Origin of the sequence: Pseudomonas sp. NPDC096950, from assembly GCF_044762525.1 — a bacterium.
In the GTDB taxonomy this organism is placed as follows: Bacteria; Pseudomonadota; Gammaproteobacteria; order Pseudomonadales; family Pseudomonadaceae; genus Aquipseudomonas.
The window spans coordinates 99,856-152,702 of the sequence record NZ_JBIWEL010000002.1 but is presented as its reverse complement, the minus strand read 5'-3'; the positions used below and the strand labels follow the sequence as shown (position 1 = coordinate 152,702).

General features: G+C 58.3%; 60 protein-coding genes and 1 pseudogene (1 of these 61 running past the window's edge). 38 read left to right on the top strand and 23 right to left on the bottom strand.

Annotation, left to right across the window (positions count from 1 at the left end; genetic code table 11):
• The 11 genes from ACIQY3_RS05095 to ACIQY3_RS05045 all read left to right on the top strand — a co-directional run.
• Positions 1–814 carry the 3' portion of a baseplate J/gp47 family protein gene (locus ACIQY3_RS05095; protein ID WP_403017826.1) on the top strand. It extends 101 nt beyond the left edge of the window, so only the last 814 of its 915 coding nucleotides appear in the window; the start codon falls outside the window, past its left edge; it ends in the stop codon at positions 812–814.
• A complete protein-coding gene (locus tag ACIQY3_RS05090) occupies positions 811–1,425 on the top strand; it encodes a phage tail protein I (protein WP_403017825.1) in 615 nt (204 codons plus the stop codon). Before ACIQY3_RS05095 ends, ACIQY3_RS05090 begins: the two co-directional genes overlap by 4 nt.
• Positions 1,418–2,842 carry a phage tail protein gene (locus tag ACIQY3_RS05085; RefSeq protein WP_403017824.1) on the top strand — a complete coding sequence of 475 codons (1,425 nt, stop codon included), beginning with the start codon at positions 1,418–1,420 and terminating at the stop codon, positions 2,840–2,842. The genes ACIQY3_RS05090 and ACIQY3_RS05085 overlap by 8 nt, the downstream gene beginning before the upstream one ends.
• Positions 2,843–2,844: 2 nt before the next feature.
• Positions 2,845–3,303, top strand: a complete 459-nt coding sequence (locus ACIQY3_RS05080) for a phage tail assembly chaperone (protein WP_403017823.1) — start codon at positions 2,845–2,847, stop codon at positions 3,301–3,303.
• A gap of 125 nt (positions 3,304–3,428) precedes the next feature.
• On the top strand, positions 3,429–4,601 hold the full coding sequence (locus ACIQY3_RS05075; protein WP_403017822.1) for a phage tail sheath protein: 1,173 nt from the start codon (positions 3,429–3,431) through the stop codon (positions 4,599–4,601).
• Positions 4,602–4,650: 49 nt separating this feature from the next.
• Positions 4,651–5,166, top strand: coding sequence for a phage major tail tube protein (locus ACIQY3_RS05070; protein ID WP_403017821.1), 516 nt, complete (start codon positions 4,651–4,653; stop codon positions 5,164–5,166).
• A 53-nt stretch (positions 5,167–5,219) separates the two neighbouring features.
• Positions 5,220–5,564, top strand: coding sequence for a phage tail assembly protein (locus ACIQY3_RS05065; protein WP_403017820.1), 345 nt, complete (start codon positions 5,220–5,222; stop codon positions 5,562–5,564).
• Between the two features lie 8 nt (positions 5,565–5,572).
• The gene (locus ACIQY3_RS05060) at positions 5,573–5,692 is read left to right on the top strand and encodes a GpE family phage tail protein (protein WP_403017818.1); all 120 of its coding nucleotides are present in this window, start codon (positions 5,573–5,575) and stop codon (positions 5,690–5,692) included.
• Complete coding sequence (locus ACIQY3_RS05055) at positions 5,685–8,465, top strand: phage tail tape measure protein (RefSeq protein ID WP_403017817.1); 2,781 nt, start codon at positions 5,685–5,687, stop codon at positions 8,463–8,465. The genes ACIQY3_RS05060 and ACIQY3_RS05055 overlap by 8 nt, the downstream gene beginning before the upstream one ends.
• Before the next feature lie 6 nt (positions 8,466–8,471).
• Positions 8,472–8,912, top strand: coding sequence for a phage tail protein (locus tag ACIQY3_RS05050; protein WP_403017816.1), 441 nt, complete (start codon positions 8,472–8,474; stop codon positions 8,910–8,912).
• Positions 8,909–10,198, top strand: a complete 1,290-nt coding sequence (locus tag ACIQY3_RS05045) for a phage late control D family protein (RefSeq protein WP_403017815.1) — start codon at positions 8,909–8,911, stop codon at positions 10,196–10,198. The genes ACIQY3_RS05050 and ACIQY3_RS05045 overlap by 4 nt, the downstream gene beginning before the upstream one ends.
• A gap of 308 nt (positions 10,199–10,506) precedes the next feature.
• Here ACIQY3_RS05045 and ACIQY3_RS05040 read toward each other — a convergent pair whose 3' ends face one another.
• A complete protein-coding gene (locus ACIQY3_RS05040; protein WP_403017814.1) occupies positions 10,507–10,863 on the bottom strand; it encodes a helix-turn-helix domain-containing protein in 357 nt (118 codons plus the stop codon).
• 103 nt (positions 10,864–10,966) lie between these two features.
• Here ACIQY3_RS05040 and ACIQY3_RS05035 point away from each other — a divergent pair, with 103 nt between their 5' ends.
• The 12 genes from ACIQY3_RS05035 to ACIQY3_RS04980 all read left to right on the top strand — a co-directional run bounded on the left by ACIQY3_RS05035 (position 10,967) and on the right by ACIQY3_RS04980 (position 17,919).
• Positions 10,967–11,167 (top strand): DNA-binding protein, encoded by a 201-nt coding sequence (locus ACIQY3_RS05035; protein ID WP_282481203.1) that lies wholly within the window; start codon positions 10,967–10,969, stop codon positions 11,165–11,167.
• Between the two features lie 29 nt (positions 11,168–11,196).
• Complete coding sequence (locus ACIQY3_RS05030) at positions 11,197–11,676, top strand: YmfL family putative regulatory protein (RefSeq protein ID WP_403017813.1); 480 nt, start codon at positions 11,197–11,199, stop codon at positions 11,674–11,676.
• Positions 11,677–11,746: 70 nt separating this feature from the next.
• Positions 11,747–12,028 carry an ogr/Delta-like zinc finger family protein gene (locus ACIQY3_RS05025; RefSeq protein WP_403017812.1) on the top strand — a complete coding sequence of 94 codons (282 nt, stop codon included), beginning with the start codon at positions 11,747–11,749 and terminating at the stop codon, positions 12,026–12,028.
• Positions 12,028–12,393 carry a hypothetical protein gene (locus ACIQY3_RS05020; RefSeq protein WP_403017811.1) on the top strand — a complete coding sequence of 122 codons (366 nt, stop codon included), beginning with the start codon at positions 12,028–12,030 and terminating at the stop codon, positions 12,391–12,393. The genes ACIQY3_RS05025 and ACIQY3_RS05020 overlap by 1 nt, the downstream gene beginning before the upstream one ends.
• A 64-nt stretch (positions 12,394–12,457) precedes the next feature.
• Complete coding sequence (locus ACIQY3_RS05015) at positions 12,458–12,691, top strand: hypothetical protein (protein ID WP_403017810.1); 234 nt, start codon at positions 12,458–12,460, stop codon at positions 12,689–12,691.
• 8 nt (positions 12,692–12,699) lie between these two features.
• A complete protein-coding gene (locus ACIQY3_RS05010; RefSeq protein WP_403018132.1) occupies positions 12,700–15,504 on the top strand; it encodes a toprim domain-containing protein in 2,805 nt (934 codons plus the stop codon).
• Positions 15,505–15,543: 39 nt separating this feature from the next.
• A complete protein-coding gene (locus tag ACIQY3_RS05005) occupies positions 15,544–15,840 on the top strand; it encodes a hypothetical protein (protein WP_403017809.1) in 297 nt (98 codons plus the stop codon).
• A gap of 37 nt (positions 15,841–15,877) precedes the next feature.
• Positions 15,878–16,015, top strand: a complete 138-nt coding sequence (locus tag ACIQY3_RS05000; RefSeq protein WP_403017808.1) for a hypothetical protein — start codon at positions 15,878–15,880, stop codon at positions 16,013–16,015.
• Positions 16,016–16,085: 70 nt separating this feature from the next.
• Entirely contained in the window at positions 16,086–16,565 is a 480-nt protein-coding gene (locus ACIQY3_RS04995) for a DUF2528 family protein (protein ID WP_403017807.1), read from the top strand.
• A 223-nt stretch (positions 16,566–16,788) separates the two neighbouring features.
• Positions 16,789–17,484: an HNH endonuclease signature motif containing protein gene (locus ACIQY3_RS04990; RefSeq protein ID WP_403017806.1), complete on the top strand. Its 696-nt coding sequence runs from the start codon at positions 16,789–16,791 to the stop codon at positions 17,482–17,484.
• The gene (locus tag ACIQY3_RS04985; RefSeq protein WP_403017805.1) at positions 17,477–17,719 is read left to right on the top strand and encodes a hypothetical protein; all 243 of its coding nucleotides are present in this window, start codon (positions 17,477–17,479) and stop codon (positions 17,717–17,719) included. Before ACIQY3_RS04990 ends, ACIQY3_RS04985 begins: the two co-directional genes overlap by 8 nt.
• 17 nt (positions 17,720–17,736) lie before the next feature.
• Positions 17,737–17,919, top strand: coding sequence for a helix-turn-helix transcriptional regulator (locus ACIQY3_RS04980; RefSeq protein WP_403018131.1), 183 nt, complete (start codon positions 17,737–17,739; stop codon positions 17,917–17,919).
• Positions 17,920–17,941: 22 nt separating this feature from the next.
• Here ACIQY3_RS04980 and ACIQY3_RS04975 read toward each other — a convergent pair whose 3' ends face one another.
• Complete coding sequence (locus ACIQY3_RS04975) at positions 17,942–18,634, bottom strand: hypothetical protein (protein WP_403017804.1); 693 nt, start codon at positions 18,632–18,634, stop codon at positions 17,942–17,944.
• A gap of 232 nt (positions 18,635–18,866) precedes the next feature.
• The gene (locus ACIQY3_RS04970) at positions 18,867–20,093 is read right to left on the bottom strand and encodes a tyrosine-type recombinase/integrase (RefSeq protein WP_403017802.1); all 1,227 of its coding nucleotides are present in this window, start codon (positions 20,091–20,093) and stop codon (positions 18,867–18,869) included.
• Positions 20,094–20,572: 479 nt separating this feature from the next.
• Between ACIQY3_RS04970 and ACIQY3_RS04965 the strand changes: the two genes are divergently transcribed.
• From ACIQY3_RS04965 to ACIQY3_RS04955, 3 genes are all read left to right on the top strand, one after another.
• On the top strand, positions 20,573–20,752 hold the full coding sequence (locus ACIQY3_RS04965; protein WP_169371212.1) for a type II toxin-antitoxin system HicA family toxin: 180 nt from the start codon (positions 20,573–20,575) through the stop codon (positions 20,750–20,752).
• A gap of 37 nt (positions 20,753–20,789) precedes the next feature.
• Positions 20,790–21,197 carry a type II toxin-antitoxin system HicB family antitoxin gene (locus ACIQY3_RS04960; protein ID WP_403017801.1) on the top strand — a complete coding sequence of 136 codons (408 nt, stop codon included), beginning with the start codon at positions 20,790–20,792 and terminating at the stop codon, positions 21,195–21,197.
• A gap of 143 nt (positions 21,198–21,340) precedes the next feature.
• Positions 21,341–22,069, top strand: a complete 729-nt coding sequence (locus ACIQY3_RS04955; RefSeq protein ID WP_403017800.1) for a class I SAM-dependent methyltransferase — start codon at positions 21,341–21,343, stop codon at positions 22,067–22,069.
• A gap of 156 nt (positions 22,070–22,225) precedes the next feature.
• Here the strand turns inward: ACIQY3_RS04955 and tam are convergent, their stop codons facing one another.
• Entirely contained in the window at positions 22,226–22,996 is a 771-nt protein-coding gene (gene tam, locus ACIQY3_RS04950; RefSeq protein WP_403017799.1) for a trans-aconitate 2-methyltransferase, read from the bottom strand.
• A gap of 392 nt (positions 22,997–23,388) precedes the next feature.
• Between tam and ACIQY3_RS04945 the strand changes: the two genes are divergently transcribed.
• Together ACIQY3_RS04945 and ACIQY3_RS04940 are read left to right on the top strand one after the other, a co-directional pair.
• Positions 23,389–23,892, top strand: coding sequence for an inclusion body family protein (locus ACIQY3_RS04945; protein WP_163908912.1), 504 nt, complete (start codon positions 23,389–23,391; stop codon positions 23,890–23,892).
• 123 nt (positions 23,893–24,015) lie between these two features.
• Positions 24,016–24,546, top strand: a complete 531-nt coding sequence (locus ACIQY3_RS04940) for an AidA/PixA family protein (RefSeq protein WP_403018130.1) — start codon at positions 24,016–24,018, stop codon at positions 24,544–24,546.
• Between the two features lie 49 nt (positions 24,547–24,595).
• Here the strand turns inward: ACIQY3_RS04940 and ACIQY3_RS04935 are convergent, their stop codons facing one another.
• Positions 24,596–25,681, bottom strand: coding sequence for a type I restriction endonuclease (locus tag ACIQY3_RS04935; RefSeq protein ID WP_403017798.1), 1,086 nt, complete (start codon positions 25,679–25,681; stop codon positions 24,596–24,598).
• Between the two features lie 303 nt (positions 25,682–25,984).
• Here ACIQY3_RS04935 and ACIQY3_RS04930 point away from each other — a divergent pair, with 303 nt between their 5' ends.
• Complete coding sequence (locus tag ACIQY3_RS04930; protein ID WP_403017797.1) at positions 25,985–26,395, top strand: low affinity iron permease family protein; 411 nt, start codon at positions 25,985–25,987, stop codon at positions 26,393–26,395.
• A 44-nt stretch (positions 26,396–26,439) separates the two neighbouring features.
• Here ACIQY3_RS04930 and ACIQY3_RS04925 read toward each other — a convergent pair whose 3' ends face one another.
• The 8 genes from ACIQY3_RS04925 to ACIQY3_RS04890 form a co-directional block, all read right to left on the bottom strand.
• Positions 26,440–26,943, bottom strand: a complete 504-nt coding sequence (locus ACIQY3_RS04925; protein ID WP_403017796.1) for a DUF4142 domain-containing protein — start codon at positions 26,941–26,943, stop codon at positions 26,440–26,442.
• Positions 26,944–27,017: 74 nt separating this feature from the next.
• Entirely contained in the window at positions 27,018–27,176 is a 159-nt protein-coding gene (locus ACIQY3_RS04920) for a KGG domain-containing protein (RefSeq protein WP_082356627.1), read from the bottom strand.
• 116 nt (positions 27,177–27,292) lie between these two features.
• On the bottom strand, positions 27,293–28,642 hold the full coding sequence (locus ACIQY3_RS04915; protein ID WP_403017795.1) for a diguanylate cyclase domain-containing protein: 1,350 nt from the start codon (positions 28,640–28,642) through the stop codon (positions 27,293–27,295).
• Between the two features lie 102 nt (positions 28,643–28,744).
• Positions 28,745–29,383 (bottom strand): LysE family translocator, encoded by a 639-nt coding sequence (locus ACIQY3_RS04910; protein ID WP_403017794.1) that lies wholly within the window; start codon positions 29,381–29,383, stop codon positions 28,745–28,747.
• Positions 29,384–29,441: 58 nt separating this feature from the next.
• The gene (gene fos / locus ACIQY3_RS04905) at positions 29,442–29,858 is read right to left on the bottom strand and encodes a fosfomycin resistance glutathione transferase (RefSeq protein WP_403017793.1); all 417 of its coding nucleotides are present in this window, start codon (positions 29,856–29,858) and stop codon (positions 29,442–29,444) included.
• Between the two features lie 6 nt (positions 29,859–29,864).
• Positions 29,865–30,593, bottom strand: a complete 729-nt coding sequence (locus ACIQY3_RS04900; protein WP_403017792.1) for a hypothetical protein — start codon at positions 30,591–30,593, stop codon at positions 29,865–29,867.
• Between the two features lie 26 nt (positions 30,594–30,619).
• Complete coding sequence (locus ACIQY3_RS04895; RefSeq protein ID WP_403017791.1) at positions 30,620–31,354, bottom strand: hypothetical protein; 735 nt, start codon at positions 31,352–31,354, stop codon at positions 30,620–30,622.
• A 263-nt stretch (positions 31,355–31,617) separates the two neighbouring features.
• Positions 31,618–32,535 (bottom strand): LysR substrate-binding domain-containing protein, encoded by a 918-nt coding sequence (locus ACIQY3_RS04890; RefSeq protein WP_403017790.1) that lies wholly within the window; start codon positions 32,533–32,535, stop codon positions 31,618–31,620.
• A 78-nt stretch (positions 32,536–32,613) separates the two neighbouring features.
• Between ACIQY3_RS04890 and ACIQY3_RS04885 the strand changes: the two genes are divergently transcribed.
• Positions 32,614–33,102: a DMT family transporter gene (locus ACIQY3_RS04885; RefSeq protein WP_403017789.1), complete on the top strand. Its 489-nt coding sequence runs from the start codon at positions 32,614–32,616 to the stop codon at positions 33,100–33,102.
• A 78-nt stretch (positions 33,103–33,180) separates the two neighbouring features.
• Here the strand turns inward: ACIQY3_RS04885 and ACIQY3_RS04880 are convergent, their stop codons facing one another.
• The 4 genes from ACIQY3_RS04880 to ACIQY3_RS04865 form a co-directional block, all read right to left on the bottom strand.
• Complete coding sequence (locus tag ACIQY3_RS04880; protein WP_403017788.1) at positions 33,181–34,512, bottom strand: MFS transporter; 1,332 nt, start codon at positions 34,510–34,512, stop codon at positions 33,181–33,183.
• 187 nt (positions 34,513–34,699) lie between these two features.
• The gene (locus ACIQY3_RS04875) at positions 34,700–35,626 is read right to left on the bottom strand and encodes a hydroxymethylglutaryl-CoA lyase (RefSeq protein ID WP_403017787.1); all 927 of its coding nucleotides are present in this window, start codon (positions 35,624–35,626) and stop codon (positions 34,700–34,702) included.
• A complete protein-coding gene (locus tag ACIQY3_RS04870) occupies positions 35,623–36,816 on the bottom strand; it encodes a CaiB/BaiF CoA transferase family protein (protein ID WP_403017786.1) in 1,194 nt (397 codons plus the stop codon). Before ACIQY3_RS04870 ends, ACIQY3_RS04875 begins: the two co-directional genes overlap by 4 nt.
• Before the next feature lie 254 nt (positions 36,817–37,070).
• The gene (locus tag ACIQY3_RS04865) at positions 37,071–37,979 is read right to left on the bottom strand and encodes a LysR family transcriptional regulator (protein ID WP_403017785.1); all 909 of its coding nucleotides are present in this window, start codon (positions 37,977–37,979) and stop codon (positions 37,071–37,073) included.
• Between the two features lie 206 nt (positions 37,980–38,185).
• Between ACIQY3_RS04865 and ACIQY3_RS04860 the strand changes: the two genes are divergently transcribed.
• Positions 38,186–39,352 carry a multidrug effflux MFS transporter gene (locus ACIQY3_RS04860; protein WP_403017784.1) on the top strand — a complete coding sequence of 389 codons (1,167 nt, stop codon included), beginning with the start codon at positions 38,186–38,188 and terminating at the stop codon, positions 39,350–39,352.
• Here the strand turns inward: ACIQY3_RS04860 and yiaY are convergent.
• On the bottom strand, positions 39,349–40,497 hold the full coding sequence (yiaY, locus tag ACIQY3_RS04855; protein ID WP_403017783.1) for an L-threonine dehydrogenase: 1,149 nt from the start codon (positions 40,495–40,497) through the stop codon (positions 39,349–39,351). The two genes, ACIQY3_RS04860 and yiaY, sit on opposite strands and share 4 nt — an antisense overlap.
• Before the next feature lie 158 nt (positions 40,498–40,655).
• On the opposite strand from yiaY, the gene ACIQY3_RS04850 reads away from it, so the two are divergent.
• Positions 40,656–41,675 (top strand): DUF4917 family protein, encoded by a 1,020-nt coding sequence (locus tag ACIQY3_RS04850; protein WP_403017781.1) that lies wholly within the window; start codon positions 40,656–40,658, stop codon positions 41,673–41,675.
• A gap of 92 nt (positions 41,676–41,767) precedes the next feature.
• Here ACIQY3_RS04850 and ACIQY3_RS04845 read toward each other — a convergent pair whose 3' ends face one another.
• On the bottom strand, positions 41,768–42,310 hold the full coding sequence (locus ACIQY3_RS04845) for a helix-turn-helix domain-containing protein (protein ID WP_403017780.1): 543 nt from the start codon (positions 42,308–42,310) through the stop codon (positions 41,768–41,770).
• Between the two features lie 159 nt (positions 42,311–42,469).
• Between ACIQY3_RS04845 and ACIQY3_RS04840 the strand changes: the two genes are divergently transcribed.
• Both ACIQY3_RS04840 and ACIQY3_RS04835 read left to right on the top strand, forming a co-directional pair.
• A complete protein-coding gene (locus ACIQY3_RS04840) occupies positions 42,470–43,252 on the top strand; it encodes an aldolase (RefSeq protein ID WP_403017779.1) in 783 nt (260 codons plus the stop codon).
• Between the two features lie 29 nt (positions 43,253–43,281).
• Complete coding sequence (locus ACIQY3_RS04835; protein ID WP_403017777.1) at positions 43,282–44,169, top strand: dihydrodipicolinate synthase family protein; 888 nt, start codon at positions 43,282–43,284, stop codon at positions 44,167–44,169.
• A 131-nt stretch (positions 44,170–44,300) separates the two neighbouring features.
• Here ACIQY3_RS04835 and ACIQY3_RS04830 read toward each other — a convergent pair whose 3' ends face one another.
• Entirely contained in the window at positions 44,301–44,645 is a 345-nt protein-coding gene (locus ACIQY3_RS04830) for a YegP family protein (protein ID WP_403017776.1), read from the bottom strand.
• Positions 44,646–44,812: 167 nt separating this feature from the next.
• On the opposite strand from ACIQY3_RS04830, the gene ACIQY3_RS04825 reads away from it, so the two are divergent.
• The 3 genes and pseudogenes from ACIQY3_RS04825 to ACIQY3_RS04815 all read left to right on the top strand — a co-directional run bounded on the left by ACIQY3_RS04825 (position 44,813) and on the right by ACIQY3_RS04815 (position 48,975).
• The gene (locus tag ACIQY3_RS04825; RefSeq protein ID WP_403017775.1) at positions 44,813–45,349 is read left to right on the top strand and encodes an RNA polymerase sigma factor; all 537 of its coding nucleotides are present in this window, start codon (positions 44,813–44,815) and stop codon (positions 45,347–45,349) included.
• Positions 45,346–46,293 carry a FecR family protein gene (locus ACIQY3_RS04820; protein ID WP_403017774.1) on the top strand — a complete coding sequence of 316 codons (948 nt, stop codon included), beginning with the start codon at positions 45,346–45,348 and terminating at the stop codon, positions 46,291–46,293. Before ACIQY3_RS04825 ends, ACIQY3_RS04820 begins: the two co-directional genes overlap by 4 nt.
• A gap of 123 nt (positions 46,294–46,416) precedes the next feature.
• Positions 46,417–48,975, top strand: a pseudogene (locus tag ACIQY3_RS04815) (TonB-dependent hemoglobin/transferrin/lactoferrin family receptor).
• 114 nt (positions 48,976–49,089) lie between these two features.
• Here ACIQY3_RS04815 and ACIQY3_RS04810 read toward each other — a convergent pair.
• Together ACIQY3_RS04810 and ACIQY3_RS04805 are read right to left on the bottom strand one after the other, a co-directional pair.
• The gene (locus ACIQY3_RS04810; protein WP_054046824.1) at positions 49,090–49,395 is read right to left on the bottom strand and encodes a ribbon-helix-helix domain-containing protein; all 306 of its coding nucleotides are present in this window, start codon (positions 49,393–49,395) and stop codon (positions 49,090–49,092) included.
• A 14-nt stretch (positions 49,396–49,409) separates the two neighbouring features.
• Positions 49,410–49,991 (bottom strand): DJ-1/PfpI family protein, encoded by a 582-nt coding sequence (locus ACIQY3_RS04805; RefSeq protein WP_054046826.1) that lies wholly within the window; start codon positions 49,989–49,991, stop codon positions 49,410–49,412.
• A gap of 291 nt (positions 49,992–50,282) precedes the next feature.
• Between ACIQY3_RS04805 and ACIQY3_RS04800 the strand changes: the two genes are divergently transcribed.
• On the top strand, positions 50,283–51,188 hold the full coding sequence (locus tag ACIQY3_RS04800; protein WP_054046828.1) for a DMT family transporter: 906 nt from the start codon (positions 50,283–50,285) through the stop codon (positions 51,186–51,188).
• Positions 51,189–51,262: 74 nt separating this feature from the next.
• Here the strand turns inward: ACIQY3_RS04800 and ACIQY3_RS04795 are convergent, their stop codons facing one another.
• Complete coding sequence (locus ACIQY3_RS04795; protein WP_403017772.1) at positions 51,263–52,477, bottom strand: class I SAM-dependent methyltransferase; 1,215 nt, start codon at positions 52,475–52,477, stop codon at positions 51,263–51,265.
• Positions 52,478–52,847: the final 370 nt, after the last annotated feature.

Here is a 52,847-nt window from a genome sequence, read left to right as displayed (position 1 = left end):
AGTCAGCCTCTGGCCGGCAGAACAACAAGCTGAAGTTGCCGCAACCCTAGCGGTGGAGTCAGAACCCCTCACCAAGCTCCTGCAGGAGAACGCGTATCGCGAGATGCTACTGCGTCAGCGCGTGAACGAAGCATCACTGGCCAACATGCTGGCCAAGGCGAAGGGCAAGGATCTAGAACAGCTCGCCGGCAACGTCAATGTCGCGCGCTTGGTCGTCACCCCGGGTAACAACAAAGCAGTGCCACCGATCATCGCGGTGATGGAGTCAGACGACGCCTTGCGGGAACGCGCACAAATGGCATGGGAAGGGCTTTCAACTGCAGGACCACGAAACAGCTACATCCTGCACGCGCGCAGCGCCGACGGCCGGGTGGCGGACGCTACCGCTGAAAGCCCGTCGCCGGCGGTCGTAGTCGTCACTATTCAAGGTTTGATCGGAGACGGAAGCGTTGACCAGGTGCTGCTGAACGTCGTCAAAAACTACCTCAGCGATGAGGACCGGCGACCTGTTGCTGACCGGCTGACGGTGCAATCGGCAAACGTACTGCCTTACAGCATTGATGCCGTCCTCTATCTCGCCACCACAGGCCCCGAAGCCGAGCCAATCCGCGAAGCAGCACAAGCACGACTCTCTGCATTCGTAAGCCAACGCCGGCGCCTGGGCGTAGAAATATCAGAGTCGGCGATTCATGCGGCCCTGCATGTCGAAGGCGTACGCAAAGTTGTGCTTCACAACTGGACCGATATCTCTCCAAGCGAGGCAGAAGCAGCGTATTGCACCGGGTTTAGCATTGCCGTTGGAGCACAGGCATGACGAGCCTGTTGCCACCGAACGCAACACAACTTGAACGGCTGGCGGCCGAGTCACTTAAGCAGATTGAGCGCGTACCGGTTCCGATCAGGGATTTGTTAAATCCGGATCGGTGCCCGTTACAGCTACTTCCTTATCTCGCCTGGGCATTCTCCGTAGATCGATGGGACAGCGCCTGGTCGGAAGTTACCAAGCGCCAAGTCATCAAAGGCTCCTACTTTATTCATTCCCGTAAAGGAACGATCGGTGCGCTGAGGCGCGTAGTGGAGCCTCTCGGTTATTTGATCGATGTCCTGGAATGGTGGCAAACCGTGCCAGCGGGCACACCTGGAACTTTCGAGTTGAAAGTCGGCGTACTGGACACGGGCATCACCGAAGAGATGTATCAGGAGCTTGAACGCCTGATCGACGATGCCAAGCCCGTAAGCCGGCATCTGACAGGGCTGGCAATAAGCCTGGAATCCAAAGGCAACCTGAATATCGGTGTCGTCCTTTATGAGGGCGACGAAATCGACGTGTACCCGCCTGTGATGCGTGACATTGAAGTCACGGGTCATTTCGGTGTGGTGGGGCGCGAACACTCCATAGACACCCTGGACGTTTACCATGATTGATGCGAACTCTCAGTTTTTCGCAATCCTCACTAATGTGGGGATCGCAAAGCAGGCTAACGCTGACGCACTTGGCGCTCCCTGGAGAATCACCGAGATGGGCGTGGGCGATGCCAATGGCACCGACCCAATTCCCAATGCGGCACAAACCAGCTTGATCAACGAGTGGCGCCGACGCCCTCTTAATCAGCTCAAGGTCGACCCGGCCAACGCAGCGGTGATTATCGCCGAGCAGGTTATTCCTGCTGATGAAGGCGGCAAGTGGATTCGCGAAATTGGTCTGTACGACTCGGACGGTGATTTGGTGGCAGTGGCCAATTGCGCGCCGAGCTTCAAACCGATCCTGTCGCAAGGCTCCGGCCGCACTCAGATCGTGCGCATGAATTTGATCGTGTCCAGCACCGGCAGCATCACCCTCAAGATTGACCCGGCGGTGGTGCTGGCCACCCGCGAATACGTGGATCAAAAAATCGTCGACGAACTGAACAAGCAGGACTTCAAGCATTCGGTAGTGGTGGCCACCACAGGCCCGATTGTACTCAGTGGTCCACAAGTCATTGATGGCGTCGACGTCAGCGCGGGTTCTCGCGTGCTGGTGAAAAATCAGGCGCAACCCAAAACCAACGGCATCTACGTGGTCGCCAATGGCGCGTGGCCGCGCTCGCTGGATGCCGACACCAGCATTGAAGTCACCCCGGGCTTGTTCGTCCACGTTGAGAAGGGCACGGCCAACCACGACAGCGTTTGGCAACTGGTGACCGATGCGCCAATTACGCTGGGCACCACCGACCTGCAATTTGAAATGATCGCCGGCCACCCAGGTATCGCCCCGGGCACGTTCCGCAGTGTCTCGGTCGATGAGTTTGGCCGGGTCATTGCCGGTACCAATCCGACCAGCCTGGCAGGCTATGGCATTGCTTCGGCCACGCAGCCTGAGGCGGAAGCTGGGGCGGATAACGCCAAACCGGTGACGTCCCTGGGCGTGAAACAGGCGGTGGCCGCCCAGGTGAAGCCAGCGACCACTAGTCTGGCTGGTCTGATTCAGCTGGCCACGGCCTCGCAGATGGCGGCTGGCTTGAGTGATTCGCTGGTGCCCACGGTCGCGGCGATCATGAGCATTTTTGCCAAGCGTTCGTTCGGGAAAAACGATTACATCCGCATCCCCGACGTGCCGGGGGGGTTGATCATCAACTTTGGCACCGCAGCGGTGAATGCCAGCGGTGACATTAACGTGAACTATCCGCTGGGGTACTCAGCCCTGGAGATCATCACTATCGCCCTGTCAGGACAAAACACAGATGCCGCGTATCTGTCCACGGGCACAGTGTTGGGCGGGTTCACCATGCCGTTCTACAAATCAACTACCGGGGTTAAATCGTCAGGTGGTTTTAATGCTCAATGGATTTCTTTGGGGCGCTAGACATGTCAGAGCAGAAAGTGTTTTTTGCGTTGTCCACCGGTGGGTTTTATCTGGCGGACGATCAAGCGTTTTACGAGCAGGAAGGTGGATGGCCGCTAGACGCACGCGAGTTAACGGATCAGGAAAAAGCGCAGTACTGGAAGCAGTCCGCGCCGTTCAACAAGGTCCTCGGTTTGGAAGATGGCAACCTGGCCTGGGTCGATTTGCCTGAGCCCTCCACGGAAGAGCTGGCAGCCCGGGCCAGGCAGTGGCGTGACACCGAGATTGAAAGCGTGAAATGGTTGCGCGAGCGGCACCGCGACGAAGTGGATTCAGCACGGCCGACAACGCTGACCACCGCACAATCCGGCGAGTTGCTGGACTATGTCCAGGCGTTGCGGGATTGGCCTACCGATTCAGGTTTTCCGGAGATCGCCAGTCGGCCCGCCAAACCGGATTGGATTGCGCAACAAATCAGCTAACGCCCTACGGGGCGTTTTTTGTTCCTGCGGCCTGTAGATCCCTTTTGTACAAACCTACACGCTCGTCCGATCAACGCGCGCGCGTCACCCTGCGTTTCATTGCCACCCACGCGCAGGTTCTCCCCATGCCAACCGATTATCACCACGGCGTCCGAGTTGTCGAAATCAACGAAGGCACCCGCCCGATCCGCACCGTCGCAACCGCCGTCGTCGGCATGGTCTGCACCGCCGAAGATGCCGACCCGGTCGCGTTTCCACTCAACCGCCCTGTTCTGCTTACCGACGTGCTTACCGCAAGTGGTAAGGCCGGTGAACTGGGCACGCTCGCTAAAAGTTTGGATGCCATCGCCGACCAGGCAAGCCCAGTCACCGTGGTTGTACGTGTCGCCCAAGGTGCGGACGCTGCCGCGACCACCACCAATGTGATTGGTGGAGTCACTGCTGGCGGTCAGTACACCGGGCTCAAGGCACTGCTGGCTGCGGAGGCGCAGTTGGGCGTGCGGCCGCGCATCCTCGGCGTACCTGGTCTCGACTCGCTGGCGGTGGCCACTGAGCTCGTCCTGACCGCACAGAAGCTGCGTGGTTTCGCTTACGCCAGTGCCTGGGACTGCGAGACAGTCTCTGACGCCATCGCCTACCGGGAAAACTTCGGTGCCCGTGAGCTGATGACCATCTGGCCGGACTTCGTGAACTGGGACACCACGCTGAACACTGATGCGCCGGCATCGGCGATCGCCCGAGCGTTGGGCCTGCGCGCCAAACTCGATGAGCAGGTCGGCTGGCACAAAACCCTTTCCAACGTAGCGGTGAACGGCGTATCAGGACTGAGCCGGGACATTTACTGGGATCTGCAGAACCCTGCCACCGACGCGGGCCTGTTGAACGCGGCGGATGTCACCACGCTGATTCGTCGCGAAGGCTTCCGTTTCTGGGGTTCCCGCACTTGCAGTGACGACCCCCTGTTCGCCTTCGAAAACTACACCCGCACCGCCCAGGTACTGGCCGACACCATGGCCGAAGGCCAATTCTGGGCGATCGACAAGCCGATGCATCCAAGTCTGGTGCGCGACATCGTCGAGGGTATCAACGCCAAGTTCCGCGAATGGGTACGCCTTGGCTACCTGATCGGCGGCGAGTGCTGGTACGACGAAGCCGCCAACGATAAGGACACCCTCAAGGCCGGCAAGCTGTACCTGGATTACGACTACACGCCGGTGCCACCACTGGAAAACCTGAACCTTCGCCAGCGCATCACCGATCGCTACCTGATCGACTTCGCCAGCCGCGTCAACGCCTGATATTCATTCATTCGCGCGGCTTCGACCGCGCCTTTAGGAGAGCGCCCAAATGGCTCTGCCCAAAAAACTCAAGAACATGAACTTGTACAACGACGGCGTCAGCTACGTCGGTGCGTGCAAGAGCGTCACCCTGCCCAAACTCGCCCGCAAGCTCGAAGCCTTCAGGGGCGGTGGTATGGATGGCGCGGTGAAGGTCGACCTGGGCCATGGCGACGACGGCATCCAGTTGGAGTGGACTCTCGGTGGCTGGGACCTGACAGCGCTGCGCCAGTACGGTGCTGTATCCGCGAGTGGCGTCATGCTGCGTTGGGCTGGCTCTATCCAGCGCGACGACACCGGCGCTGTTTCGGCCGTTGAGGTCATCGTGCGCGGTCGCCACGAAGAAATCGACATGGGCGACTCGGAAAGCGGTGAAGACACCGAGCACAAGTTCACCACCACCTGCAGCTATTACAAGCTGACGATCGACGGCAATGAAGAGGTCGAAATCGACTTGCTCAACTTCATTTTTAAAGTCGATGGCACCGACATGCTGGCAGAACACCGTAAGGCGATCGGCCTGTAAGTTCGACTTTCCCTGCCGGCTCGTCCGGCGCCTCTATCGCAAAGGCTACAGACATGAAAACTCCTGAAAAAAACGAAGCTGCAGACGTCTCCGTTGAGAAAAACCCAAACCGTCCAGTCATCACCCTGGACACGCCGATCATCCGAGGCTCGACCGAAATCACCGAGGTGACGCTGCGTAAACCCGTCTCCGGCGAGTTGCGCGGCGTCTCGTTGACCGACCTGCTGCAGATGGACGTACTCGCACTGCGCAAGGTGCTGCCGCGTATCACCACGCCGACCCTGACCGATCACGACATTGGCCTGATGGATCCGGCTGACCTAGTGCAGATGGCCACCGAGGTCGCCGGTTTTTTGCTACCGAAGTCGGCGAAGGTGGATGCATCCCTCGTTGCGTAGATGACGCAATGGCGGATATCGCCGTGATTTTTCACTGGGGGCCAGCGGAGATGGATCCGCTCACCCTGACCGAACTGATGGAATGGCGCGAACGCGCTCGTAAACGAAGTGGGGCGAAGGATGACTGACAAGCTGCGGCTGGAATTTCTGCTGTCGGCGATCGACAAGGTCACCGCGCCCCTCAAACAGATCAGCGCAGGGAGCAATGCTACGTCACGCGCCTTGAAAGCGGCGCGGGACCAGCTGAAGGAGCTCAACGCCCAGCAGTCCAACATTTCCAGCTATACCCGTCAGAAGGAAGCCGTCCGCCAATCCTCCGAAGAATTGGCCAAGGCGCAGGACAAACTACGCGGCCTGCGTGAGCAACTGCAGAAGATGGACGCCCCTACTGCTGCTTTCCAAAAGGCGTTTGTCAACGCCTCCACCTCGGTGGAAAAGCTAACCAACAAACACGCAGCGCAGCGATCGGAGCTGCAGCGTCTGATCCCCCTCATGAAATCCACCGGTGCTGACACCCGTAACCTGGGCACCACCGAGCGCCGCCTTAAAACCGAGATTGAGGCGGCGAATAGAGCCATCCAGGCTCAAAAAGATCGCCTCTCTGCGCTCGCCAAACAGCAGGAACGGGTTTCTAAGGCACAGAGAAACTATTCCAAGGGCAAAGAGCTCGCCGGCAACGCCGCTGTAGCCGGCGCGAGCGCAGGGGCGGTGGGTGCAGCGGTCGGCCTGCCGATCGTTGGGATGGTCAAAGATTATTCCCGTTTCGAAGATGCCATGGCGGGTGTAGCCAAACAGGTCAACGGCGCCCGGGACGACAACGGCCAGCTCACCCAAACCTATTACGACATGGGAGCGGCCATCAAGAAGATGTCCGAAACTATCCCCATGGCGACTACCGATATCGCGGCGCTGGTGGAAGGCGGCGCACGAATGGGTATCCAGGGCAAAGACGACCTGCTGGAGTTCGCACGCGTCGCGGCGACCGCCGCAACGGCTTTTGAGTTACCTGCGGACCAGGTCGGCGAAAGCCTGGCGCGAATCGCCAGTCTCTACAAATTGCCCATCAAGAACGTCAGCCAACTCGGCGATGCAATCAACTACCTCGACGACAACGCGATGTCGAAGGGTGGGGACATCATTGACGTCATGCAGCGCACAGCGGGTATTACTGCGTCGGTCGGCATGTCGTTCAAGGACGCGGCCGCTTTGGGCTCAACGTTCCTGACACTCGGGGCATCGTCGGAAATTGCCGCGACTGCCACCAACGCGATGATTCGAGAACTGGCTATCGCCACCCAACAACCCAAGCGATTTGTCACTGGCCTCAAATCGATCGGGCTGGAAGCGAAAGCGGTCCAGGATGGCATGAGCAAGGACGCAACGGGCACCATTCAGAAGGTACTGGAAGCGGTAAACAAACTGCCAAAAAACAAGCAGCTCGGCGTGATGACCCAGCTGTTCGGCAAGGAATACGGCGACGATGCCGCGAAACTGGCGTCCAACATTGGCGAGTATCGGCGACAGCTTGACCTGGTGAACGGGGCGGACAACGCGCCAAAACGCGATGGTTCAATGCAGCGCGAGGGCGATATCCGCGCAGACCAGTTGTCGGCCCGATGGGAAATGTCGCAGAACCGAATGTTCAACCTGAGCAGCGCCCTGGGCGCCACCCTCCGGCCAGCACTGATTCAACTGGTCACCGGATTTAACAGTGTCCTGGAGCGCGTCAATGCGTGGGCGACCGCGAACCCGGGACTGGTGCTGGGCATCCTTAAAGTAGCCGCCGGTATTGCGACAATGTCGATCGGCTTCAGCACCGTTGCCCTCGCACTGGCCACAACCCTTGGCCCCTTCCTCGCCGTGCGTTACGGGCTGTCATTGATCGGGATCCGCCTGCCCTCTGTGATCGGCCTGCTTTTCAACCTGGGCTCGAAGGTTCTGCCCTTTGTCGGTCAGGCATTCATGGGGGTTGGCCGACTGTTCATGGCCAACCCAATTGGCTTGGCCATCACTGCAATCGCGGCCGCTGCGTATTTGATCTATGCGAACTGGGACAAGGTGAAGGCTTACTTCGTTAGTGCGTGGGCCGAAATCAAGCTGGGCTTTAGCGGCGGGATCAGCGGGATCCTGCAGACACTCGCCAATTTCAGCCCCATTGGGCTGATCTATCAGGCCTTCTCGGCGGTGATGAACTATATGGGCGTCGAGATGCCAGGCAAATTTACAGAGTTCGGGGGAATGATCATCGCGGGGCTCGTCAACGGCATCACGAACGCCATGGGTTCGGTGAAGACGGCGATTTCTGATGCCGGCAGCAACACTGTCGATTGGTTCAAGGAGAAGCTGGGTATTCACAGCCCCTCCCGGGTTTTTGCAGAACTTGGCGGCTTCACCATGGCCGGGTTGGCGCAGGGCGTTGCTGAAGGCCAAAGCGGGCCTATGGAAGCAGTGAAGGCCGTGGGCGAACTTATGACTCAAGCAGGGACTGTCACCATCGGTGCCATTACCAACGCGGGCGCAGCTCTCAACCCTGCGGCTGCAATGCCCGAGGCAACCACCGCCGCTCTGAACTCAGCTGCATCCGTGCCCGGGGCAAAAGCTGAAAGTGGCGGCATGCTCGATTCGATCATGGGCATAGGCAAACGACTGGCCCAAGTGGGTGCGATCGCCGTCGGTATGGGCGGCGCTCAAGGTGCGATCGCGGTCGACAACCGCCCGCCAATTAGTCCGGCAGCAGCTCCAGCGGCGATGCAGATGGCGCCCGATCAAATCGTTATCAACATTCACGCTGCCCCAGGAATGGATACCGCTGCGATCGCGCGAGCCGTGTCGGCAGAACTGGACAAGCGGCAGCACGCAAAACAAGCCAAGGGCCGCAGCGCCCTTTATGACCAGGAGTAAACGGACATGATGATGTCACTGGGCATGTTCATTTTCAGCCTCGAAACCCTGGCGTATCAGGAGCTGCAGCGGCAGACAGAATGGCGTCATGGCTCCACCTCCCGTATTGGCACCAATCCTTCACGCCAGTTCCTGGGCCGTGGCGAGGATTCGATCAGCATGCCTGGAGTTCTTCTGCCGGCGCTCGCTGGAAGCCCGCTCAGCCTGGACACCCTTCGCGCCATGGCGGATACCGGCAAGGCCTGGCCGCTGATCGAAGGCACCGGGAGGATCATGGGCATCTGGGTGATTGAGAACATCAGCGAGACAAAAACCCTGTTCTTCCAGGACGGCGCAGCACGGCGAATTGAATTCACCATTGCGCTCAAGCGGATCGATGACGGGCGCGTCGACCTACTCGGTGCCGGTATCAGCACGGCCGGCAACGTCCTGAGGAAAATTCTGTGATCGAGCAGGTACTGGGCAAGATTGATGGCTATCTGAATGACGCGCAGGCTTCGATGCGGGAAGCGAAAGCATACCCGCGCCCAATCTGCCGCCTCGAGGTCGACGGCCGCGACATTACAGCGGCCATCGAGAAACGCTTGATGAGCATCGAGTTGACCGACAACCGCGGACTTGCTGCTGATCAGTTGGACGTGACGCTGTCGGATCATGATGGCCGGTTAGTCATTCCACCAAAAGGCGCAACCCTGCGCCTGTGGCTTGGTTGGAGCGATACCGGCTTGGTCGACAAAGGTTCATACACCGTCGACGAGACAGAACACAGCGGCGCGCCGGACCAATTGAACATCCGAGCACGCAGCGTGGACCTTAGTGCGGGGCTGAAGGTCAAGCGGGAACGAAGCTGGCATAACGAAACGATTGAGTCGGTCGTGCAAGCCATTGCGGGTGCCTACGGCCTTGGTCCGCTGGTAAGCGCCGCCCTCAGCGCGATCAAATTGGTACATCTTGATCAGGCCAATGAGTCAGACGCGAACCTGCTCTCCCGACTGGGGCAGGAGCATGATGCGATCGCTACAGTGAAAGCCAACAAGCTACTGTTCATGCCGATCGGCAATGCAACCAGCGCCAGCGGACTGAACCTGCCGCACATCACCCTGACCCGCCGTGACGGTGACCAGCACCGTTTTCTGCAAGCGGATCGAGACAGTTACACAGGCGTGCGGGCGTTCTACTACGACGTAAACAGCGCCGAGAAAAAGTCAGCGTTATCCGGCGGCGGAGACAACATCAAGGACCTGCGGCACTCCTACACTGACCAAAAAAGTGCGCTGGTCGCTGCCAGGGCAGAGTGGAATAAGCTGCAGCGGGGAACTGCGACGCTCAGCTACTCGCTGGCGCGCGGTCGTCCGGATCTAACGCCGGAGCTCACCTACTCCCTGACAGGAATCAAGCAGGAAATTGCAGACATCATCTGGCTGGGGGGTAACGTCAAACACAGTTTCACGTCGGACTCATTCACCACGAGCCTGGAGCTCGAGTCGAAGTTGCCGGATGGCGACGAGGTGGCGGAACTAGCCGACGACACCAAAAACTATTCGGGCATCGTCGCGTGGTACCGCGACAAGAAAAGCGGAAAGCAGCAAAAGCTTACTGAGGGTGACCAGAGCAAGCCGAAGAGGCTGACACACCTCTATGAGAGCAAGAAGTCGGCACAGCGTGCGGTGGAGCGGGAATACAAGCGGCTGCAGGCCAAGAACGCTGCAGCTACTACAGGAACCCCGGCATGATCAGCCGGGGCGCGGGAGATTGGCCAGGAGTTACTCCGTATTGGCCATCATTTCCGCCAAGCGTCGTAGGTGGCTCTTGTCCGCCTCCGACATTTTCCGATACATGCCCAACAGAATGCACTCAAGCTGCGTCAGCTGAGGTGCGGAACACTCCCTGTCCCGAACGTCCTGTTCAAGCTGCTCCAAAACGCCTCGATCCAACATGCTCGCTACTCCTAAAAGGCGCAGAGAATCGGCCAAATCGCGACTTTCTGAAGCCCCTGGTGAGCAGTCTTTCGTATGGTTGCATTACAGAAGCTGATGCAGGCTCACTCCAATGGAAGCGTGCCCTGCGCTTCTTTAGCCGCCATTTCAGCCAGCCCGGTAGCCACCCGGTGCACAACAATCTGATCACCAGGACTCAACGAACGGAAGCAGTTAAGCACCTCATTTTCGATGGTGGTCTGCGTTCCAGCTGCCGTGTCCCTCCGACCGAAAAGCACATACATCACGTCCACGCCGATTTTCGAGATCGCCAACAGATAAGCCGTGTCCGGCCTCTGTCGATCATTCTCGTAATTGCCTTGGGAGTTGCGTTTAACACCGCCTATATCAGCGAACTCGTTCTGATTTCTGCCAAGTCGGTCGCGCTCTTCCCGGAGCCTCTCGCCCAAAGTCTTATCCAAGGATTCTCCAGACACACAAATTTTTGGCATGCATCGCTTTACACAGCCAAAGTTTTGGGCATAATGATGGCACACACAACACGATTGAACACACATGAACACTATGCCCGTCCTCCTTACAGCCGAGCAAGCCCGCGCAGACCTTGACCGCAACGGGATCACCATTGCGCAGTTCTGTCGGCAACATGACTTGAACAAAAATTTGGTCAGCGATTTGTTGAACGGTCGCAAGAAGGGCGTGCGAGGTGAGGCCCGACGAGCAGCTGTACTCCTGGGAATCAAAGACGGCGTGATATCAAAATAATTGCAGTGGTCCCGGTGAGAAACCAGAAGATGAAACGCATCGTTCTAGAAACACGTAGGCAGGTCGTTAGCGCAGTGATTTGCGCGTACCCAGGCGGCCGTGATTGCGCCGCTCCGCGCCTGGGCATGTCGGTGAAGAAGTTCGACAACCACGCTTACGAGAATGCCGGCAGCAGACCTTTAACTGATGAGCAGATCTGCCTTCTGGAATCGCAAGCCGGCACCTCTCACCTGCCGGACTTCGTCTGCAGCCTGTACGGCGGCGTGTTTGTCCCTGTCGCTGAAGCAGGGCACCTCGACAACATCGACCTGTATGCCCGCTCAATCAACACCGCAGTAAAGCGGGGGCTGGTCGACGCCATCATCGCCAAGGCTCTTGAAGATGGGGTCATCCAGGACGACGAGGTGCAGGCCATTCTCGCGGCGCACCGTGTGCACGTTGCGGCCAGGCATGAAGAGATCACCGCAGTGATCGTCCTGCACCGGGAAAACCCGGGCAGACAGGATTAAACGTAGGTGCAGGAAGCACCGCCAATTCTCGGCACTAGCCGATGGCCGCAACTCGCGGCGGGGAGAAAAAGTGAGTACTTACAAGCTGGTTTGTCCGCACTGCCGGGAGCGAATGCGCATCCGAACCAGTGAAGGCACGCACATCTTCTTGCGTATTGCCTACTTGCAATGCATCAACGAGGCCTGCGGCTGGTCTGTGCGGGCTCAGTTCGAAATGACTCACGAGATGAGTCCTTCAGGAATGCCGAACCCTTCCGTTTGCCTGCCGGTGGCACCTGTCGCAATTCGCCGGCACGCGATGAAAAAGGAAGGCGAACAACAGATGGATCTACTTGGACTGGAGACGGCCTGATGAACACCGCGCAGAATCCCGAACGTGAATACCGTGCCGCCATGCAAACCGCCGCGCTTTGCTACATGCGACGCCACCAGGCTGAACACCTGGAAAATGACCAGCAGCTCTTCAACCGCACCGTCACCTACCTGCAGACAACATTGGGAGTGCCTGTCTGCCTCGCCGAAACACTGACGGGCTTGGCATTCGGTGAATTGCGTTCGAGCGGTGGCCAGCGCCACCTCAACCTTAAGAGCAGCAGCCAATCGGTCGCGGTAGTCACCGACCCAGCCAGCGGCAAATCCTTCGCCATTCCCATCGCCTTGATTTTTGAACACCTGGTCGACGCCCCTCAGCTCCAACCAATAGCCCCTTTCAACTGACCGAATAACACCACCGCTTGCGTGTGGGTTTGGGCAAATTGCGCCTGAAATCAGGGAAAAAGCCATGAAAACAGCACTTTCCATCCGTCTGGACCTGAGCGAAAGCCTCGCAGCTGCATTGCAGCAGGATCTACGTGAGCGCCTGCGAATGGGCATCCAGGAGCATTGGTACTCGGATGAGTTTCGGCGCGTCCCTGATGGCTTACGCACCAGCGCAATCCTGTCCGCCTATCCCGCATTGGCGGCTCAAAAAACAACTCTCGGCGCCCTTCAGGTCGCCATCAGAAAGCAGGCGTGACGATGGAGATGGAACAAAAAATCCGGGGCGATGTATTGACCCGACTCGAATTGAACTACGGCCTGCGGCATCGCTCAGGCACCGACTTCATGCGCGGTGGCACCTGCCCTGCCTGCAATAAAAAAGAGCTGTACTCCAGTTTCAACAATCCGTGGTTCATCAAATGCGGCCGTGAGAGCAAATGCGGTCAGCAGTGGCATGTCAAAGAGCTGTACGCGGATCTGTTCGACGACTGGAGCAAACGTGCACCTGCCACGGACGATCAACCGACAGCAAGCGCCCGCGCTTATATGGAGTTCGCCCGGGGCTTCAAGATCGAGCTGGTCGCCGGACTGTTCACCCAGGAAAACTATTTTGACCGCGACCTGAATATCGGATCAGCAACGGTCCGTTTTCCTTTGGAGCACGGCGGTTACTGGGAGCGCCTGATTGACCAGCCTCAGCGCTTCGGCAAGAAGAAAGCCCGATTCAAACCCGGAGCGTCGTACAAAGGTTATTGGTGGTGCTCGCCGAATATCGACCTGTCACAGACCAAAGAACTGTGGATCGTCGAAGGCATCTTTGATGCGATCGCCCTCGAGCACAACGCGATCGATGCGGTCGCGGCAATGTCGTCGAATGCATTTCCCGAGGCCTCGCTGAAAGCACTCGCCGTCGATCGAGCAGGCAATCTGCCGAGACTGGTGTGGGCCCTGGACAACGAGCCTGGCGCACACCGGTACACCCGCAAATGGGTCGCCATGGCCCGGGCTCTGGGCTTTGAATGCACTGCGGCTCAGATTCCGCAACGTGATGCGCGAAAGGTGGACTGGAACGATCTGCATCAGCGCTGGACCTTTATCAGCGATGAAGCCGATCGCCGCAAGCGCACAGAAGCGGACCTCGACGAGGCCCGCCACCATGGTGCCCTGCTTATAGCCGAGAGCGCGTCGGAAAAAGCGCTGCTGATGTACAACTGGCGCGAGCGTGAGGAATTCCACTTCGGGTTTGAGTCCCGCCTTTACTGGTGGAAGCTGGACATCAGCAAATTCAACAACGCCATGCAGGCGCTGGAAACGAGCGAAAACCACGAAGAGCAGCAGCTGAACAATAAAGCGATGCGTGAGAAAGCGTTGCGCATGTCGGGCTGCGTAGTCGAGATCGCCAACTGCTATCCCCAGGCGCTGTACTTCCAGCGCAATGAGATCACTGACGAGTCCTGGTACTTCTTCCGTGTCGATTTTCCGCACGACGGCGGTTCGGTAAAAAACACCTTCACCGGTGGTCAGGTAGCCGCTGCGAGCGAGTTCAAGAAACGTCTGCTCGGCATGGCCGCCGGCGCAGTATTCACCGGCAGTGGCCAGCAGCTCGACAAGATCATGAAGGACCAGCTGTTCGCGATCAAAACGGTTCAGACGATCGACTTTGTCGGGTATAGCAAGGAATACAGTTGCTACGTGTACGGCGACGTGGCCATCAAAGATGGTCAAGTGATCGACGTCAACGACGAGGAATTTTTCGAGTTCGGCAAGCTACGTCTGAAAACCCTGCAACGCGCGGTACCGGTGCGAATTCAGCGCGACCCGAAGGAATACAGCGACGAATGGGCGAAATTGTTGTGGACGTGCTTCGGCGCCCAGGGCGTTGTCGCGCTGACCTTCTGGTTTGGCTCGCTGTTCGCCGAGCAGATCCGCGCTCGGTACCAGTCCTTTCCCTTCCTGGAAGCCACCGGCGAGGCCGGGGCCGGTAAAACCACACTGCTCAACCTGCTGTGGAAGCTGCTCGGCCGCGCCGGTTACGAAGGGTTTGACCCGTCGAAATCCACCAAGGCTGGCCGTAGCCGCCTGATGGGCCAGGTGTCCGGCATGCCAGTGGTGCTACTGGAGTCCGATCGGAGCGGTGACGACAAATCCCACGCGAAGAACTTTGAATGGGACGAGCTGAAGGACTACTTCGGCGGCGGCACCTTGGCGACAAAGGGCGTCAAAACCGCCGGCAACGAAACCTACGAGCCGCCCTTCCGAGGAACGATCGCGATCAGCCAGAACGCGCCTGTGATTGCTTCAGAAGCCATCATGACGCGGATTGTGAAGCTGCACTTTGTGCGGCCGAACGTGACGCCAGACAGTCGAGCCGCGGCTGACCGGCTGACCGCCCTGGACGGAAGCCAGCTCAGTCATTTCCTGCTGCAGGCGGTGAAACGCGAAAGCGATGTCATGTCCACACTCGCCGACAAAATCCCCGCACACGAAGCGCGTTTGCGCCGGCTGCACACCCATTGCATCAGTTGCGACACCGAGTACCCAGCCAACAACGAAAAGGCGGCATGCCAAAAATGCGGGAATCAGCTGCGAGGCTACATCCGCGTCGAACGGATTGTTAAAAACCACGCCCAATTGCTCGGCCTGCTGGATTGCATCCGCTCGCTCGTACCCCTGAGCGATTCGCATATCAGCACCACTCAACGTTGCATCATTTCAATGGCGATCGAGCGCCAAAGCTCGATCAGCGCAGACCACCCTGTCGTTGCTGAATTCTGGGAAGTCTACGAATACCTGCAAGGCCTCGACGCCGATGGGCCGGTGGTGAACCACAGCAAAAAAGACAACGTCATCGCCATCAACCTCAACGAGTTCGTCGAGCGAGCCGCAGAGCACCGCCAGAAGCTGGCCGACGTCAGTGAGCTGCGCGATCGTCTGAAGGAATCCCGCTGCCGCAAATTCCTGGAATCGAACAAGGCGGTCGACAGCGCGGTGCGTGCTTACCAGGCCACCCGGAATAACAACACGATCACCAAGTCACCCACCGTCAAGTGCTGGATGTTCCAGGCGTAGGGCTGCACCCGCGTAGAACAGCGCTGAAAGGAGAGAACAATGCAAATTCAAGTCGTTACCGGCACTGCGGAAAACCAGCAGGACCGCGTCTCCCAGCTGCTCAACGAGCTCGGAAACGATCACCGCAAAACGGTGCAGGCCGAAGCCTACGGCGCCAACGGCCTGGTCGACATCTTGGAGGTAAGAGCCACCGACGGCCAGCGCGAGATCCTGGTGCTGAGTTGCTCAAGGCTACAGATCCAGGCGGTTTTGGAATGGCGGTCATGTGCCGAAGACACGACCGAGTTTGAAGACCTGGTGCTGCACCTGGTGCGACTGCCAGACAGCAACCTGTAACGCCGGCTGCAACCGGTACTTTTGAAAGGAGAGAACCATGCGCGACACAAAGCAAATTGGACAGACCGCACGCGACGCCCTGCTTGGGCAATTGATCGGTGCCGTCGTGACGGTGGCGTTGATCGCGATCGTAGCGGTCCAGGTGCCGGATCTGCTGATCTGGCTCCTTAGCTAAGCATCCGGAAAAAGTCGGTGCCATGGGGCTGTAACCCCATGGCACCAGCCACCACTGAAAGGAGAGAACCATGCAAGCTCAAAACCCCAACGGCAGCGTCGCCGAGGCTATCACCCCCGCAAATCTGAAGCGATATCGCGTTGCGGAGTCCTGGAAAGACTACGAGGTTCTGCTCGAGGTGAACCTCGACGTGTTGACCCAGGAGCGCGCAGCCCTGATCAACCAGTATTTTTCAGACGATAAGTCGCGTCTCCTGGAGGAAACCAACGACCTCGTGCGCGTGGCTATCCGTCTGGCCGGATCCACCATGATCAGAATCATGCTCGAGCAAGGCGGAGCAGAGTTTACTCCGGCGTTCAAAAACGTCCTCGGTGACAACCCGGGCACCAGCTGGACGCACGACCTTCACAGCGCCGAAGGCTTCGGTGGCTGCGAAGCGGACGAGCAGCCGTATGGTTGGTGCGGAATGAGGGTGATCGGCGTTGACGTCGACGTCCCCGGTTTTTTTGAAGTCTATCTAACTGAAATAGCAGTCGCGGAGGAAGCCTGACTATGTCGCAGGAACGAATCCGGCCCGCGATGGCCAGCAAACGCCTGGACCTGCCCAGCGTCTGCGATATCTGTGGTTTCGCTCGCTCAATACGCCGACACAAAAGCTGCAGTGAGCAACGTCAGCAACGGAAAACAGAAGAATGGGCTGCCTTGATGGCGGAAAGGCTTACCGCGAAATTGGCAAAAGCTCGCCGGTAGGCCTGAATTTGAGGAACAAAACCGTGAATACCATTGCACAACAAGCGTTACAACGAGCCAGGGCACGCTCTGCCACTAGCCCTCTGCAAAATCCTACCAACCGCCGGCGTTTCTGGACGACAGCCGAGGAGTCGCGTTTAAGGTCGCTGTACGCGGCCACGCCGATGGCCCAGCTAGTTGAGACGTTGGGGCGCCCTAAATCCGCCCTTTATGGAAAAGCAAAAGAACTCGGCTTGAAGCGCAGCGAAGAGTTCCTGGCCAGCGAACATTCCGGCCGGTTGCGTCGTGACGACAATCCAGGAGTGGCCACGCGTTTTCAAAAAGGGCACGGCGCCTGGAACAAAGGAAAGCCGTTTGCGGCTGGTGGACAATCCGCAGAGACACAATTCACCAGAGGGCACCGACCGCACAATCATGTCCCAATCGAAACCGAGGTGTTGGCCACGGACGGGTATATGAAAGTTAAGGTGGCCGAGCCTAACAAATGGGAATGGACGCACCGTCGCAATTGGCAGGCGGTTCATGGGGCGATCCCGAAGGGCATGGTGTTGGTTTTCAAAACCGCCGATCACACAAACTGCTCCGTAGACAATCTTGAATTAATTACGCGGCGCGAGCTCATGAGCCGTAACACGATTCAGCGATTTCCACCCGAGCTCAAAGAAACCATCCGCCTCCTAGGCAAATTGAAAAGAACGATCGAGGCGACCAATGAATAACAAAATGACCGACCTGAGAAATCATCTGTTCGCGACCTTGGAGGCGCTCCAGGACGAAGACAAGCCGATGGACATCGATCGAGCCAAGGCTATCGCCGAAGTGGGAAAGGTGCTCGTCGACTCAGCGAAGGTTGAGGTGATGTTTCTTAAGGTGATGGATGGTGAAGGGCAAAGCTCCGGTTTCATTGAGTCGGAAAGAGCTTTACCAGCACCGCAGGGAGATAGGTCAAAGTGAGCAAGCTAGATCGTTTTATGCGGGAACGAGATGTTATCGCCGTAACGTCCTTGTCACATGCAACGCTGTGGCGTGCAATGAAAAGTGGTCGCTTCCCACGCCCGGTTTCGATCTCACCCGGTCGAGTCGGCTGGCGAGAGTCCGCCATCGTCGCTTGGCAGCAGAATCCTGCAGAATGGAAACCAACCGAGGCCGCTTAAGCGGCCTCATTCATTTCAAGATTTAAACGTCCGCCAAACCATGCTCTTTTATTAGATCGTCTAAATGCTCTATCATATGTTCAATAGCAGCTAGTTGTTTTTCCGACTGCGCGTTTAAGAGATCAATGTCCGAACTTAAACCCAAGTCACTTCGGATACCTACAAGAACACCTACTTGCATTTTAGCAATTGCCTTTAAATCTGGAAGCAAGAGCTGAAGTAAACGAAAGCGTTCAAGGACGGTCTTACGCTCATATTCGGTCAATTCTAACTTTGCATCGTGCGCCTCGGCACTATATTTCAGGTAGGATACCATTAGTGCCTGCATTACTTTAGAGTCTGCAGGCGTAGCGTCAGCTAACTTTTGCATCTCATGAGACACTCGCTCAGACTCTGAAAGCGAAAAATCTCGCTTTTTGGTCAACCTTTTTGTTTCTATAATAGCGGCACAAAGTGCGTCTCTACCGAAGGCAGACGTCATTACAACGCCGTTGTATAGTAGTACTAGATCATTAATCAATGACGCTGTAGCTGGTTCAGCGACTAGCTGAACCTGAGCTGCAACATAGAAAAAATCATTCAAATCATCGCTAATTACAAACGTTTCGTCTTTGTTCGCGACATCAACTAAAGTACTCAGCGCTTGAGGCATCTTCTTTGCAGCTTCAAGATAAACTTCTTTTCTTAGAGACGCAGTGCGTTCCTGAGACTTCACATATGAGTCATGGTTAAGTTGAATCTCCAATCGTAGCGTACTGCTCCTATTGGACAACCAAACACCTCCAAGAGTGAGAGCCGATGTAAATAATGAAGCTAGAAGTCCGGACCAGACTACGTCAGGCACGGACTTGACGTATACTAAAAAATCCATCCTTAACTCTCCTTATTTAAAACAGCGATTTCAGCACCGCAATTTTTGAGAAACCGTATTCGCAAAGCGAATAGCATCATGACGTAACGTTTTTAGTAGTGATATTTTTTTGTAACCAGTTTGACCACCGCTGCAATCCTGACTTCTTTTCTTTGAAATAGGTATACCGATCGTAGTGCTTCGATCCCACATCACCGAAGGCATGACCCTGAATCCGGTCCTTCAATTCCTTATCGAGCCCCGCTACGCCCATTAGAGTTTTGCACGTTCGGCGAATGTCGCGCAGTGTGAAGGGGCCGTTGAATTTCTTGGTGTGTCGGCTATAGAGCTTTGTCACTGCTCGGGACAGCGACTGCGTGTGCAACGCCTTGCCGTCAGCTTTGCCCATAAAGGGATAAGCACTGGACTCACTGACTTCATTCATCACTTTCAGACTTTGGCGCATCAGCTTGTTGAAGGGGACGACGTGCAATGACCGCTCTCCTTCAATACCCTTGCCTCCACTTTTCCCCTTCCTATTCCTGATTATTAAATGATCCTTCAGGTACTGGCGTCGCTCGGTTGCCAGGACTTGCTCCGGCCGCTGGCCACCAGATGCAATCAGAAATTTCAGCAATTCGGACGTCACCAGACTCAAATGCTCAGGAAGTAGCTGCCAAAGTGTCGCCAGTTCCTCAGTTGAAAGAGCCCGATCACCTGGTTGTTCCCAGTCGTCCTGAACCGGCACGCTGGCCACCGGGTTGCTGACCAGGCCAAACCGCACTTGTACGTCCAGGTAACTGCGTGGGTTGTACTCCTGCTCCAGCCCAACCTGAAATGCGGCATGGAGCTGTGAACGGACGCGATTGCAATACGTGGTAATGCCGGCATCGATCATCTTCACAATGATGTTGCGTATCTGAACCGGGCCGATGAGTGAAGCGGGTTTGCTGACCAGGTCGGGAAATGGGTCGCTGACGTAATGCTTGAGCGACCACTTAACATCGCTGGCGGATGCGGCCTCTTCGGTTTCGAGCTTCTTCACATACAGATCAAGCAGATCCTGAAATGTACCTGGTGAAACCTGCACACCCTTCTCCTCGCGGCACTTGTCCCGGGCGATTGTTAGTTTCATCTCAGGCCATGTACCGAGCTTGGCCAGCTTCTTTTTACCAGCGACATGCCGCTGAAAATAAAACTCCTTCGTCCCGCTGGGGCGGACTTTGAGCACGAGCACCCCTTCGCCTTTGGCTGTGCGGCCGTCGGAGATGACGTAGTCCCCTTCGCGAGGTTTCAGCGCTTGAATCTGCTTTTCCGTGAGCATTGGTGACAGTTCCAGGTGACAGTCGGACAGATCTAAGGTGATACCGCATGAAATAACACGATTGAACACCACCCTCTGAGAGCCGCGATTTTACTGGGCTACAGACAGAAATTGATATCCCCTGTACCGCGCTGAGACTGCACTAGTAAAAGCTTCCCAAGCTGATAACGAGGGTTCGATTCCCTTCACCCGCTCCAATCGAATTTTGGTCTCGCGTTGAGGTTTTTTGACGGGGGATGTAGAGATAGAGAAAAACCGGTCCTGGTGGCCGGTTTTTTTATGGGCGGGATTTGAGTTATGTCCGCACTTTAGACCGCCGCAAAACCCCGCAATACAGAAAATCTTCCGCCTTTTCACAGCCTCCTAAACTCGTTCCTAGCATCCGCTTATTGGTATCCAATAGAGCTCGGTGGTTATAGTGTTGATTAAATAAATTCAGTAGGTATAGTAACCACCTAAGCACACCACACGGAGGTGATGTGAATAGCCGATTTTTGATAAGCCAAATCGTCGCAGATGGCTGGTATCTAGTTCGAATCAGGGGCAGTCACCATCACTTCAAGCATCCGACCAAACCGGGGTTGGTGACAGTTCCTCATCCGAAAAAGGACCTGCTCAAGAAAACGGCTATGAGTATTTTGCAACAGGCGCTGCTCTGACGAGCTCAATGCGCGATGTTCGAGGAGGACAAAGGACATGCTTTACCCAATTGCGATTTCAATGGGCGATGATGAACAGGCTTGGGGCGTGGAAGTTCCGGATATTCCTGGTTGCTTCTCTGCTGGCGAGGATCTGGATGATGCGATGGCCATGGCTCGCGAAGCCATTGAGGGCCATTTCGAAATTCTGGCTGAGGACGGATCACCGATTCCGCCTGCAAATAAAGTCACCTTACATGCCGCCAATCCGCAATACGCAGGCTGTACTTGGGCGCTGGTGGATATTGATGTCACCAAGTATTTGGGCAAAGCTCAGAAGCTGAACATCACATTGCCTGGTTACCTGCTCAACCGCATTGATGAGTACGTATTGCATCATCCGGAAGAGAAAAGCCGCTCGGGTTTTCTGGCTTCGGCAGCACTCAAGGTTTTGCAACAGAGCTAATGACCTTTTCTAGCATTCCCTCATCTCCAACCACCCTCCCCCCCCTGCGCGGCCATCAACGAATACGCGCCATCACTCTTCGAGGGAAACCAATCGGCGGCAACTCGTGCCGCCCGTGACGAACTCAGCAGAGCAATTCGAACATGACGCAAAACATTTACGACGATCCTGAATTTTTCCAGGGCTACAGCCAGATGGGCCGTTCCATTGGTGGCTTGGATGCCGCACCTGAATGGCCGGCACTTCAATCCATGCTGCCGCCGATGAAAGGTTTGAAAGTGGTGGACCTGGGCTGCGGTTATGGCTGGTTTAGCCGTTGGGCGAGTGAGCAAGGCGCTCACAGCGTGCTCGGTCTTGATGTGTCGGAGAAGATGCTGGAGCAGGCGCGTAAGACGACCTCCGCTGCCAATATTCAATATGCTCGCGCTGATCTGGAGCAGCTTGATCTACCCGCCGGCAGTTTCGACTTGGCCTACAGTTCGCTGGCATTGCACTACATCAAGGATCTGCCCGGCCTGTTCAAAAATATCCACGCAGCCTTGAAACCCGGTTCGCGCTTTGTGTTTTCCATCGAACACCCGATCTTCATGGCACCGCGTAATCCAGGCTGGTTGATTGATGGTGAAGGTCGCAAACGTTGGCCGGTGGACAGTTATCAGTTGGAAGGTGAGCGGGTGACCAATTGGCTCGCTGAGGGTGTGATCAAGCAGCACCGCACGGTGGGGACTTTGTTGAATACGTTGATTGCGGCGGGGTTCACGATTCAGCATGTGAATGAATGGGGGCCGAGCGATGCGCAGGTGGCGTCGCAGCCGGCGTTGGCGGAGGAGCGTGAGCGGCCGATGATGATGTTGGTTGGGGTTGGGCGCTGAGAACTGTCAATCGACTAATGGCGTAAACCCTGTGGGAGCGAGCCTGCTCGCGAAAGCTGTCTCAGGCTCAACACATGTGTTGTCTGACAGTTCGCTTTCGCGAGCAGGCTCGCTCCCACAGGTTCAATGTTTCAAATGACTAGTTCATTGGCCTTTTTACCGGGTTGCCACAATGAACAACCGCGGAAACGGCAACAACACCGAGCCATCCTCCAACGCCGGATAAGCCTGCTCAATCGCCGCCAGATACTGCTTCAAATACTCCGTCCGCTCCCCCTCATCCAGCGGATCAAGAAACGGCCGCAACCCACTCCCCTTAAACCACTCCACCACGCCCGAAGCCCCACCCGCCAACGGATGATGGTAAGTCGTGCGCCACACATCGACCCGCGCACAGTGCGGTCGCAGCATCGAGTAATAATCCCCGGCACTGGCCATTTCCGTCCGTTGCCCGGCGGCGTCCGCCAACTTGCTGGCCCACGGACCACTGGCAGCAACTTCGCGCATTAAACGGTGGGAATGTTCGTTGAGGTTGTCCGGCATCTGGATTGCCAGGCTCCCGCCCTTTGTCAGTCGGGATGCCAGCGATGGCAACAACCTCGAGTGATCAGGCAACCACTGCAACACCGCGTTAGCGAAGATGACGTCGAACGGGCCGCTATCGTTCCAGGTTGCGATGTCAACGGTGTCGAACTGCACATCTGGCAAGCGCTTGCGGGCGGCGTCGATCATATCGGTCGAACTGTCCACGCCGCGCACCAAGGCATTGTCGAAGCGCTCGACCAACAACTCGGTGGAGTTGCCAGGGCCGCAGCCGATGTCGATGGCCGAGCGCGCGTCCACGGGCGGGATGGCCGCGAGCAAATCGCGGGCCGGGCGGGTGCGTTCATCTTCAAAAGCGACGTATTGTTTGGCGGACCAACTCATTGCGTTCTCCTGTCGAGGGTTGCCCTGGGCAAGGCCGGCAACCGGTTCGCTACGATACCTTGACCCGCGCGCCAGCCCTATTCGACTTATGTAACACGCAAGTCTGAGATGGGGTTTTCTTATCGCTAAATCATCGCAAATCATAACCAAATCGACCGTTCGTCGAAGGAACAGCCAAGCAATTTTGACAGCCTATATTTCGCATCTATAGTCCTAATCGCGGCCAGTCGGAAGGAACCCGACCTGTCAATTTGCACGCATGGAGCAAGGCCTGTTCAAGCCTCGTGCATGGTGGGTTCCGCCCGTAGTGTTTCAACAACGGCCGTAAGGCAAGCAAGCGTTGTCATGCCTGGAAAGTTGACGGGCAATCACTATGAACAAGGAGCTTTACTATGTCTCGAGTCACGGATGTGCTGGTCTCAATCGACACCGAAACCATTCTGAAAAACTACCCGAACATCAGCAAAAACCCCGCTTCGCCAACGATGATCGACGTCAATCATGTGTACATGGTGACCAACCGGGACAACGTGATCAATGGTCAGGCCGGTGGCGAACTCAACTTGAAAGCCCAGGTGGGCGACCTGATTCGCTGGCGTGAAACCAGCCTGTCGCAGAGCTTCGAGACCGCGGTAATTTTCTACAAGTTCATCGGCAACGTCGGCAACGAACTGATCTCCACGCCTACGCCCCGTAAGGCTACGGCTTGCGTCGCCGTCCCGAACACCAGCAACCCATCGGTGCCGAGCTGCCAGAAAGTCGATAACCATTACTGGTCTTCGGAGACCCTGTCGAGTGGTAGCGTGACCTATCACTTCCATTTCCTGATCGTGGATCGCGACTGCAAAGTTGTCGGCTGCTGCTCGTGGGATCCGTTCATCACCATCCGCAACTGACGAAGGCTGGCCCCTTGGCAACAAGGGGCCTACCCCGTTCGTTGCCGTTTCGGCAGGAACAGGATGTCTTGCATGAACCGAAGCGGCTGTCGTCTTGTGCCAACATCATGAAAGGAATCCATGATGACTTCCGAACCGATCAAATCGCCTTCATCCAGTGTCGCGGCGGCCAACAATGTGTTGCTGGTGGTTGATGCCGAGTCGCTGCTCGCAAAGTATCCGACCCCCAGCCTTGAGGCTGAAAATCCAACGACCATCAGCGATGGATTCATCTTCGTCGCCAGTGGAATAGATAATGTTAAAAATGACAGCAAATTGACATTAACCACCAACAACGGAAAAACCCTCCACATTCGCGGCAGGACCGTAAGCCTGATCGCCGAACACAGCGTGGTTTTCTACGACATGACCGTGGGCGATTCCCAAGTGCTGTCGCCGCCAACACTGCAGGTCAACAGCGACCTCACCGTGCCAGCCCCAGACCCGGAAAACCCGACCCAACCCGGCAGCCACCAGGCCGATGATCACTATTGGGAATGCGCGCACCTGAGCCCAGGCGTGGCAGCCTGCGAATTGAGTTTCATGCTGGTGAATCAGAGCTGCGAAGTGGTGGGGTATTTCAGTTGGGAGGTTGAGGTGACGCTTTCTGCTTAAACAGATCCCATAAAAAAACCGGCCTCGAAGGCCGGTTTTTTTCGCTGTACTAATCGTAATACCCAACCGTCTTTTTCAAATGATCCGAGTAGTTGTAGATATCGTCTATCGAACTTATTGGATGCCGGGTTTCATTTTTCTCCTGATCAAAAATTCCGATGTACTTCTGTGAGCGATTGAAATGCAGACGACAAATCGGTTTGCGGTTGTTGTCGTCGAGCAAAATACCAAAATAGCTCTGGGTGTCTCGTTGAACGATCCGCTTGGCATCGACAACAGAACGAACCACGGCACGAACGATGTGATAGCCCTCAAGCTCCTCCAGCGTCGTCAGAACCTTGTCTTCTGACTCGTCTCGCACATCAGGCTGTTCAGAGCCTCCGGAGGAAACTGGCAAGGAAGCTAACGCAGGTTGAATTGCGCCACTCATTGCCGACTTGAGTCGATCATTGATTTGATCATTAAGGAACTGCACCACAGCCTTTCTCGTCAGTTCATGGAACTGTTCGCGGACTTTTTGTGTAATCACTCCATCGTAAACGCGAGACGCAAAGACTTTCACAAAGTCGTCATCGGGCTTGCTGACCTGTGCCGCAATGACCTTTTTGATCTGGCTGACGTACTTCAACTCGCCTGCGGCGCTGATGATCGAATCCACATCGAATGCAGACTTGGTGAGCTTGATAAGTTCGGGAACGGAGTATTCGTCGATATCGAGTAGATCAAGTTCGAGAAAGGGCTTTTCGTCCATCTTGTTCGGCGCATCCAGGTCGGTAAAAAATTTGTAGACCTGGCCGTTGGTCAAGATGGAGATTCGAGCGCTGGTGACATGGAAATATCGAAAGAGCTGAGAGGCATGATTGATATGCAGCGGCTCGCCGATTTTTTTGCATTCGATCAGAATCTGAACTTCGCCTTCCTTCATGATGGCGTAATCAATTTTCTCCCCTTTTTTCGTTCCGATATCGCAAACAAACTCTGGAGTCACCTCCGTCGGATCGAAGACATCGTAGCCAAGCACCGTACTGATAAAGGGCATCACAAAGGCGTTCTTGGTCGCCTCCTCCGTCTTGATTGCGACGCTCTGCAAACGAACTTTGGCAGCTAGACTTGTTAACTTTTCAAAGAATTCCATGAGTGGCCTCTTACTTGGTTTCGATCCGTGTGTTTGCATGCTGGCGTTTTGACTGCCATTGATACTAGACACAAACCGGCACAATGAAAGATTCCCACCCAGAACTGCGTCGTGAGTCCGGATCAGCCCACGTCAAATCGCCAAGATCGCAGCCTTCGGCAACTCCTACGCTGATCGCATTCCCCTGTAGGAGCTGCCGAAGGCTGCGATCTTTTAGGGCTCCCCACATCCATTTCAAAAAAAGAAATTCCACCAAGCCGTCGCTGTCTGAATTTCAGGCGCATCCCTATAAGGAACACGGCAATGAAATTTGCAAAGATCTCCCAGAAGCTCGCGTTGTGGGCCGGCAGTCCCACGACGTTTTTGATCGCGATCATTCTGATTGTTGTGTGGGGATTGACCGGGCCGATCTTCCATTACAACGACACCTGGCAGCTGATCATCAATACTTCGACCACCATCATCACCTTCCTGATGGTGTTCCTGATCCAGAACACCCAGAACCGCGACACGGATATCTTGCACTTGAAGATCGATGAGTTGCTGCGGGTAACGAAAGACGCGCAGAACGCGATGCTGGGGCTAGAGGCGCTGGATCTGAAGCAATTGGAAGAGTTAAGAAAGCAATATCGCAAGATCGGCGAAGGCGAAACGATTGCCATGGACGTCGCCCCGAGCGGCGACAAGCCGAAGCCAAAATTCGACCAATGCTGAGACGCGTGTCGCGGGTGACTTCGGTCACCCGCGCTGCATAAGGGCTAGCGGCTGGCTTGCAGGGCCTTGGCCATCTGCAGGTGATTTTGCAGCTTGGGCAAGGTTTCTTCAGCAAACGCTTTGATTTCCGGAACGTCGGTGGTCTGCGCTTCTTGCTCGATCTGTGCGATGGCTTCCTGGGTGGTTTTCACCTGACTGGCCGCGTAGGCCTGGTCGAAGGTTGGGCCATCCTTCACTTCGGGGATCATCGACTTGGACTTGTCGATCACTTCTTCCCGAGGCGCCACCGGCAAGTCGAGCTTTTTGGCGATTTTCGCCAGGTGCTGGTTGGCGGTGGTCAGGTCGTTGATGACCACGACGGTGTAGTCCTTGACCTCTTTGGATTCGGTTTTCTGGTGCGCCAGGCGACTGGCTTCGATGTCGGCCATGCCTTTGGCGGACGCATCGTTGATGAAGTCGGCAGGCGACTGGGCAAAGGCGCTGCTGGCAAACAGGCCGAGCAACGTGACAAAACTGGCATTGCGTAAACGGGTGGCCATCCGGCTCATGGTCGCGCCCTCCTCGAAATAAAATTCAAACGGGAGCTTGCGCCCCCGTCTCTCAATCAAAACTACCCTCGCCACTAACGAGATTTCTGACCACCTTTGCGGCCCATATCGGTTTTCGCAGGGTCTTTCTCGACAGTCGTAGTGGTAGTTTTCCCACCTTTGCGACCGGCTTCAGACGCCTTCGTTCGATCGTTGGCGAAGTTTCCCGAGTTAGAGTTTCTTGAAGTAGGCATGATTCTCATCCTCTTGGTGTTGATCGCGGCGAGCAAACGCCCGCATAGGATCAGAATTCACATCCACAAAAAGGTTTAGAAAAGCTGGGGATGCTGCGACGAACGGCGGCGAACGTTCAGACTTCCAGCCGCCGATGCCGAAGGCGTTTGACGGCGTACATCGCCTCATCGGCATAGCGGAACAGCTGTTGTTCTTCAGTGCCGTGCTCAGGGTAGAGCGCCGCGCCGATGCTCGGTTCGATATTGAGGCTGTGACCATCCAGGCGCAGAGGTTGTACCAGCACCTGACGGATTTTTCCGGCGACGTTGTCAGCATCTTCCGCAGCATGAATGCTGTGCAGCAACACCACGAACTCATCCCCGCCAATACGCGCCACCGTGTCCGTATCACGTACGCAGCCCTTGATGCGATTGGCCACCGCTTGCAGCAGCATGTCGCCGACCGCATGGCCGTGGGTGTCGTTGACCTGTTTGAAACGGTCGAGATCGACATACAGCAGGGCCATACGTCCGCCTTCGGAACGGGCCAGGGCCAGCGACGCCTTGAGCCGGTCACGCAGTAATTCGCGGTTGGGCAACTGGGTCAGTTGATCGTACTGGGCCATGCGCTGCAGTCGCGCGTGCAATTGTTTGCGCTCGATGGCCGTCGCCACCTGGGCGCAGACGTATTGCAGCAGTTCTTTGTCCTGCTCGGTGTAGCGCTCGCCGCCCGCCTCGCTTTTGACGATCAGCGCGCCGATGGTGCCGTTTTGCGAGTTCAGCGGCACACCGAGCCAGCAAGGTGAGTCCTGCTCCGCCACCAGCACTTCGAAGCCCTCGGGCAATGCGTCCTGGCCCGGGGTCAGCAGGATCGGCTGGCCGCTGCGAATAACTTCGGCGCACAAACGCCCGGTGACCGTGCCGGGCAGCTCGGGCTGATGCTCGCGGTCGTCGACGTGATAGGGGAAGTTCAGCTGCGCGCAGTGTTCGTCGTACAGCGCCACGGAGAAATTTAGCGCCGGCAGCCATTCGCCGATGATCGTGTGGATGCGTTTGAACAACGCCAGCAAGTCTTCCGCTGCATGGGCCGCTTCGGAGATCGCATACAACGCCGCTTGTCGCGACTCGGCTTGCTTGCGTTCGGTGATGTCCCGGGCCACGGCGATGCGCAGTTGATCGACCTCCGACCAGCGTGCCGACCAGAGGATGTGCACCACCCGGCCGTCCTTGCGCAGGTAGCGGTTTTCGAAGTTGAGCTTGGGTTCGCCGCCCATGATTTCCCGCGCAGCATCGAGGGTGCGCTGACGGTCGCCGGGGTGCACCAGGTCGATCATCGGCTGGCCGATCAATTCATCCGGTGTGTAACCGAAAACGCGCTCGCAGGCCGCGCTGACAAATACAAAGCGCCCCTGTTTGTCCACCGCACAAACGGCGTCCAGCAACAGGTCGATGTAGCTCGCCAAAGGCGCGGAATTTCGGGTGGTCATGGTGCAGGGCGCGTGTCCGGAGAATGCAGCGATAAAAAACCGTCCCTGACCGGTCAACGCCTGAGCGCTGACGGTGCCACTGACGCATCCCTGCGATCAGCCTCAAGCCTTGTTCGACACCAACCCCGGCAGCGCATGGGCCAGGGCGTTGATGGCGAAGCCGATGAACATCACGCCACACAACCGTGTGATCAACAACTCATGGCGTTGATACACGGTGCGCACTCGCCGCGCACCGACAATGCCAATGAGAATAGCGTACGCCAGCAATCCGCCCACGAAGCTCAGGGCAATCAGCCAGGGCAGCATCGACCAGTGGAGCAACTCAGCGCGGCTGGACAGCAACGCGGTGAACGTCGCCACGGCCACCGGGTAGGCTTTCGGATTGGTCAGACCAAACAGAATGCCGTGCCAGAACGGCTGCCGCGCCGGCCCCTGCGGCGCATCGGCGCTGCTGCGGCGGGCACGAATCGCCCGCAAACCAAGCCAGAACAGATACAACCCGCTAAGCACGCCCAGCACATCGAACGCCGTGCTGCCGATTTCCCGGGCACCGACAATCGCGATCAGCGCCGTGCTGCACCAGACCACATCTCCGAGCAAATGCCCGCACAAGAACCCCGCCCCCGCCCGCCGACCGCGCGCCGCGCCAATCCCGAACACCGCCAACACGCCCGGGCCGGGGGTGATGCCATAGATGAAGCCGGAGGCGAGTACGGCCATTAGCAGCGATGGGGTCATGGGAAAGTCCTGTTTGTGGCAATTGGTCGCAAGTCTATCTCAGGTCCTGGGGTTCACCTTACTGATCGTCGAAGAACTTCATGCCTGCGTAGGACTTTTGCCGACAGGCGTCTAGCCGAGATTCAAGATCACCTACGTGGACTTCCAGCTTGTGGCCGTCCGGGTCGAGGAAATAGAACGATGCGCCTTCACTGCGATTGTCGCGCCATTCCTTTACGCCGGCGGATCGCAGGCGTTCGACGAATGGCAGGAAATCCCCGGCACCGAGGGTGAAGGCGTAATGGGTGTAATCGGCGGCGGGTTCGGACTTGCGTAGCGGGTCGAGGGACAGGCACAACCACAGCCCCGGCAGCGAGAGGTAGGCGCCGGTGTCCCAGGTGGCGTCGAGACGCAGTTGCAGCAGGTTTTGATAGAACGCCACGCTGCGGTTCAGGTCAGTGACGGCGAGGGTCAGGTGGTTGAGGCCGGTGAGCATGGGTGATTAACCTTTGAGGGCTTCTGGCACGATGTATTGTTTACCGTCGTAGCTCAGGGTGACCCGGGTTGGTTTCAACGTCTTGGACTTATCCTGACACTCTTCGCCAACAACAAAGTTTTCAGTCATCGTCACAGTAGAAGTGACCACCAGATCGGCAAAGCCGTTATGCAGTGTTTTGCTAATATCGACGGTTCGTTGTGTTTCTTCGCCCTGTCCCGCGCAGTTGCCATCCCACTCGCCTCGGCTCGTCGAGATGACCAGCCCTTCCAGCACCGGGCGCAATATTTCGCCCTCTTTGATATATAACGCCAGCTCGGTCTTGTTGTACGGGCTGACGCTTGAGTGGTGTCCAAAACTCGAGCGAATACCAAAGGCACGATCGTCCGGCGTCAACTTGTACCGTGCCGTATCGATGACCAACCCGTCATACGCCACAGCGTCGGAATAATAGGCATCTGTTTTACGGTAAGTAGCCAAGGGTTTCGAGCCGGTTGAATGGATGACCGACAACTCAAGATCAACGTTGCCGCCATCGTTGTTTGCGTCGACGGAATCAGGCTTGAATATCGACGTGGCGACAATGGTCTGGTCGTCATAGGCGGGCCAGACTTTGCAAATAGTGAACGATTGCAGGCCCAAGGAAGTTTCTTCGCAGCCGGCCTGTGCCTGGTTGGCAGCCGTCATGAAGCCGAGGATGGCGAGTGAGGCCAGGCGTTTTTTTGTGGGTTTCATGTTCATCCCTGATTGATGCGTAATGATCAAACGCCCTTGAAATCACCTGGCACGACGTAGTTTTTACCGTCGTAACGAAGGATTGTCTGCACCGGTTTTGCAGTAACGGAGTTGGACTTACAAGCCTCCCCTTTACCCTTGCCAACCGTTTCCATCAATACCGTTTTGACGATCAAGTCAGCGTAGCCATGTGAACTGGTTTTGCCGATCTCCAGGGTTCGAGTGATTTCATAACGCTCACCTGCGCAATTGCCATCCCATTCACCACCGTACTTATAGGTGATGAGCCCCTCCATGACCGGACGGAGCGTGTTGCCCTCTTTGACGTAAAGCGAAAGCAATGTTTCGTTCAAAGGATTGACGCTTGACGAGCCTTTGAACGTGGCACGCACGCCAAAGGCTCGCAGCTCGGGAGTGAGCGTGTAACGCGCGGTATCAAGTTGCAGGTTTTCAAAGACAAAGGCATCCGACTCAAAAGCATCAGACTTGTGATACGTCGCCAACGACTTCGAATCACCCGCCGAAACTACGGCCAGATCGAGATCATATTTCCCCTCAGGCCCGGAATCGCTCGCCGAATACCCCGATGTGAACTGCGACAACGCGGTAATCGCCAGCCCCGGATAAGCCGGCCAGTTCTTGCACAGCGAATAACCGAAATCCCCATAAAACGGAGGTTTCTCACACTCGGCAAACGCCTGCGTCGCCATCACCAAACCGCACAGCGCAGCACACCCCATCAACCCAGACTTCAATGTCATTCCCTGTTCCCTGTGTGTTTCGAGCCAGTCCAATTCTGCTGCGCACTATCCTTGGTACTCGGCGTCCGCTCAACAAATTGTTACGACACGCGGAACAGAAGGTCCGCGGCTCCACTCGTGGCGAAGCCTGCGTTCGGCTGCGTAGCAGTCGTAAAACCTGATCGCGCGGTCTTCCTGAAACACCGCGCTGACTGATTTCACGACTGCTACGCAGCCGAACGCAGGCTTCGCCAGCTGCTACATAGCGTGTGTTTCGCTGGAGATTAATCAACGACTGGCTTTATTCCCTCCTCAATCCGCCCATTCAACCAATTCAACGCCTGATCCCCACCCCGCCGCTTATGCCAGACCAGCACAAAGCTGAACGACGGAATATGAAATGGCGGCGCAACGACGATCAACGACTGCTCATCAATCCCGCGCAACCCACGGGAGGCCACGGTCAGGATCAAATCCGTCCCGCTAATAAACTCCGGCGCGACGCTCCAGTGCGGCAGGCTGATGGCTACGCGGCGACGCTCCCTCAACGCAGTCAGCGCCCGTTCGATTTCCGGGGTGCCGCTGCCGCGCATTTCCAGCAGGACGTGGGGACGGGCCAGATAGGTCGGGAGGTCGAGGGTGCCATCGACGGGCAGGCTGTGGCGGTCGACGAGGCAGGCGTAGTGCTCGTCGAACAGTGGTGTGCTGCGCAGTTCGTTGGGCAACTCGGGAAACACGCCCGCCGCGACGTCGATGTCACCGTTGAGCACGCCATCGAGCATGCCTTCGCGGCTGGCGTGGCTGATTTGCAGGTCGATGCCTGGCGCCTCCCGGCACAAGGTGCGGATCAGGCCTGGCAGGACGATGGCGGCGCCGTAGTCGGACATCGCCAGGCGAAAGATGCGTTTGGCGGTGAAGGGATCGAAGGTGTTGGGCGCCAGCAACGATTGCACCTGGGCCAGGGCTTCGGCCAGTGGCGCGATCAACTCCAGAGCACGCGGGGTCGGCACGAGGCTGGCACCCGCGCGCACCAGCAAGGGATCACCAAGCAGATCGCGCAATCGTCCCAACGCATGGCTGACCGCCGGTTGACTCAGGTGCAGCCGCTCGGCGGCGCGGGTCACGTGCTGTTCACTGAGCAATGCGTCGAGTATGACCAGCAGGTTCAAATCGATGCGCCGCAGATCATTCATCTGATGCATGCTCCAGATAGCAAAACGGAATTTAAATCTGCGCGACGAATACCCTACAGTCCAGCAAAACCTGTTGGAGACATGATCATGAGTACGTTGCAGTGGGCGGGTCTGTTGTTGCTGGCGGTGATTGCCGGGGCGGTGGTGCCGTTTCAGAGTGCGATCAACGCCAACCTGAGTCGCGGCCTCGGGCATCCGCTATGGGCGACGCTGGCCTCGTTGCTGGTGAGTTTGCTGGTGCTGCTGCCGATTATCCTCGCGCTGCGTTTGCCGCTGCCGTCGGTGGCATTTGTCAGCAAGGCGCCGCTGTGGATGTGGGCCGGGGGCGTGTTCGGCGTGTGCTTCGTGGCGCTGGCGGTGATGTTGCTGCCGAAACTCGGCGCGTCGGGTTTTGTGGTGCTGGCGCTGACCGGGCAAGTGATTGCCTCGATGGTGCTCGATCATTTCGGATTGTTCGGGCTCGTGGAGCGGCAGTTGACCCTGCCTCGGCTGTTTGGTGCGGTGTTGCTGGTGGCGGGGGTGGTGTTGATTCAGTTCAGCGGATCGTCGGGTAAAGCGTTGATAGCGACTTCTTGAAAAACAAAAGATCGCAGCCTCCGGCAGCATCTACGGGGATGCGTGGTCCCTGCAGGAGCTGCCGAAGGCTGCGATCTTTTAAAACTTGTCGAGCGTGCGCAGTTTCTGCGGTAACCCCCACAACAGCAGCGCAGCAGCAATCAACGCGGCGACACCGATGACGTACAACGCCGGGGTGGTGCTGCCGGTCAGGTCTTTGATCCGCCCTACCATCACCGGGCTGACGATGCCGCCAAATTGCCCGAGGGTGTTGATCACCGCGATCCCGCCCGCCGCACCGGCACCCGCGCCGGCCAGCAATTTCGGCGGCAAGGTCCAGAAGCTCGGGATGCAGGCAATGATCCCGGCACCGAGCAAGCCCAGGGCGACAATCAGGAACGTCGTGTGATTGGCGAAGATCCCGGCGCAGAAGAATCCGACCGCGCCCAGGGTCACCAGGCCGGCGACAAACTTGCGCCGTTCGCCGGTCGCATCGGACAACCGCCCGATCACCACCATGCTGATCGCGCCGCAGATGTAGGGGATCGCCGTGAGCAAACCGATCATCACCGGGCTTTCAGTGCCAGCGCTGCGAATCAACTGCGGCGCCCAGAAATTCAAGCCGTAGGAAGCGACCTGGATCAGGAAGTAGATCAGCCCCAAGGTCAGGAACCCCGGAATCTTCAATGCTGCGAGCAACGAACCGCCACCCTTGTGCGGCTCATGGTGGGCAATGCGACTGGCCAGCAACGTCTTCTCCGAAGGCGTCAGCCAATGCGCGTCTTCGATGCGGTCCTTGAGCAACTTCAGCACCAGGAAACCGAGCACGATGCAGGGCACGCCGCCGAGCAGGAACAGCCAGTGCCAGCCGCGCATGTCCATCACGCCGTCGAAGTTTTGCAGCACCAGACCGGAGAACGGCGCGCCAACCAGACCGGCAAACGCCGAGGACAGAAACAGCATCGAGGTGATGCGCCCGCGATAGTGCTGTGGGAACCACAATGTCAGGTAATACAGGACGCCTGGCGCGAAACCGGCTTCCATCGCGCCAATCACAAAGCGCAGCGCGTAGAACTGCCATTCGCTGTTGACGAAGACCATGGCGGCGGTGGCAACGCCCCAGGACATCATGATCCGGGCGATCCAGCGCCGGGCGCCGACCTTGTACAGCATCATGTTGCTCGGCACTTCGAACAGCACGTAACCAACCACGAACAGCCCGGCGCCGAGGCCGTAGGCGGTGTCGCTCAGGCTCAGGTCAGTCTGCAACTGGAACTTGGCGAAGCTGATGTTGATGCGATCGAAAAACGCGAACAGGTAGCAAACCATGATCAGCGGCATCAGGCGCCAGGCGACTTTGCTGACCAGGGCTTTTTCGACATCGTGGCTAACGGACGGGCTCGCGCCCGCCTCCAGTACGTTGAGGCTCATGGGGTTTCTCCAGGCGGACTTCCCGTGGGTGTCCGATTGTTTTTGTTGTCTGGTTTAGGTGCTTTGGAATGCTTTTAACTGTGGGAGCGGGCTTGCTCGCGAAAGCGGTGTGTCAGTCAATATGGATGGCGACTGACACGACGCCTTCGCGAGCAAGCCCGCTCCCACAATGGGTTATTCGGTGTGCTTAGGACGGGGTCGGATGCAAATCGCAATTGCGCCCGGCCTTGGCCAGTTGACCGGGGACTTCATGGCCCAGCAACGCCGGCAAGCCGCGGGACAGTTTCAGCAGCAACGGCAAATCGATGCCAGTGTGGATGCCGATCTCATCGCACAGGTTGACCAGGTCTTCGGTGCAGATATTGCCCGAGGCCCCCGGTGCAAACGGGCAACCGCCGAGCCCGCCCAGCGCCGCGTCGAAGCGTCGGGCACCGGCCTCGTAGGCAGCGAGGACGTTGCACAGGCCGAGGCCGCGGGTGTTGTGGAAATGCAGGGTCAGGTCTGCTGGCGCAACCCGTTGCAACACCCGGCGCACCAGTCGATCCACCTGCCGCGGATTGGCCATGCCAGTAGTGTCCGCCAGGGTGATGCCTTGAATGCCGAGTTCCTGATAGGCCTCGACAATCTGCAACACGCGATCCTCATCGATCTTGCCCTCGAAAGGGCAGCCGAACGTGGTGGCGATGCTGCCGTTGAGCCGTACCTGCGTGCCGCCGACGTAGTGAACAATCTCGCCGAACGCTGCCAACGAGTCTTCGCAACGCATGCGCATGTTGGCCATGTTGTGGGTCTGGCTGGCGGACATCACCAGGTTCAACTCATCAGCCTTTGTCGCCAGCGCTCGTTGCGCACCTTTGAGGTTGGGGATCAGCGCCACGTAGATGACGCTGGGTTGCCGGGTGATGCCCTTGAACACCAGCTCACCGTCGCGCAACGCCGGAATGGCCTTCGGCGAGACGAACGAACCGGCCTCGATGCGGCTGAACCCGGCCAGCGACAGTTGATCGATCAGCGCAATCTTGTCGGCGGTTTCCACCCAGGTCGGCTCGATCTGCAAACCGTCACGGGGCGAGACTTCCTGGACGATCAGCGTCTCGGAAAAGTCAGTGATCATTGCACCACCCCTTCGGCTTTCAGCCGTTCGATATCAGAGCCCGTCAGGCCCAGCCCGGCAAGGATGCCGTCGGTGTGCTGACCCAGTTGCGGCCCGGACCAGTTCACGCCGCCGGGGGTTTCGGAGAGTTTCGGCACGATGCCCGGCATTTTCACCGTGGCGCCACCGGGCAGTTCGGCGTTGAGCAGCATGTCTCGTGCCTGGTAGTGCGGATCGGCAACGATGTCGGCCACGGAATAGATGCGCCCGGCCGGGACTTCGGCGGTTTCCAGCGCCGACAGCACGTCGTTGATTGGCAGGCTGCTGGTCCAATGAGTGATGGCCGCGTCGAGCACATTGCTTTTCAACGCGCGCCCGTCGTTGTGGGCGAATTCCGGCGCGTCGGCCAGATCGCTGCGACCGATCACATTCATCAAACGCTTGTAGATCGGGTCGCTGTTGCCGGCGATCACCACGTAAGCACCATCAGCGGTGAGATACGTGTTGGACGGTGCGATGCCCGGCAACGCGCCGCCACTGCGTTCGCGGATATGGCCCTGCATGTCGTATTCCGGCACCAGGCTTTCCATCACGTTGAACACGCTTTCGGCCAGGGACACATCGACCACTTGCCCGCCGCCCTGCCCGGTCTTGACCCGCAGCAGCGACATCAGCGCGCCGATCACCGCGTGCAGGGATGCCAGGGAGTCGCCGAGGCTGACGCCAACCCGGGCCGGCGGCGAACCGGGGGTGCCGGTGGTGTAGCGAATCCCGCCCATGGCCTCGCCGATGGCGCCGAAACCCGGACGGTCGCGGTACGGGCCGGTCTGGCCATAACCGGAGATGCGCACCAGGGTCAGGTTGGGGTTGAGGGCGTGCAGTACGTCCCAGCCCAGGCCAAGTTTTTCCAAGGCACCGGGGCGCAGGTTTTCGATCAGCACGTCGGCGCTGCTCGCCAGTTGCTTGACCAGTTCAATGCCTTCAGGGGATTTCAGATTGAGCGCCAGAGACTTCTTGTTACGCGATTGCAGGTACCACCACAACGAGGTGCCCTCGTGCAGCTTGCGCCATTTGCGCAGGGGATCGCCCTGGCCCATGGCTTCGATCTTGATCACCTCGGCGCCGAACTCGGCCAGCATGCGCGCGGCAAACGGCGCGGCGATCAGCGTGCCGATCTCGATTACTTTGATTGCACTCAAGGGGGCAGTCATCGCGGGGTACCTCTTGTTCTTGGAATATGAGCCAAGGCTAGAGGACCGGGGGGTGGGGAATCCAACCTTCAGTTGGCAAGGGGTGTTCGTGAAACGCGAACGCTCTGGTCAGTTGTCGTCACCTTAAGTCCGCCTTCGCGAGCAAGCCCGCTCCCACAGGGGATCTGTTGCGTGCACAAAATTCATGTTCACTGAAGATCTAATGTGGGAGCGGGCTTGCTCGCGAAGGGGCCGGCCCATTCAACACACATTTGTCAGGACTCCCCGCGCAACTGCTCAAACAACATCCGACTCACCGGCGACAACCCCGCCTCATCCCGCACCACCAGAATCAACGCCCGATCCGACCAGTCGTCCGTCAACGGCACCGCGTGCAACCCCAGCGCCCGCCCAAACAATTCATAGGCTTTCTGCGGCAAGATCCCGATCCCCATGTTCGCCTGGACCATCCGGCACATCGCATCAAACCCCGGCACATGAATCCGCAACCGCAGCACCTTGCCCGCCTTGCGCGCCGCCGCATGGGTGCGCATGTTGATCGAACTGGCGGCATGCAAACCGACGTAATCACTACTCAGCGTGTCAGCAAACGCCAGGGTATCGCGGCCGGCCAACGGATGATCCGCCGGCATCAACACCACCAGTTTGTCCTGGCGATACAGCACGCTGTGCAAACCCTTGACGTCGCTGTCGCTGGAACAAATCCCCAGGTCCGCCACACCATCCAGCACCCCTTGAATCACCCCGCTGCTGGGCCGCTCTTCAAGGTCCGTCTTCACTTGCGGATGGCGCTCGGAAAAGTCCCGCAGGTCTTCCGGCAGGAACTGAATGATCGCCGACAGATTGGCCAGCATCCGCACATAACCGCGAATCCCGTGACTGTGCTCGCCCAGTTCCAGACCCATTTTCTCGACGTTAAACAGCATCTGCCGGGCATGGTGCAGCAAGGTTTCCCCGGCCGCCGTCAGGGTCATGCCTTTGGCCTGGCGCACGAACAGACTGATCCCGAACGCTTCCTCCAACTCCATCAAACGCTTGCTGGCCGCCGACACGGCGATGGCTTCACGGGTCGCGGCACGGGTCAGCGTGCCCTCTTCGTGGACGGCGACGAACAATTGGAGGGTGATCAGGTCGAGGCGGCGGATCAGGCTTTTTTGCAGCATGGTGGGCTCGATGGCGTGGGTTCGGCTGAATCGGCAGGATAGCCCGGTTTGCGTCGGGCCAGGCAAATCGAACATACAGTGCATTGCCCTACAGGGATCGGCGATTAAACGTTCAACGTTACCGGACATGGACTATTCGTCGGTGCGGGGCTGGCTCGGTATAGTCACGACGCAATCAAAACGACCGACTCGAAAAAGAGCCCTCCATGAAGAGCAGCACCACCCTCCTCGTCACCTGCAACACGGTGTTTCTCGCGCAACTGGGCATGAGCATTTACCTGCCGGCGCTGCCGGAGATTGCCCGGCATTTGTCCCCCGAGGCGTCGCAGGTGTCCTGGGGGTTGGCGGTGTACCTGATCGGCATGGCGTTGCCGATGTTGTTCTGGGGCAGTCTTGGCCAGCGCATTGGGCGTAAACCGGTGTTGCTTGCGGCGTTGGGGATCTATGGATTGGGCAACCTGGCCTTGCCCTTGAGTCAGACGCTGGAGTCATTCCTGTGCTTTAGACTGATTCAGGGCATTGGCGCCAGCGGGATTTCGGTGATGGCCCGAGTGTTGATCCGCGACAGTTTTCGCGGCGACCTGCTAGCCAAGGCGTTGTCCTGGATTTCGATTTCCTTCGTGGTGGCGCTGGGGATCGGCCAGTACCTGGGATCGATCATTCAAGTGGCGCTGGGTTGGCCGGCGATCTTTTATCTGTTGGGAGCGGTCAGCCTGACGATGGCGATGATCGTGGCGCGGGTCACGTTCCCGGTGCTGAACGAAGAGAATGCGCAGTCATCCGCCTGGCCAAGCTACTGGCGCATTTTGCGGCACCGCGCTTTCCTGCTGCCGGCCCTCGCTGGCGGCCTCGGCTACGGGGTGATCATCGCGTTCAACACTGCGGCGCCTTTAATCCTGCAAGGACCGTTCAACTGGTCCGCCGTGGAATACGGATTGTTGGGTTGGCCGATCAGCGTGGCGTATTTTCTCGGGGCGTTGGGGGTCAATCGCTTCGTGTTGCGCACCGGTCAGCATTGGCTGATGACGCTGGGTGTAGGGTTGGTATTGGCGGGCAGCGGGGTGATGTTGCTGGGGAGTCTGGCGGGGACGTCGGTGGCGTTGCTGTTCTGGCTGCCCTACTGCTTTGCGGTGCTCGGCCAGTCATTGAATTATCCGATCAGCCTGTCATTGGCCAACGACGGTTCACCGGTCGGCGGCGCCTACGCGATGGCGCTGAGCGGTTTCATTCACCAGTTGATGGCCGCCGTCATTGGCGGCATCGCCAGCCTGATCGCCAGTCAGCAGGCGTGGCCATTGTCGTTGTTGTGCACCTTGCTGGCCGTGGGCGCGATACTCTGCGTGAGGTTCGCGCCCGGCCGAAAAACGGTTTAGAACGCGCTGCGGAAAATCTCCTCGATCTGGCGCTGATCCGCCGCGCGCGGGTTGGTCAGGCCACACGCATCTTTCAGGGCATTGGTGGCGAGGATCGGGATGTCGTTGAGCTTGGCGCCGAGGTCACGCAGGCCGCCGGGGATTTCCACGTCCCTGGCCAGGCTGCGAATCGCCGCAATGGCTGCTTGCGCGCCTTCTTCCGGGCTGAAGCCGCGAATATCGGCGCCCATGGCGTGGGCCACGTCGGTGAGGCGATCGGCGCACACCAGTGCGTTGAAACTTTGTACGTGGGGCAGCAAAACCGCATTACAGACACCGTGGGGCAAGTCGTAGAAACCGCCCAATTGGTGAGCCATGGCGTGCACGTAGCCAAGAGAGGCGTTGTTGAACGCCATGCCGGCGAGGAATTGCGCGTAGGCCATGTTTTCCCGGGCGGCCATGTCGCTGCCGTCGCGCACGGCCAGGCGCAGGTTGTTGCTGATCAGGGTGATGGCTTTCAGCGCGCAGGCGTCGGTGATCGGGTTGGCGGCGGTGGAGACGTAGGCTTCGATGGCGTGGGTCAGTGCGTCCATGCCGGTGGCGGCGGTCAGGCCCTTGGGCATGGCGACCATCAACGCCGGGTCGTTGACCGACAGCAGCGGCGTGACGTTGCGGTCGACGATGGCCATTTTCACGTGGCGCGATTCGTCGGTGATGATGCAGAAACGGGTCATCTCACTGGCGGTGCCGGCGGTGGTGTTGATGGCGATCAGCGGCAGTTGCGGTTTCTCGGATTGATCGACGCCTTCGTAGTCGCCGATCTGCCCGCCGTTGGTCGCGCACAGGGCGATGCCTTTGGCGCAGTCGTGGGGCGAACCGCCGCCCAAAGACACCACGAAATCACAGTGACTTTCCTTGAGCAGGCCCAGGCCGCGCTCGACGTTGGCGATGCTAGGGTTCGGTTTGGCGCCGTCGAAAATCACCGAGTCGATGTCCTGCATCGCCAGTTTCTCGGCGATCATCGCCGCCACGCCGGCCTTGGCCAGTCCGGCGTCGGTGACGATCAATGCCTTGCGAAAACCGTACTTGCGAATGGCGTCCATGGCTTCGTCGAGGCAACCGTTGCCCATGATGTTCACGGCGGGGATGAAAAACGTGCTGCTCATGAGCGAATCTCCTGGCGGGGGGCGAATCGACATCGCCGATTCAGCGGATGAGCACAGGATCGACCCATCAGTCACGGCGCATGTTGATCTGGCTCAACCCCCGGTCGTGATAAAGTCGCCGCCCATCAGACCTTTCGCTTTTTGAGACGACCAACGCAATGACCGATTTCCAGGATGTTGATGCCCAACTTGAAGACTGGAACGCCTTGCGCACCACCGCTTCGTTCAGCGGCCTGCTGCTGGGCAACGGCGCCAGTCGTGCGGTGTGGGACGATTTCGGCTACGACTCGCTGTTTGAAAATGCGCGCACCGTTGAAGAAAAGCCCCTGAGCCAATCCGAGCTGAGCGTGTTCGATGCGATGCAAACCCGCAGTTTCGAGCAGGTCCTCGGCGCACTGAAAATCACCAGCCGCGTCAACAAAGCCCTGGCCGTCAGCTCTGCCGCGCCGCGCAATCGCTACTACGCGATCAAGGAAGCGCTGATCAACACCGTGCACGCGGTGCATATCCCGTGGCGGTTGGTGGTGCCTTCGACGTTGGCGACGATCAACCGGGAACTGGCCAGTTATGGGACGGTGTTCACCACCAATTACGATTTGCTCGGCAACTGGGCGATCCAGCACCAGCCTGAGGCAATCACCGACCTGTTCCACGGCACCGAGCCAAGTTTCGACTTGAGCGCCAGCGCGACCGACAAGCCGCGTTTGCTGTACTTGCACGGCGGCCTGCACCTGGTGCGCAATCAGGACGGCACGGCGCGCAAGTTGATGTCGACCGAAGGCACATTGCTCGGCAGTTTTGCGATCAACAACACCATCAAGACGCTGGACGACGTGCCGTTGTTTGTTAACGAAGGCCCGGCCCAGGACAAGCTCAAGACCATTCGCAGCTCGGATTATTTGTCGTTTTGCTATGACCAGTTATTGGGGCATGCAGAGGGTTTGTGCATCTTCGGGCATGCGTTGGGCGAGCAGGACAGCCACATCATCCATGCGTTGCGCCAGGCTAAGCCGAAGGTGGTGGCGGTGTCGATTTACCCGCGCAGCAAGGCGTTTATCCAGCATCAGAAGCGGCATTACGCGAAGGTGTTTGAGGGGACGGGGGTTGAGTTGCGGTTCTTTGATTCCAAGACTCATGGGCTTGGTAGTCCGAAGCTGACGGTTCCAGTCGAGGTTTAGCGGCGCCACTTTCGCGAGCAGGCTCGCTCCCACAGGGGAATGCATTCCAATGTGGGAGCGAGCCTGCTCGCGAAGGCGTCAGCTCAGTCAACTCATTCTTCGCTGCTATGCACCACCACCAGCAACTGCGCCTGAACCTCCCCCACTGATCGGATCCGGTGCGGTTTCTGCGCATTGAAATGCAGCGCATCCCCGCGATTGAGCAGCACCCGCTCATTCATGAAGTCCACTTCCACCTGCCCTTCGTGGACGAACAGAAACTCTTCCCCCAAGTGTTCCTTGAAGGTCTTGTCGGTGAATTCGCTCGGCGGGTAGATGATGAACGGCAACAGGCTGCGTTCACTGACCTGATGGGCCAGCACCGCGTAACCGGGGCTATGGTCGTTGGCGGCCAGGGACTGGCGTTCGTCGCTGCGCACCAGGCTGTAGCTGTCGAGGCTGATGTTGTCTTCGGAGAACAACTCCTCGACCTTCACGTTCAACGCCTTGGCCAGTTTCAGCGCAGCCGCGATCGACGGGGTGTTCAGCCCGCGCTCGACTTTCGACAGATAACTCTTGGTCATGCCGGACTTTTCGGCCAGGGCCTCCAAGGTCACGCCAAGTTTTTTCCTGAGTAATTTCAAACGGATAGACATGCGAAGCGATTAATCCATCAAGGAGCCGATGATTTGTGCTTGCCAATGACACAAAGTGTCATATAGCCTCTTTAGTGTCATTTGCACTCACCCACAACCTTGCAAGCAACGGGTAAACCGCAAACCCGACGTCCGTTGAACCAGCCAAAGGACACCGATATGGCCAAGACCTTAGCACTCCCCAAAGACCAACTGGTCAAGCAAGCGCTGATCCAGATGCAAAACACCCTCGCGGATAATACGTGGACCGACCGGCAAAAGCTGGCCCTGACCTGCCGCATCCTGTTCGAGAATGGTCACGACTCCGGCCTGGCCGGGCAAATTACCGCTCGCGGCCCGCAGCCAGGCACTTATTACACTCAGCAACTGGGCCTGGGTTTCGATGAAATCACCGCCGGCAATCTGCTGCTGGTCAACGAAGACCTGGACGTCCTCGAAGGCCACGGCATGCCGAACCCGGCCAACCGTTTCCACAGTTGGGTGTACCGCGCCAGGCCGGATGTGAACTGCATCATTCATACGCATCCGACCCATGTGGCCGCGTTGTCGATGCTTGAAGTGCCGTTGCAGGTTTCGCACATGGACCTGTGCCCGCTCTACGAAGACTGCGCATTTCTTGAAGCCTGGCCCGGTGTACCGGTGGGCAATGAAGAAGGCGACATCATCGCCGGCGCGCTCGGCGACAAACGCGCGATCCTGCTTTCCCACCACGGCCAGTTGTCCACCGGCGCGAGCATCGAGGAAGCCTGCGTGATTGCGCAACTGATCGAACGCGCGGCGAAGTTGCAACTGTTGGCCATGAGCGCCGGGACGATCAAACCGATCCTGCCGGAACTAGGCCGCGAAGCCCATGACTGGATTTCCAAACCGAAACGCCACGCCGCCGCCTTCAATTACTACGCTCGGCAGAACCTGCGCCAACACGCCGATTGCCTGAACTGATCTCATTCATTTTCAAAAGGAACGACCCCATGTCGAATCCCACCATTCACGGCATCATCGGCTACACCATCACCCCGTTCACCGCCAATGGCGAAGGCGTCGATCTGGAGGCGCTCGGGCATTCCATCGATCGCTTGATCGACAGCGGCGTCCACGCCATCGCGCCGCTGGGCAGCACCGGCGAAGGCGCTTACCTGAGCGACGCGGAGTGGGATCAGGTCAGCGAATTCAGTATCCAGCACGTCGCGAAACGCGTGCCGACCGTCGTCAGCGTGTCCGACCTGACCACCGCCAAAGCCGTGCGCCGCGCACGTTTCGCCGAAGCCCATGGCGCCGATGTGGTGATGGTGCTGCCGGCGTCCTACTGGAAACTCAGCGAAGCGGAAATCCTCGCCCACTACCGCGCGATCGGCGAGAGCATCGGCGTGCCGATCATGCTTTACAACAACCCGGCCACCAGCGGCACGGACATGTCGGTGGAATTGATCCTGCGGATTTTCAACGCCGTGGAAAACGTCACGATGGTCAAGGAAAGCACCGGCGACATTCAACGCATGCACAAACTGCAACTGCTCGGCGAGGGCCAGGTGCCGTTCTACAACGGCTGCAATCCTCTCGCGCTGGAAGCATTTGCCGCCGGGGCGAAAGGCTGGTGCACCGCAGCGCCGAACCTGATCCCGCAGCTCAATCTGGATTTGTACGCAGCGGTGTTGGCCAATGATTTGGGCAAGGCGCGGGAGTTGTTCTATCGCCAGTTGCCGTTGCTGGACTTCATCCTCAAGGGAGGCTTGCCGGCGACGATCAAGGCTGGCTTGCGCATGACCGGGCTGGAAGTGGGTGATCCACGGGTGCCGGTGTTTCCGTTGAGCGAGGCGGGTTGCGGGCAGCTTCAGGGATTGTTGAAAGCACTGCGCTGATTTCAATACATACATAGAACCAATGTGGGAGCGAGCCTGCTCGCGAAAGCAATCTGACATTCAGCATATTTGTCGAATGTTAAGCAGCCTTCGCGAGCAGGCTCGCTCCCACAGAGGATTTGTGTTGGGATTCAAAGCACCGGCAACGTCTTGTCCTTGATCACCGTCGTCGGCCCGTTCGCCTTCACGCTGGCGATGCCCTTCTCCCGCGCAGTGTCCGAGGAATACGCCTCGCTGCTGCCGATGATTTCGTGATTACCGGCCTTGAGGTTGAAGTAAGGATGACCATCCTTGGTGGTCTTTTTTTCGTAGCGTTCATCCTGCGGACTGTTTTTCTGCACCGCGGCAATGCCGCCCTCGGCGGCGGCGCGGGTGGTGTAGTGCTCGCTATTCAGAATGGTTTCGGCATTGGCCGCTTTCAGCACAAAGCGAAACTGCCCGGTGCTGGTTTTGCTCAATTCATACCATCCAGACATGGTGCTTCTCCTGTCGATTGATCCCGCCAAAGTTGCCTGACAGTAAAGACCCTCCACACGGTTTAGCCACTTCTTGAGAATAGTCCTTACGTGCCAGAAGACAAATAGCAATAATTCTCGATATCATTCGCGACTTTCCGCGCCGTGCTTCGTCAAGAAGGATATCCATGCCCCGCCTCTCGCCCGACCCGCTGTCGGCTGATTCCTTTCGCCGGTTCTACGGGGACATCCTGCATTACCTGCGCAAACGCACGGATAATCCCAGCGACGCGGCGGACATGACCCAGGACGTGTTCACCCAATGGCTCGACTACGGCGACCGCGCCAAAGTCGAACAGCCGCGGGCGTTTCTATTCCAGATGGCACGCAACCTGCTGCGTGATCATTGGCGTCGGCAGAAGGTGCGGCACATTGTGCAACCCCACCATGAGGCGGACCCGGAGCCCGTCACCGACGACCAACACGACCCGTTAGCCGGTGCGCAACGCCTGCAACGTCTGGAGCATCTCAAAAGTGTTCTCGCCGAACTCTCGCCGCGCCGCCGAGAAGCCCTTATGCTGCACCGCTTTGAAGGCCTGAGTCAGGCACAGATTGCCGAGCGCATGGGCATTTCCCTGAGCATGGTGGAAAAACACATCGCCTTCGCCCTGTTGCATTGCAAGCAACGCCTGGACCAAGAGAACGGCACGGAGCAGCCAGAATGAACCGCGACATTGATCGGCCGGATGACGGCATCGACGCCCAGGCCGCGAGTTGGTTTGTGCGCAATCGCCAGGAAGACGGCAGCGCCGACTGCCAGGCCTTCGAGTTGTGGATGTGCGTGCCCGAACAGGCCAAGGCTTATCGGGCGTTCGAAGAGTTGTGGGCCGACCTCGCTGAACTGCAGCAACAGAACAAACCGGTGCCGCTCGTTGTGAAGCGCAAACCGAACGTCTGGCGCCCGGCCCTGGCCATTGCGGCGGCGCTGGTCTGCGCGGTGCTGGCGTTCAACCTCGGCACGCCCCATGGCGTCTACCAGCAACAGATTGCGGCCCAGGCCAAAGGCGCGCGCACCTTCAATCTGCCCGATGGCAGCACCTTATCGGTCAACGCCAACACCCGGCTGCGCATCGCGTTCGACGGCCAGCAGCGACAGATTTACCTCGATCAGGGCCAGTTCTACCTCGAAGTGGCGCCGGACAAAGAACGCCCCCTGTGGGTGCATACCGGCAAATCCACGGTGCGGGTGGTCGGCACCGGTTTTGACGTGCGGCGCACCGACAAGCAAGTGGTGGTGACCGTCGCCCACGGCCAGGTCGCGTTTACCCCGGACAGCGCCACGCCAACCCTGCTCGGCGCGCAACAGCAGGCTTCGTTCGACCTGGCCAGCGGCACCCTGCAACAGCAGACCCTGACTGACGGACAAGTGGCGGACTGGCGCAGCGGCCACTTGTCGTTTCGCAATCGCGAACTAGCCAGCCTGATCGACGAATTGAACCTCTATCGTGCGCGCCCGGTGCTGTTGGCGGAGGGAAAACTGGGGCGTTTCAAAGTTTCCGGCAACCTCGACGTGAATGATCCCGATGCGTTGCTTAATGCGCTCCCGGCGCTGCTCCCGGTGAAAACCGTCGCCCTCACCGACGGCCAGATACGGATCGAGGCGCGCTGAAAAAACCTCACATGAGAATATTTTGCATTCGCATGTGAGGTTTTTTTTGCCTGCCGCGTCTTCCTCCGGTCTGCGTTGTGTACGCAGGCCTTTTTGGCCTTTTTCGCCGCCCTGGGGGATTCAATGTTTCGCGCGTCTTCGACTTATCCGCTCGCCTGCCTTCGCCCGACCCTGCTCGCCGCCTGCCTGACGCTGAGCCTGCAAGCCCACGCCGAGTCCATCAATCTGCACTTGCCGGCGCAGTCGCTGGCCACGTCGTTGAGCCAGATTGCCCGGCAGGCAAACATCCAGTTGCTGTTCGACGAAGCACAATTGCGCAACCTCAAGGCCCCGGCGATTGATGGCGATTACAGCGCCGAAGCGGCGATCCGCCAGTTGCTCGACAACAGTCAATTCGGCCTGATCAAGATCAACCAGACCTACGTCGTGCGTCCCGAAGAACCGGTGACCAGCAGCAGCGACGGCATCCAGCTCGACGCCTTGAGCGTGATCGGCAGCGGCACCGAAGTGGACTCCAGCACTGTCGGTCGTTCGACCCTGACCCAGGCCGACATCGACCGCCACCAACCGAGCAACATCCCCAGCCTGCTGGCGACCCTGCCCGGCGTGAGCATGGGCGGCTCGATGAAACCCGGCGGCCAGACCATCAACATTTGGGGCCTGGGCGACGCCGAAGACGTGCCGCTGACCGTGGACGGCGCGACCAAAAGCGGTTTCGAGCGGTATCAGCAAGGCACGATTTTCATCGAGCCGGAGCTGATCAAACGCATCGAAGTGGAAAAAGGCCCGCATTCGATGCTCACCGGCAACGGCGGTTTCGGCGGCACCGTGCACATGGAAACCAAGGACGCCCCGGACCTGTTGCAAGAGGGTCGCAACAGCGGCGCCATGATCAAATACGGCTACGCCAGCAACGACCATCAACAGACTTACAGCGGCGCGGTGTTCGGCCGTACCGACGACGGTCGCGCCGATGCGCTGGTGTACCTGACCAAGCGCGATGGCGACGACATGAAACTCGCCGGCACCCCGCCTGATCCGGACCACAGCTACCCGATCAATCCCCAGCGCCTGCCCAACAGCGCCCAGGATCTGGACGGCCAGTTGCTCAAATTCAACCTGCACCTGAATGATGAACACAGCGTCGGCCTGTCGTACTCGCGCTCCCAAAGCGAGCGCTGGACGCCCTTCTCGTCCGCTAGCTATCCGACGCCGCCGAGCAAGGACAACATCAAGCAATACGGCTACGAAAATGCCTTGCGGCGCTTTCTGGCCAACCGCGAAACCGTCGATACCACCTGGTCGACCAAGTACCAGTACCAGCCGCTGGACAACCGCTTGATCGACTTCAAGCTCAGCTACTCGGAGTCCAACACCGACCAGACCGACGAACGCGATGCCACGGCGTTTTTCCAGACGTCTACCGGCGGGCGCAAGATGGACACCGCCTATAAGGACCGGATTGTCGAGGCGAGCAACATCAGCCTGTTCGATACCGGCGTCCTGGCGCACGCGGTGACCAGCGGCATCCAGATCCGCAAGCACAGCCGCGACACCGAGATGTGGATGCCGGGCAAAACCTACGACGTGCCGAAGTACAACTACGGCGATTTCCAGCCGAGCTTCATGCCCCAGGGCAAAGTCGACACCAACAGCGCCTACCTGCAAGACGCGATCACGTTGGGCGACTTCACCCTCACGCCGTCCGTGCGCTACGACCATGTGCGCAACCGTGGCGAGGCCAACGACGCGCCGTATTACAACAACCCGGACCCGGCGATCGGCCACGATTACAGCGACCGCACCTACACCGGTTGGTCGCCACGACTGTCGGCGTTCTGGCGGGTCACGCCGGACGTCGGGTTCTTCGTCGACTACAGCAAAACCTAGCGCGCGCCGGTGATCGACGAGCAGTACGAAGTCCAGGGCCTCGGCAGCCGCACCGCCACCAGCGTCGACCTCGACCCGGAACGCATCACCGGGTGGCGCGCCGGTAACATCAGCAACTTTGCCAACGTGTTCCAGGACCACGACAACGTGCAAATCCGCACCACGTTGTTCCGCAACAAGATTGACGACGAGATTTTCAAGGCCACCGGCGTCGGTTGCGAAAACCAGTCGATCAAGGGCGGCACTATCGCCTCCGACTGCAAGGGCTCAGGCCCGATGGGCAACTACCGCAACATCGGCGGGTTGACCATCAAGGGCTTCGAAGTGGAAAGTTTCTACGACTCCACGTACCTGTTCGGCTCGCTGTCCTACTCGTGGATGACCGGCAAACACGAAGGCGCCTACACCAACCCGTGGGGCCCGGACGTTTGGGCCCGCGACGTACCGCCGCCGAAATGGATCGCCGTATTGGGCGTGAAGATTCCGAGTTGGGATGCGCAGGTCGGTTGGCAGGGTGAGTTTGTGCGCAAGACGGACCGGTTGCCGAGTGACAACTATGGTTCGGGCAAAAACACCGTGGGTGATGTGTTTTATGACCAGTACGCCAACGATCGCTACAACGTGCAGGGGTTGTTTGCGAATTGGAAACCGCAGCAGGCTTATCTGAAGGGGACTGAGGTGAATCTGACGGTGGATAACTTGTTCAATGAAGATTATCGACCGGCGTTGAGTGGGGATCGGGCGTATAGCCAGGGGCGCAATGCCAAGGTGAGTGTGACGCGGTTCTTCTGATCCGGGATTTGTATTGGCCTATCGGGCCCCTTCGCGAGCAGGCTCGCTCCCACAGGTGGAAAGCATTCCAATGTGGGAGCGAGCCTGCTCGCGAAAGGGTCGATGCGGTTCCGTTTATTTCACCGCTGTGCGCACCACCGACAACTCCGGCGCAACCACCCGCCGCTGACTCAAATACCGCATACAACTCACCCGCAGGAACGAAGCGAAATTCACCACTTCCCCGCGGTAGTCCATCACCTCTTCATACAGCTTGGCGATCAACTGGTTGGTGGTCATGCCGTCGACTTCGGCGATTTCGCTGAGGATGTCCCAGAACTGATTTTCCAGCCGCAGGGTGGTGACCACCCCGCAGATGCGCAGCGAGCGGGAGCGCGATTCGTAAAGGATCGGATCGGCTTTGACGTAGAGCTCGCACATGGAAACGTCCCTCGTTACAGCGTGATTTTGGTGCCCAGCAAGCCGAGGAAACCGGCGAGCCAGCTCGGATGCGCCGGCCAGGCGGGAGCAGTGGCCAGATTGCCTTGAACGTGGCCTTCCGTCACCGGGATATCGATGAACGTACCGCCAGCCAGGCGAACTTCCGGCGCGCAGGCCGGGTAGGCGCTGCACTCGCGACCTTCAAGAATCCCCGCCGCAGCGAGCAATTGCGCCCCGTGGCACACGGCGGCGATCGGCTTGCCGGCCTTGTCGAAATCTCGTACCAGTTCCAGGACTTTTTCGTTCAGGCGCAGGTACTCCGGTGCACGACCGCCCGGCACCAGCAGCGCGTCGTAATCGGCGGCTTTCACCTTGGCGAAGTCGAAGTTCAGGGCAAACAGGTGACCGGGTTTTTCGCTGTAGGTCTGGTCGCCTTCGAAGTCATGGATCGCGGTGCGCACGGTCTGGCCGGCGGATTTGTCCGGGCACACAGCGTGCACGGTGTGCCCGACCATCAGCAGCGCCTGGAACGGCACCATCACTTCGTAGTCTTCGACGTAATCGCCGACCAGCATCAGAATTTTCTTGGCAGCCATGGGGAGGACTCCTCTGGGAATACGTGGGCGTGCAGGAGTAATCAAGGTAGTCCTTATCCGCAGGGTCGGGTAATAACCAGCTACTACGGCGATATCGTTCTTCGCGAGCAAGCCCGCTCCCACAGTTGACCGTATTCCCATGGGCAACTCGGTCAACTGTGGGAGCGGGCTTGCTCGCGAAGGCGTCCTCAAACTGTACGGATAACTCTGCGCCTAGCTGTAACAGAGGCAAACCCAATGTTTATGGCTAGATGAACACTCTTCCCGCCACCCTCGACTCTGGTTGCCCTCATGTCCTCGCGCGAAAACACCGGCATGGCCCTCGGCCTGCTTGGCGTCGTCATCTTCAGCCTCACCCTGCCCTTCACACGGATCGTCGTGCAGGAAATCCATCCGCTGCTCAACGGTCTGGGCCGTGCGCTGTTTGCGGCGGTGCCGGCGGCGTTGTTGTTGCTATGGCGACGGGAGAAGTGGCCGACCTGGAAACAGGTCAAGGGGCTGACGCTGGTGATCGCCGGGGTGATTCTCGGTTTCCCGGTGTTGTCGGCGTGGGCGATGCAAACGTTGCCGGCGTCCCACGGCGCACTGGTCAACGGCCTGCAACCGCTGTGCGTGGCGCTGTACGCCGCGTGGTTATCCCATGAACGTCCATCGAAAGCCTTCTGGGCCTGCGCCGCGCTGGGCAGTGCGTTGGTGCTCGGGTATGCGCTGATCAGCGGTGCCGGGAGTATTCAGGCCGGTGATTTGCTGATGCTCGGGGCGATTGCCGTGGGTGGCCTGGGTTACGCCGAGGGCGGCCGGTTGGCCAAGGAAATGGGCGGCTGGCAGGTGATCTGCTGGGCGCTGGTGCTGTCGACGCCGCTGCTGATCGGCCCGGTAACGTACCTGGCGTTGCAGCATCAGGGCGAGATTTCGGCCAAGACCTGGTGGGCGTTTGGCTACGTCTCGCTGTTTTCGCAGTTCATCGGTTTCTTTGCCTGGTACGCCGGATTGGCGATGGGCGGGATTGCGCGGGTCAGTCAGATTCAGTTGCTGCAGATCTTCTTCACGATTGCATTTTCGGCGCTGTTCTTCGGCGAACACATCGAGCCGATTACCTGGCTGTTTGCGGCTGGGGTAATCGTGACGGTGATGTTGGGCCGCAAGACCGCCATAAAACCCAATGTGGGAGCGGGCTTGCTCGCGAAGGCGGACTGACAGTCAACGAAGATGTTGAATGTGATGGCCCCTTCGCGAGCAAGTCGAATCGTCGCACCGCCGCTCCCACAGGTTCAGAGTAGGCCGTCAGCCCGCAGCAAGGTTTCCAGGCAATGCTCGGTGATCTGATAGAAATCCTTCAATTCCTGAATCTTCACCAACAACTGCGCCGGGTCCACCGGCTCGGCGCGTTTGACCGCCAGGATCATCTTGTTCTTGTTGGTGTGGTCCAGTGAGATGAACTCGAACACCTTGGTCTCGTAGCTGCAGGCCTCAAGGAACAACGCGCGCAGGCTGTCGGTGACCATTTCCGCCTGCTGGCCCAGGTGCAAACCGTATTGCAGCATCGGCTTGAGCAGCGCCGGGCTCTGGATTTGCAGGCGGATCTGTTTGTGGCAGCACGGCGAGCACATGATGATCGATGCGCCGGAGCGAATACCGGTGTGGATCGCGTAGTCGGTGGCGATGTCGCAGGCATGCAGCGCGATCATCACGTCCAGTTCGCTCGGTGCCACGCTGCGCACGTCGCCGCATTTGAACACCAGCCCCGGGTGTTCCAGCGTCGCCGCTGCGGCGTTGCACAGGTTGACCATCTCTTCACGCAGCTCGACGCCGGTGACTTCACCTTCAGCGTTCAAGGTGTTGCGCAGGTAGTCGTGGATCGCGAACGTCAGGTAACCCTTGCCCGATCCGAAATCCGCCACCCGCACCGGTTTGTCCAGCGCCAGCGGCGAGGTGGTCAGCGCGTGGCTGAACACTTCGATGAACTTGTTGATCTGCTTCCACTTGCGCGACATCGCCGGGATCAGTTCGTGCTTGCTGTTGGTCACACCCAGGTCGGCGAGGAACGGCCGGTTCAGGTCGAGGAAACGGTTTTTCTCGCGGTTATGCTCGGCGGACGGCACTTCGCGCAATTGCTGGGGTTTGCTCTTGAACAGCGAAGATTTGCCCTTTTTGCTGTATTCGAGCTGGGCTTCGTCGGTCAGGGACAGTAAATGCGCATTTTTGAACGACTCGGGCAACAGCGCGGCGATGGTCGCCACGCCTTCGGCCAGCGGGAAATTCTTGGTGATGTCGCGGGTCTTGTAGCGGTAGACGAAGGACAGGCAAGGCTGATCCTTGACCGTGAGTTGCTTGATGATCAGCCGCTGCAAATCCACTTCGGCGCCGACGTACTTGGCCAGCACCAGTTTGATGAAGGCGTTGGCGTCGAGGCTGGTTTGCAGCAGATCGATGAACTGGGCGTGGTGATCCGGCGCGAGGCTGGCGGGAGTGGCGGTGACAGACATGGGCAAAACGGCCTCGGGCGGTGCAAATCGGGGAATGGCGGGTATTTTAGGGGGGATACGGGTTTGGGACACGCTGTTATTTACCGAACGGTTTGAAAACCACCCCTCACCCCAACCCTCTCCCCAAAGGGGAGAGAGGGAAAGGGAGCCGACTGGGGGCATTTCAAATCCTGAGTTCGACACCGGTTTTTCAGGTCGATGTAGCTCGAAAGAACAAATCGGTCGGCTCCCTCTCCTCAGAGGGGAGAGGGGGAAAGGGAGCCGATCGGGGGCTTTTCAAATCCTGAGTTCGACACCGGTTTTTCAGGTCGATGTAGCTCGAAAGAACAAATCGGTCGGCTCCCTCTCCTCAGAGGGGAGAGGGGGAAAG

Excerpts from the sequence above, each read along its gene's own strand:
- ACIQY3_RS05090 (WP_403017825.1), top strand. The coding sequence starts at position 811 with ATGACGAGCCTGTTGCCACCGAACGCAACACAACTTGAACGGCTGGCG.
- tam (WP_403017799.1), bottom strand. The coding sequence starts at position 22,996 with ATGAGTTGGTCCGCCAAACAATACGTCGCTTTTGAAGATGAACGCACC.
- ACIQY3_RS04850 (WP_403017781.1), top strand. The coding sequence starts at position 40,656 with ATGACCGATTTCCAGGATGTTGATGCCCAACTTGAAGACTGGAACGCC.
- yiaY (WP_403017783.1), bottom strand. The coding sequence starts at position 40,497 with ATGAGCAGCACGTTTTTCATCCCCGCCGTGAACATCATGGGCAACGGT.
- ACIQY3_RS04945 (WP_163908912.1), top strand. The coding sequence starts at position 23,389 with ATGTCTCGAGTCACGGATGTGCTGGTCTCAATCGACACCGAAACCATT.
- ACIQY3_RS04865 (WP_403017785.1), bottom strand. The coding sequence starts at position 37,979 with ATGCTGCAAAAAAGCCTGATCCGCCGCCTCGACCTGATCACCCTCCAA.
- ACIQY3_RS05065 (WP_403017820.1), top strand. The coding sequence starts at position 5,220 with ATGAAAACTCCTGAAAAAAACGAAGCTGCAGACGTCTCCGTTGAGAAA.
- ACIQY3_RS04900 (WP_403017792.1), bottom strand. The coding sequence starts at position 30,593 with ATGAAACCCACAAAAAAACGCCTGGCCTCACTCGCCATCCTCGGCTTC.
- ACIQY3_RS04980 (WP_403018131.1), top strand. The coding sequence starts at position 17,737 with ATGCGGGAACGAGATGTTATCGCCGTAACGTCCTTGTCACATGCAACG.
- ACIQY3_RS05015 (WP_403017810.1), top strand. The coding sequence starts at position 12,458 with ATGAAAACAGCACTTTCCATCCGTCTGGACCTGAGCGAAAGCCTCGCA.
- ACIQY3_RS04810 (WP_054046824.1), bottom strand. The coding sequence starts at position 49,395 with ATGTGCGAGCTCTACGTCAAAGCCGATCCGATCCTTTACGAATCGCGC.
- ACIQY3_RS05085 (WP_403017824.1), top strand. The coding sequence starts at position 1,418 with ATGATTGATGCGAACTCTCAGTTTTTCGCAATCCTCACTAATGTGGGG.
- fos (WP_403017793.1), bottom strand. The coding sequence starts at position 29,858 with ATGCTCACCGGCCTCAACCACCTGACCCTCGCCGTCACTGACCTGAAC.
- ACIQY3_RS04985 (WP_403017805.1), top strand. The coding sequence starts at position 17,477 with ATGAATAACAAAATGACCGACCTGAGAAATCATCTGTTCGCGACCTTG.
- ACIQY3_RS04885 (WP_403017789.1), top strand. The coding sequence starts at position 32,614 with ATGAGTACGTTGCAGTGGGCGGGTCTGTTGTTGCTGGCGGTGATTGCC.
- ACIQY3_RS04840 (WP_403017779.1), top strand. The coding sequence starts at position 42,470 with ATGGCCAAGACCTTAGCACTCCCCAAAGACCAACTGGTCAAGCAAGCG.
- ACIQY3_RS04955 (WP_403017800.1), top strand. The coding sequence starts at position 21,341 with ATGACGCAAAACATTTACGACGATCCTGAATTTTTCCAGGGCTACAGC.
- ACIQY3_RS04825 (WP_403017775.1), top strand. The coding sequence starts at position 44,813 with ATGCCCCGCCTCTCGCCCGACCCGCTGTCGGCTGATTCCTTTCGCCGG.
- ACIQY3_RS05000 (WP_403017808.1), top strand. The coding sequence starts at position 15,878 with ATGCGCGACACAAAGCAAATTGGACAGACCGCACGCGACGCCCTGCTT.
- ACIQY3_RS04860 (WP_403017784.1), top strand. The coding sequence starts at position 38,186 with ATGAAGAGCAGCACCACCCTCCTCGTCACCTGCAACACGGTGTTTCTC.
- ACIQY3_RS04940 (WP_403018130.1), top strand. The coding sequence starts at position 24,016 with ATGACTTCCGAACCGATCAAATCGCCTTCATCCAGTGTCGCGGCGGCC.
- ACIQY3_RS04870 (WP_403017786.1), bottom strand. The coding sequence starts at position 36,816 with ATGACTGCCCCCTTGAGTGCAATCAAAGTAATCGAGATCGGCACGCTG.
- ACIQY3_RS05030 (WP_403017813.1), top strand. The coding sequence starts at position 11,197 with ATGAAACGCATCGTTCTAGAAACACGTAGGCAGGTCGTTAGCGCAGTG.
- ACIQY3_RS04920 (WP_082356627.1), bottom strand. The coding sequence starts at position 27,176 with ATGCCTACTTCAAGAAACTCTAACTCGGGAAACTTCGCCAACGATCGA.
- ACIQY3_RS05055 (WP_403017817.1), top strand. The coding sequence starts at position 5,685 with ATGACTGACAAGCTGCGGCTGGAATTTCTGCTGTCGGCGATCGACAAG.
- ACIQY3_RS04880 (WP_403017788.1), bottom strand. The coding sequence starts at position 34,512 with ATGAGCCTCAACGTACTGGAGGCGGGCGCGAGCCCGTCCGTTAGCCAC.
- ACIQY3_RS04830 (WP_403017776.1), bottom strand. The coding sequence starts at position 44,645 with ATGTCTGGATGGTATGAATTGAGCAAAACCAGCACCGGGCAGTTTCGC.
- ACIQY3_RS04935 (WP_403017798.1), bottom strand. The coding sequence starts at position 25,681 with ATGGAATTCTTTGAAAAGTTAACAAGTCTAGCTGCCAAAGTTCGTTTG.
- ACIQY3_RS04845 (WP_403017780.1), bottom strand. The coding sequence starts at position 42,310 with ATGTCTATCCGTTTGAAATTACTCAGGAAAAAACTTGGCGTGACCTTG.
- ACIQY3_RS04875 (WP_403017787.1), bottom strand. The coding sequence starts at position 35,626 with ATGATCACTGACTTTTCCGAGACGCTGATCGTCCAGGAAGTCTCGCCC.
- ACIQY3_RS04795 (WP_403017772.1), bottom strand. The coding sequence starts at position 52,477 with ATGTCTGTCACCGCCACTCCCGCCAGCCTCGCGCCGGATCACCACGCC.
- ACIQY3_RS04925 (WP_403017796.1), bottom strand. The coding sequence starts at position 26,943 with ATGAGCCGGATGGCCACCCGTTTACGCAATGCCAGTTTTGTCACGTTG.
- ACIQY3_RS04835 (WP_403017777.1), top strand. The coding sequence starts at position 43,282 with ATGTCGAATCCCACCATTCACGGCATCATCGGCTACACCATCACCCCG.
- ACIQY3_RS05005 (WP_403017809.1), top strand. The coding sequence starts at position 15,544 with ATGCAAATTCAAGTCGTTACCGGCACTGCGGAAAACCAGCAGGACCGC.
- ACIQY3_RS04995 (WP_403017807.1), top strand. The coding sequence starts at position 16,086 with ATGCAAGCTCAAAACCCCAACGGCAGCGTCGCCGAGGCTATCACCCCC.
- ACIQY3_RS04970 (WP_403017802.1), bottom strand. The coding sequence starts at position 20,093 with ATGCTCACGGAAAAGCAGATTCAAGCGCTGAAACCTCGCGAAGGGGAC.
- ACIQY3_RS05075 (WP_403017822.1), top strand. The coding sequence starts at position 3,429 with ATGCCAACCGATTATCACCACGGCGTCCGAGTTGTCGAAATCAACGAA.
- ACIQY3_RS05080 (WP_403017823.1), top strand. The coding sequence starts at position 2,845 with ATGTCAGAGCAGAAAGTGTTTTTTGCGTTGTCCACCGGTGGGTTTTAT.
- ACIQY3_RS04895 (WP_403017791.1), bottom strand. The coding sequence starts at position 31,354 with ATGACATTGAAGTCTGGGTTGATGGGGTGTGCTGCGCTGTGCGGTTTG.
- ACIQY3_RS04820 (WP_403017774.1), top strand. The coding sequence starts at position 45,346 with ATGAACCGCGACATTGATCGGCCGGATGACGGCATCGACGCCCAGGCC.
- ACIQY3_RS04800 (WP_054046828.1), top strand. The coding sequence starts at position 50,283 with ATGTCCTCGCGCGAAAACACCGGCATGGCCCTCGGCCTGCTTGGCGTC.
- ACIQY3_RS05020 (WP_403017811.1), top strand. The coding sequence starts at position 12,028 with ATGAACACCGCGCAGAATCCCGAACGTGAATACCGTGCCGCCATGCAA.
- ACIQY3_RS04805 (WP_054046826.1), bottom strand. The coding sequence starts at position 49,991 with ATGGCTGCCAAGAAAATTCTGATGCTGGTCGGCGATTACGTCGAAGAC.
- ACIQY3_RS05060 (WP_403017818.1), top strand. The coding sequence starts at position 5,573 with ATGGCGGATATCGCCGTGATTTTTCACTGGGGGCCAGCGGAGATGGAT.
- ACIQY3_RS04890 (WP_403017790.1), bottom strand. The coding sequence starts at position 32,535 with ATGCATCAGATGAATGATCTGCGGCGCATCGATTTGAACCTGCTGGTC.
- ACIQY3_RS05035 (WP_282481203.1), top strand. The coding sequence starts at position 10,967 with ATGCCCGTCCTCCTTACAGCCGAGCAAGCCCGCGCAGACCTTGACCGC.
- ACIQY3_RS04910 (WP_403017794.1), bottom strand. The coding sequence starts at position 29,383 with ATGACCCCATCGCTGCTAATGGCCGTACTCGCCTCCGGCTTCATCTAT.
- ACIQY3_RS05050 (WP_403017816.1), top strand. The coding sequence starts at position 8,472 with ATGATGATGTCACTGGGCATGTTCATTTTCAGCCTCGAAACCCTGGCG.
- ACIQY3_RS05070 (WP_403017821.1), top strand. The coding sequence starts at position 4,651 with ATGGCTCTGCCCAAAAAACTCAAGAACATGAACTTGTACAACGACGGC.
- ACIQY3_RS04960 (WP_403017801.1), top strand. The coding sequence starts at position 20,790 with ATGCTTTACCCAATTGCGATTTCAATGGGCGATGATGAACAGGCTTGG.
- ACIQY3_RS04930 (WP_403017797.1), top strand. The coding sequence starts at position 25,985 with ATGAAATTTGCAAAGATCTCCCAGAAGCTCGCGTTGTGGGCCGGCAGT.
- ACIQY3_RS05010 (WP_403018132.1), top strand. The coding sequence starts at position 12,700 with ATGGAACAAAAAATCCGGGGCGATGTATTGACCCGACTCGAATTGAAC.
- ACIQY3_RS04915 (WP_403017795.1), bottom strand. The coding sequence starts at position 28,642 with ATGACCACCCGAAATTCCGCGCCTTTGGCGAGCTACATCGACCTGTTG.